The sequence below is a fragment of the Schnuerera sp. xch1 genome, from assembly GCF_019931165.1.
Taxonomy (GTDB): Bacteria; Bacillota; Clostridia; order Tissierellales; family Tepidimicrobiaceae; genus JAIOUP01.
Window position 1 is genome coordinate 173,015 of record NZ_JAIOUP010000002.1, and the last position, 57,671, is coordinate 230,685.

Annotated in this window: 63 protein-coding genes, 2 riboswitches and 1 other annotated feature (2 of these 66 running past the window's edge); of the genes, 12 read left to right on the plus strand and 51 right to left on the minus strand. The window is 31.0% G+C overall.

What is annotated here, in order from left to right:
* The 9 genes from K8M07_RS03170 to K8M07_RS03210 form a co-directional block, all read right to left on the minus strand.
* Positions 1 to 266 carry the 5' portion of a hypothetical protein gene (locus K8M07_RS03170; protein ID WP_223376437.1) on the minus strand. 55 nt of this gene lie to the left of the window's left edge, so only the first 266 of its 321 coding nucleotides appear in the window; the start codon lies at positions 264 to 266; its stop codon lies beyond the left edge, outside the window.
* Positions 267 to 298: 32 nt separating this feature from the next.
* Positions 299 to 565, minus strand: a complete 267-nt coding sequence (locus K8M07_RS03175) for a hypothetical protein (RefSeq protein WP_223376438.1) — start codon at positions 563 to 565, stop codon at positions 299 to 301.
* Positions 566 to 571: 6 nt separating this feature from the next.
* Positions 572 to 802 (minus strand): hypothetical protein, encoded by a 231-nt coding sequence (locus K8M07_RS03180; protein ID WP_223376439.1) that lies wholly within the window; start codon positions 800 to 802, stop codon positions 572 to 574.
* A 16-nt stretch (positions 803 to 818) separates the two neighbouring features.
* Positions 819 to 1,127 (minus strand): hypothetical protein, encoded by a 309-nt coding sequence (locus tag K8M07_RS03185; protein WP_223376440.1) that lies wholly within the window; start codon positions 1,125 to 1,127, stop codon positions 819 to 821.
* Positions 1,128 to 1,142: 15 nt separating this feature from the next.
* Complete coding sequence (locus tag K8M07_RS03190) at positions 1,143 to 1,307, minus strand: hypothetical protein (protein WP_223376441.1); 165 nt, start codon at positions 1,305 to 1,307, stop codon at positions 1,143 to 1,145.
* Positions 1,308 to 1,424: 117 nt separating this feature from the next.
* Positions 1,425 to 1,643, minus strand: a complete 219-nt coding sequence (locus K8M07_RS03195; RefSeq protein WP_223376442.1) for a hypothetical protein — start codon at positions 1,641 to 1,643, stop codon at positions 1,425 to 1,427.
* Between the two features lie 80 nt (positions 1,644 to 1,723).
* The gene (locus tag K8M07_RS03200) at positions 1,724 to 1,882 is read right to left on the minus strand and encodes a hypothetical protein (protein WP_223376443.1); all 159 of its coding nucleotides are present in this window, start codon (positions 1,880 to 1,882) and stop codon (positions 1,724 to 1,726) included.
* A 44-nt stretch (positions 1,883 to 1,926) separates the two neighbouring features.
* Entirely contained in the window at positions 1,927 to 2,082 is a 156-nt protein-coding gene (locus K8M07_RS03205) for a hypothetical protein (protein WP_223376444.1), read from the minus strand.
* 198 nt (positions 2,083 to 2,280) lie between these two features.
* A complete protein-coding gene (locus K8M07_RS03210; RefSeq protein ID WP_223376445.1) occupies positions 2,281 to 2,949 on the minus strand; it encodes a Crp/Fnr family transcriptional regulator in 669 nt (222 codons plus the stop codon).
* A gap of 82 nt (positions 2,950 to 3,031) precedes the next feature.
* Here K8M07_RS03210 and K8M07_RS03215 point away from each other — a divergent pair, with 82 nt between their 5' ends.
* Positions 3,032 to 3,676: a 4Fe-4S binding protein gene (locus K8M07_RS03215; protein ID WP_223376446.1), complete on the plus strand. Its 645-nt coding sequence runs from the start codon at positions 3,032 to 3,034 to the stop codon at positions 3,674 to 3,676.
* A 19-nt stretch (positions 3,677 to 3,695) separates the two neighbouring features.
* Here the strand turns inward: K8M07_RS03215 and K8M07_RS03220 are convergent, their stop codons facing one another.
* The 4 genes from K8M07_RS03220 to K8M07_RS03235 form a co-directional block, all read right to left on the minus strand.
* Positions 3,696 to 4,496, minus strand: coding sequence for an EcsC family protein (locus K8M07_RS03220; protein WP_223376447.1), 801 nt, complete (start codon positions 4,494 to 4,496; stop codon positions 3,696 to 3,698).
* A gap of 73 nt (positions 4,497 to 4,569) precedes the next feature.
* Positions 4,570 to 5,175, minus strand: a complete 606-nt coding sequence (locus tag K8M07_RS03225; protein ID WP_223376448.1) for a hypothetical protein — start codon at positions 5,173 to 5,175, stop codon at positions 4,570 to 4,572.
* Between the two features lie 224 nt (positions 5,176 to 5,399).
* Entirely contained in the window at positions 5,400 to 6,065 is a 666-nt protein-coding gene (locus K8M07_RS03230; protein ID WP_223376449.1) for a permease prefix domain 1-containing protein, read from the minus strand.
* Positions 6,055 to 6,405 carry a PadR family transcriptional regulator gene (locus tag K8M07_RS03235; protein WP_223376450.1) on the minus strand — a complete coding sequence of 117 codons (351 nt, stop codon included), beginning with the start codon at positions 6,403 to 6,405 and terminating at the stop codon, positions 6,055 to 6,057. The genes K8M07_RS03230 and K8M07_RS03235 overlap by 11 nt, the downstream gene beginning before the upstream one ends.
* A 206-nt stretch (positions 6,406 to 6,611) precedes the next feature.
* Here K8M07_RS03235 and K8M07_RS03240 point away from each other — a divergent pair, with 206 nt between their 5' ends.
* A complete protein-coding gene (locus K8M07_RS03240) occupies positions 6,612 to 7,193 on the plus strand; it encodes a LysM peptidoglycan-binding domain-containing protein (protein ID WP_223376451.1) in 582 nt (193 codons plus the stop codon).
* A gap of 91 nt (positions 7,194 to 7,284) precedes the next feature.
* Here the strand turns inward: K8M07_RS03240 and K8M07_RS03245 are convergent, their stop codons facing one another.
* From K8M07_RS03245 to ppsA, 3 genes are all read right to left on the minus strand, one after another.
* Complete coding sequence (locus K8M07_RS03245) at positions 7,285 to 8,046, minus strand: MerR family transcriptional regulator (RefSeq protein WP_223376452.1); 762 nt, start codon at positions 8,044 to 8,046, stop codon at positions 7,285 to 7,287.
* Positions 8,047 to 8,227: 181 nt separating this feature from the next.
* Positions 8,228 to 8,695 (minus strand): methylated-DNA--[protein]-cysteine S-methyltransferase, encoded by a 468-nt coding sequence (locus K8M07_RS12760; protein WP_317845466.1) that lies wholly within the window; start codon positions 8,693 to 8,695, stop codon positions 8,228 to 8,230.
* 100 nt (positions 8,696 to 8,795) lie between these two features.
* A complete protein-coding gene (gene ppsA, locus K8M07_RS03255) occupies positions 8,796 to 11,420 on the minus strand; it encodes a phosphoenolpyruvate synthase (RefSeq protein ID WP_223376453.1) in 2,625 nt (874 codons plus the stop codon).
* A gap of 136 nt (positions 11,421 to 11,556) precedes the next feature.
* On the opposite strand from ppsA, the gene K8M07_RS03260 reads away from it, so the two are divergent.
* A complete protein-coding gene (locus K8M07_RS03260; protein WP_223376454.1) occupies positions 11,557 to 12,141 on the plus strand; it encodes a TetR/AcrR family transcriptional regulator in 585 nt (194 codons plus the stop codon).
* Positions 12,142 to 12,195: 54 nt separating this feature from the next.
* On the opposite strand, the gene K8M07_RS03265 is transcribed toward K8M07_RS03260, so the two are convergent.
* From K8M07_RS03265 to K8M07_RS03310, 10 genes are all read right to left on the minus strand, one after another.
* On the minus strand, positions 12,196 to 12,990 hold the full coding sequence (locus K8M07_RS03265; RefSeq protein WP_223376455.1) for a GNAT family N-acetyltransferase: 795 nt from the start codon (positions 12,988 to 12,990) through the stop codon (positions 12,196 to 12,198).
* A gap of 32 nt (positions 12,991 to 13,022) precedes the next feature.
* Positions 13,023 to 14,111, minus strand: coding sequence for a ribosome small subunit-dependent GTPase A (gene rsgA, locus K8M07_RS03270; protein ID WP_223376456.1), 1,089 nt, complete (start codon positions 14,109 to 14,111; stop codon positions 13,023 to 13,025).
* A 302-nt stretch (positions 14,112 to 14,413) separates the two neighbouring features.
* Positions 14,414 to 15,748, minus strand: coding sequence for a stalk domain-containing protein (locus tag K8M07_RS03275; RefSeq protein WP_223376457.1), 1,335 nt, complete (start codon positions 15,746 to 15,748; stop codon positions 14,414 to 14,416).
* A 327-nt stretch (positions 15,749 to 16,075) separates the two neighbouring features.
* The gene (locus K8M07_RS03280) at positions 16,076 to 17,263 is read right to left on the minus strand and encodes an alginate O-acetyltransferase AlgX-related protein (protein WP_223376458.1); all 1,188 of its coding nucleotides are present in this window, start codon (positions 17,261 to 17,263) and stop codon (positions 16,076 to 16,078) included.
* A gap of 13 nt (positions 17,264 to 17,276) precedes the next feature.
* Positions 17,277 to 18,686 (minus strand): MBOAT family O-acyltransferase, encoded by a 1,410-nt coding sequence (locus tag K8M07_RS03285; protein WP_223376459.1) that lies wholly within the window; start codon positions 18,684 to 18,686, stop codon positions 17,277 to 17,279.
* Between the two features lie 226 nt (positions 18,687 to 18,912).
* Entirely contained in the window at positions 18,913 to 19,989 is a 1,077-nt protein-coding gene (locus tag K8M07_RS03290) for an NAD(P)H-dependent flavin oxidoreductase (protein WP_223376460.1), read from the minus strand.
* Positions 19,990 to 20,079: 90 nt separating this feature from the next.
* Positions 20,080 to 20,877, minus strand: a complete 798-nt coding sequence (locus tag K8M07_RS03295) for a hypothetical protein (RefSeq protein ID WP_223376461.1) — start codon at positions 20,875 to 20,877, stop codon at positions 20,080 to 20,082.
* Positions 20,874 to 21,809, minus strand: a complete 936-nt coding sequence (locus K8M07_RS03300) for an ABC transporter ATP-binding protein (protein WP_223376462.1) — start codon at positions 21,807 to 21,809, stop codon at positions 20,874 to 20,876. Before K8M07_RS03300 ends, K8M07_RS03295 begins: the two co-directional genes overlap by 4 nt.
* A complete protein-coding gene (locus K8M07_RS03305) occupies positions 21,806 to 22,588 on the minus strand; it encodes a MerR family transcriptional regulator (RefSeq protein WP_223376463.1) in 783 nt (260 codons plus the stop codon). The genes K8M07_RS03300 and K8M07_RS03305 overlap by 4 nt, the downstream gene beginning before the upstream one ends.
* 144 nt (positions 22,589 to 22,732) lie before the next feature.
* Positions 22,733 to 23,650: an AEC family transporter gene (locus tag K8M07_RS03310; protein WP_223376594.1), complete on the minus strand. Its 918-nt coding sequence runs from the start codon at positions 23,648 to 23,650 to the stop codon at positions 22,733 to 22,735.
* Between the two features lie 187 nt (positions 23,651 to 23,837).
* On the opposite strand from K8M07_RS03310, the gene mnmA reads away from it, so the two are divergent.
* The 3 genes from mnmA (at position 23,838) to K8M07_RS03325 (ending at position 28,389) form a co-directional block, all read left to right on the plus strand.
* On the plus strand, positions 23,838 to 24,983 hold the full coding sequence (mnmA, locus tag K8M07_RS03315; protein ID WP_223376464.1) for a tRNA 2-thiouridine(34) synthase MnmA: 1,146 nt from the start codon (positions 23,838 to 23,840) through the stop codon (positions 24,981 to 24,983).
* Between the two features lie 103 nt (positions 24,984 to 25,086).
* A riboswitch (Lysine riboswitch) is annotated at positions 25,087 to 25,268 on the plus strand.
* 119 nt (positions 25,269 to 25,387) lie between these two features.
* A complete protein-coding gene (locus K8M07_RS03320) occupies positions 25,388 to 26,785 on the plus strand; it encodes an APC family permease (RefSeq protein ID WP_223376465.1) in 1,398 nt (465 codons plus the stop codon).
* Positions 26,782 to 28,389: an amidohydrolase gene (locus tag K8M07_RS03325; RefSeq protein ID WP_223376466.1), complete on the plus strand. Its 1,608-nt coding sequence runs from the start codon at positions 26,782 to 26,784 to the stop codon at positions 28,387 to 28,389. Before K8M07_RS03320 ends, K8M07_RS03325 begins: the two co-directional genes overlap by 4 nt.
* 287 nt (positions 28,390 to 28,676) lie before the next feature.
* Here K8M07_RS03325 and thiE read toward each other — a convergent pair whose 3' ends face one another.
* The 7 genes from thiE to K8M07_RS03360 all read right to left on the minus strand — a co-directional run bounded on the left by thiE (position 28,677) and on the right by K8M07_RS03360 (position 34,610).
* Positions 28,677 to 29,321, minus strand: coding sequence for a thiamine phosphate synthase (thiE, locus tag K8M07_RS03330; RefSeq protein WP_223376467.1), 645 nt, complete (start codon positions 29,319 to 29,321; stop codon positions 28,677 to 28,679).
* Entirely contained in the window at positions 29,308 to 30,138 is an 831-nt protein-coding gene (thiM, locus tag K8M07_RS03335) for a hydroxyethylthiazole kinase (protein ID WP_223376468.1), read from the minus strand. Before thiM ends, thiE begins: the two co-directional genes overlap by 14 nt.
* A gap of 114 nt (positions 30,139 to 30,252) precedes the next feature.
* Positions 30,253 to 30,735, minus strand: a complete 483-nt coding sequence (gene thiW / locus K8M07_RS03340; protein WP_223376469.1) for an energy coupling factor transporter S component ThiW — start codon at positions 30,733 to 30,735, stop codon at positions 30,253 to 30,255.
* 96 nt (positions 30,736 to 30,831) lie between these two features.
* A riboswitch (TPP riboswitch) is annotated at positions 30,832 to 30,931 on the minus strand.
* A 108-nt stretch (positions 30,932 to 31,039) separates the two neighbouring features.
* A complete protein-coding gene (locus K8M07_RS03345) occupies positions 31,040 to 31,741 on the minus strand; it encodes a hypothetical protein (protein ID WP_223376470.1) in 702 nt (233 codons plus the stop codon).
* A gap of 245 nt (positions 31,742 to 31,986) precedes the next feature.
* The gene (gene uvsE / locus K8M07_RS03350) at positions 31,987 to 32,943 is read right to left on the minus strand and encodes a UV DNA damage repair endonuclease UvsE (RefSeq protein WP_223376471.1); all 957 of its coding nucleotides are present in this window, start codon (positions 32,941 to 32,943) and stop codon (positions 31,987 to 31,989) included.
* Between the two features lie 217 nt (positions 32,944 to 33,160).
* Positions 33,161 to 33,646 carry a spore coat protein gene (locus tag K8M07_RS03355; RefSeq protein WP_223376472.1) on the minus strand — a complete coding sequence of 162 codons (486 nt, stop codon included), beginning with the start codon at positions 33,644 to 33,646 and terminating at the stop codon, positions 33,161 to 33,163.
* 139 nt (positions 33,647 to 33,785) lie between these two features.
* Complete coding sequence (locus K8M07_RS03360; protein WP_223376473.1) at positions 33,786 to 34,610, minus strand: undecaprenyl-diphosphate phosphatase; 825 nt, start codon at positions 34,608 to 34,610, stop codon at positions 33,786 to 33,788.
* Between the two features lie 458 nt (positions 34,611 to 35,068).
* Here K8M07_RS03360 and K8M07_RS03365 point away from each other — a divergent pair, with 458 nt between their 5' ends.
* Both K8M07_RS03365 and K8M07_RS03370 read left to right on the plus strand, forming a co-directional pair.
* Positions 35,069 to 35,497, plus strand: coding sequence for a Fur family transcriptional regulator (locus tag K8M07_RS03365; protein ID WP_223376474.1), 429 nt, complete (start codon positions 35,069 to 35,071; stop codon positions 35,495 to 35,497).
* Between the two features lie 52 nt (positions 35,498 to 35,549).
* Entirely contained in the window at positions 35,550 to 36,044 is a 495-nt protein-coding gene (locus K8M07_RS03370) for a rubrerythrin family protein (RefSeq protein WP_223376475.1), read from the plus strand.
* Positions 36,045 to 36,231: 187 nt separating this feature from the next.
* Here K8M07_RS03370 and K8M07_RS03375 read toward each other — a convergent pair whose 3' ends face one another.
* The 15 genes from K8M07_RS03375 to K8M07_RS03445 all read right to left on the minus strand — a co-directional run bounded on the left by K8M07_RS03375 (position 36,232) and on the right by K8M07_RS03445 (position 51,096).
* Entirely contained in the window at positions 36,232 to 37,695 is a 1,464-nt protein-coding gene (locus tag K8M07_RS03375; protein WP_223376476.1) for a DUF445 family protein, read from the minus strand.
* 385 nt (positions 37,696 to 38,080) lie between these two features.
* Positions 38,081 to 38,830, minus strand: a complete 750-nt coding sequence (locus K8M07_RS03380) for a class I SAM-dependent methyltransferase (RefSeq protein WP_223376477.1) — start codon at positions 38,828 to 38,830, stop codon at positions 38,081 to 38,083.
* 210 nt (positions 38,831 to 39,040) lie between these two features.
* Positions 39,041 to 40,477, minus strand: coding sequence for a proline--tRNA ligase (proS, locus tag K8M07_RS03385; protein ID WP_223376478.1), 1,437 nt, complete (start codon positions 40,475 to 40,477; stop codon positions 39,041 to 39,043).
* 56 nt (positions 40,478 to 40,533) lie between these two features.
* Positions 40,534 to 40,781 (minus strand) — a binding site (T-box leader).
* Positions 40,782 to 41,055: 274 nt separating this feature from the next.
* Positions 41,056 to 41,682 (minus strand): DedA family protein, encoded by a 627-nt coding sequence (locus K8M07_RS03390; RefSeq protein WP_223376479.1) that lies wholly within the window; start codon positions 41,680 to 41,682, stop codon positions 41,056 to 41,058.
* Positions 41,683 to 41,855: 173 nt separating this feature from the next.
* On the minus strand, positions 41,856 to 42,491 hold the full coding sequence (locus tag K8M07_RS03395; RefSeq protein WP_223376480.1) for a hypothetical protein: 636 nt from the start codon (positions 42,489 to 42,491) through the stop codon (positions 41,856 to 41,858).
* A gap of 11 nt (positions 42,492 to 42,502) precedes the next feature.
* Entirely contained in the window at positions 42,503 to 42,817 is a 315-nt protein-coding gene (locus K8M07_RS03400) for a PadR family transcriptional regulator (protein WP_223376481.1), read from the minus strand.
* 242 nt (positions 42,818 to 43,059) lie between these two features.
* Entirely contained in the window at positions 43,060 to 44,508 is a 1,449-nt protein-coding gene (locus K8M07_RS03405) for a serine hydrolase domain-containing protein (protein WP_223376482.1), read from the minus strand.
* Positions 44,509 to 44,630: 122 nt separating this feature from the next.
* Positions 44,631 to 45,527 carry a sensor histidine kinase gene (locus K8M07_RS03410; RefSeq protein WP_223376483.1) on the minus strand — a complete coding sequence of 299 codons (897 nt, stop codon included), beginning with the start codon at positions 45,525 to 45,527 and terminating at the stop codon, positions 44,631 to 44,633.
* Positions 45,528 to 45,543: 16 nt separating this feature from the next.
* The gene (locus tag K8M07_RS03415) at positions 45,544 to 46,302 is read right to left on the minus strand and encodes an ABC transporter permease (protein ID WP_223376484.1); all 759 of its coding nucleotides are present in this window, start codon (positions 46,300 to 46,302) and stop codon (positions 45,544 to 45,546) included.
* Entirely contained in the window at positions 46,295 to 47,227 is a 933-nt protein-coding gene (locus tag K8M07_RS03420) for an ATP-binding cassette domain-containing protein (RefSeq protein WP_223376485.1), read from the minus strand. The genes K8M07_RS03415 and K8M07_RS03420 overlap by 8 nt, the downstream gene beginning before the upstream one ends.
* An 80-nt stretch (positions 47,228 to 47,307) precedes the next feature.
* On the minus strand, positions 47,308 to 48,000 hold the full coding sequence (locus K8M07_RS03425; protein ID WP_223376486.1) for a response regulator transcription factor: 693 nt from the start codon (positions 47,998 to 48,000) through the stop codon (positions 47,308 to 47,310).
* 150 nt (positions 48,001 to 48,150) lie between these two features.
* The gene (locus K8M07_RS03430; RefSeq protein WP_223376487.1) at positions 48,151 to 48,624 is read right to left on the minus strand and encodes a flavodoxin; all 474 of its coding nucleotides are present in this window, start codon (positions 48,622 to 48,624) and stop codon (positions 48,151 to 48,153) included.
* Between the two features lie 131 nt (positions 48,625 to 48,755).
* Entirely contained in the window at positions 48,756 to 49,400 is a 645-nt protein-coding gene (locus tag K8M07_RS03435; protein ID WP_223376488.1) for a Vat family streptogramin A O-acetyltransferase, read from the minus strand.
* Positions 49,401 to 49,507: 107 nt separating this feature from the next.
* Positions 49,508 to 50,566 carry an alpha/beta fold hydrolase gene (locus tag K8M07_RS03440; protein WP_223376489.1) on the minus strand — a complete coding sequence of 353 codons (1,059 nt, stop codon included), beginning with the start codon at positions 50,564 to 50,566 and terminating at the stop codon, positions 49,508 to 49,510.
* An 89-nt stretch (positions 50,567 to 50,655) separates the two neighbouring features.
* Positions 50,656 to 51,096, minus strand: coding sequence for a helix-turn-helix domain-containing protein (locus K8M07_RS03445; RefSeq protein WP_223376490.1), 441 nt, complete (start codon positions 51,094 to 51,096; stop codon positions 50,656 to 50,658).
* Between the two features lie 268 nt (positions 51,097 to 51,364).
* Between K8M07_RS03445 and K8M07_RS12605 the strand changes: the two genes are divergently transcribed.
* From K8M07_RS12605 to K8M07_RS03455, 3 genes are read left to right on the plus strand one after another with little or no spacing between them, the layout of a single operon-like run.
* The gene (locus tag K8M07_RS12605; protein WP_263282444.1) at positions 51,365 to 51,502 is read left to right on the plus strand and encodes a CD1871A family CXXC motif-containing protein; all 138 of its coding nucleotides are present in this window, start codon (positions 51,365 to 51,367) and stop codon (positions 51,500 to 51,502) included.
* Positions 51,495 to 52,379: a 4Fe-4S binding protein gene (locus K8M07_RS03450; protein WP_223376491.1), complete on the plus strand. Its 885-nt coding sequence runs from the start codon at positions 51,495 to 51,497 to the stop codon at positions 52,377 to 52,379. Before K8M07_RS12605 ends, K8M07_RS03450 begins: the two co-directional genes overlap by 8 nt.
* On the plus strand, positions 52,357 to 53,403 hold the full coding sequence (locus tag K8M07_RS03455; RefSeq protein WP_223376492.1) for a TlpA family protein disulfide reductase: 1,047 nt from the start codon (positions 52,357 to 52,359) through the stop codon (positions 53,401 to 53,403). The genes K8M07_RS03450 and K8M07_RS03455 overlap by 23 nt, the downstream gene beginning before the upstream one ends.
* A 249-nt stretch (positions 53,404 to 53,652) precedes the next feature.
* Here K8M07_RS03455 and K8M07_RS03460 read toward each other — a convergent pair whose 3' ends face one another.
* The gene (locus tag K8M07_RS03460; RefSeq protein WP_223376493.1) at positions 53,653 to 54,306 is read right to left on the minus strand and encodes a class I SAM-dependent methyltransferase; all 654 of its coding nucleotides are present in this window, start codon (positions 54,304 to 54,306) and stop codon (positions 53,653 to 53,655) included.
* 188 nt (positions 54,307 to 54,494) lie between these two features.
* Between K8M07_RS03460 and K8M07_RS03465 the strand changes: the two genes are divergently transcribed.
* The gene (locus K8M07_RS03465; protein WP_223376494.1) at positions 54,495 to 55,070 is read left to right on the plus strand and encodes a TetR/AcrR family transcriptional regulator C-terminal domain-containing protein; all 576 of its coding nucleotides are present in this window, start codon (positions 54,495 to 54,497) and stop codon (positions 55,068 to 55,070) included.
* Positions 55,071 to 55,350: 280 nt separating this feature from the next.
* Here K8M07_RS03465 and K8M07_RS03470 read toward each other — a convergent pair whose 3' ends face one another.
* Together K8M07_RS03470 and K8M07_RS03475 are read right to left on the minus strand one after the other, a co-directional pair.
* On the minus strand, positions 55,351 to 57,006 hold the full coding sequence (locus tag K8M07_RS03470) for an alkaline phosphatase (protein ID WP_223376495.1): 1,656 nt from the start codon (positions 57,004 to 57,006) through the stop codon (positions 55,351 to 55,353).
* Positions 57,007 to 57,488: 482 nt separating this feature from the next.
* A protein-coding gene (locus tag K8M07_RS03475; protein ID WP_223376496.1) for an L-lactate permease crosses the window boundary here: on the minus strand, positions 57,489 to 57,671 show its end. It continues 1,416 nt past the right edge of the window; 183 of the gene's 1,599 nt are visible here — the last part of the coding sequence; the start codon falls outside the window, past its right edge — the gene reads right to left on this strand; its stop codon occupies positions 57,489 to 57,491.

The window sequence follows — 57,671 nt, forward strand, 5'->3', positions numbered from 1 at the left end:
TCTACCATCTCAAAATTCTTATCATTTATTGTAATAATTCCTTCTTCATTCATCTTGAAATCTAAATCTAATCCTTCAATATCAAATTTTTCAATATAATATGGACTTATAACTACAAAAATTGAATTCAACTGTATTGGAGAAATATTATTATTATTTGTTAGATTAGCTTGGTTTGAAGCATTTATCATAAAGTTATATACTTTATTATCATCATTATCTAAAACATCTTCCAAGAATTCCTCTGCTTTTTTAGTGTCTTCCACTACCATCCCTCCATATAAAATCATTATAAATATCAATCACTTTTAGTCACTTTTTTATCTGTATATACATATATGTTCTTGTCATTGATTAGCTCCTCATCAATGCCATCAATTGATAAACCTCCATCTTTATCTACACTAATTGAAATAGGAATTTTATCTACTGCTTTTATTGTATTTAAATATTCAAGTCCAAAAATCGTAAAAATGTTGAATTGAGATAGAAATGATTTTCGGCATTTAAATGTGTTGGCTTGATTTGAAAGATTGAAAATTAATGATTGTTTTACCTTTTCCAAAATAGATCACCTCATATAATCAGTCATAATTCTCTTTACTTCTTTATTCTTTTCCTCATTATTTAAAGTTGCATTATTTCGTATCGAATACAGTTTTTCTAGCAACTCTGCAGGATTTTTTAGTTTTTTAATATGCATTGTTATTTCAACATCATTCGTCTTTATTTTACTAATATTAGTATCTATATTAATTTCATTTCCTAATGACTTGCTACTATCTAAATTTTTATCATCCAAGAAAATACCTCCTTTATTAAAACTTTACAGTAGTGATCTCCTTTTTCTCTGGGCTTTCCTCTTCTTTTATTGTAACGAATTCTCCTTTTTTAGCTTTCTTACTTTCTTCTATTATTCTTTGCGTCTCTTCTCCAGAACTTAATTTGTTATGTTGCTCAACATCTATGTTTAAATTTTTATATTTAGATTTTGTTTCATCATATAGTTCGCCATCTACATATACATCACCGTTCATATCAATTCTAAGTTCACTAGGTAGATCTTTATTTTTTTTATTTAATTTTATCTCTATCCACTTTTTATTTTCTTTGTTACTATCTATCAATATTTTAAACCTCCTTTACCCTAGATTTATATTAACTGTAGATGAGTTTTGAGTTACCACACTATATGCAGAAAGGCACATGTTTGATTGCTGATTAGTATTTATCTGATTAACAATCTTGGCACCCATATAAACATTTTCTTTTTTCTTAGAGGATAACTTTTCAGCATTATTAGACATAAATAAACCTCCTATTCTACTTTTCTATTAACATTTTATGAAGCTTAATAATAATGGTTCATCAATAATAAAAAAAGAACTGCCTCAAAGAAAATTTCTCTGAGGCAGAGTTGGATATTACATAACTTTATCTATTATACTTTTCAATACTTCTATCCCTTTTGTCCTGTCTACTTCTCTGATATTTGGTTGTTCAAATACTGACAAAATATTTGAAGCACTAACTGGCTCTACTGGTATATCTGATTCTATTGAGACACCCTTTAAAGGAATATTTAAAGGATTGAATTTTTTTGAATTCAATTTCAAACCATCTTTGGAAAATCCTATTTTCAATCTTATCTCTCCTTTCCCAGTTAAATATATTTATATTAAATTAACATTTTATTGAAAAGGGAAAACCTCTCCAATCCCAACTAAATATCTAGTAAATCATCATCAAGTTGTGCTGCAACTCCAATTTGAGCTTCTATTACACTAGCTATTTGAGCGGCAATTATTGTTAATACTTGTAGTTGAACTTGAGTTACAGTCTTTTGATTAATTACTGATGCAAAAATCTTATCTGCTGACATTGATTTTCACCTCCTAGTCTTCTTCCTCTATATTCTAAGATAGATTAGATATCTAACAGATCATCGTCAGTCTGAACAGTAACTCCAATTTGAGCTTCTATTACACTAGCTATTTGAGCAGCAATTATTGTTAATACTTGTAGTTGAACTTGAGTTACAGTCTTTTGATTAACTACCGATGCAAAAATCTTATCTGCCATTTTTTTCACCTCCTTCTCATTTTCTAGTACATAATATGCATGTACAAAAATTATGCTACAATTATCAATTAAAATTATTAGAGGATATATGTGTTTCTACTACATAAAAACACCCTATAAAGCAACTTTTAATTGCTCTATAAGGTTAATATTTAACAATTTTTATACTTTTTTTATTTATTTTCATAATTCTCATTCTTAGATATCAATATTTTTAATTGTGATAGTTCTGGCGTCGTATTCTACTAATCCATCTTTTCTCATTTTATTCAGTTCTCTGCTCAAAAAGGATCTTTGTATTCCTAATCTTTCAGCTAACTCCTTTTTAGACATATTAAGTTTTATTACTTTATTTCTTTGTATATGAAATTCATATCTTAAATAATCTATTATCTTCTGCCTAATAGTTTTAAGAGATATCATATTGATTTTATCTGTTAAAATAATAGATCTATCAGAAATAATCGTCATTAACTTAACCATAAAATCAACATTATTCTTGCAAAGTTCTAACACTAGATCTCTCTGCATATGTAAAATAATTGTATTATCGATTGACTCTATCGTCATAGGATAATAGTTTCTATTCGAAAACAATAAACTAGCCCCAATAATACCTCTATTTGAAAAAACATTTATAGTTAAAATATTTCCATCTTCATCTATATGTTGAACTACTACTCGTCCATCTATTATAATATCCAAAGTACTGCATAACTCATTTTGAAGATGAATAGTTTGTCCTTTTCTATATTCTCTTATTTGATATTTTAGTGAACTAAATATGATACTCAATTCTTCTTTCGTAAAACTACTAAAAAGACTAATACTAGTTATTGCACCGATATATTTATTTATAATAATCACCTCAATCAGTTACCTTGGTAACTTATTTATTTTCTGATTTCAAGTATACTATAATAAAATACACAATGAAAGGGGTATGTAGGTGTTGAAAAAATCTTTTCAAAAAATTATACAAATTATTTTTCTTGCTCTATTTATATTCATAATAGCCAATGGAAAAGTACAATTATGGGTGAGAGTCTTTTTATCAGGTATTATTGCTTCACTATTATTAGGACGAATATATTGTGGTTGGATATGTCCTATTAATACCGCTATAAAAGGAATTACATGGATTAAAAGGAAACTTCACATTAAAAATATAAAAATTCCAAGATTCATTAAAAAACCTTGGATACGTCTTATATTTTTAGGTTTGTTTATTGGAATATTTATTTTTACTACAAGAACTGATAGAAAACTACCAGTGTTGCCTGCTCTGTTTGCTCTAGGCACACTTATAACCCTATTCTTTCCAGAAGAACTATGGCACCATTATTTATGCCCATATGGAACAATTTTAAGTTTTCCAGCTTCAAAATCATTATATCAGATGAAAATTGATCCGGAACAGTGTATTAACTGTGGAATTTGCAAAAATGTATGTCTAGGTGAAGCTATTGAAGTAAAAAATAGCCAGCATAAGATCAACAAAAATGATTGTCTTATTTGTATGGAATGCTCTAAAAATTGTAGTCAAAATGCTATAAACTATGAGAGATCTAGTAAAATATCAAGTACTAGTTAGACTAAAAAAGGTGTTTCCACTAGAAAACACCTTTAGCTTTTTTAATTAAATATCTCTTTTTATACTTTAGACTAGAGTATTTCCCAATCTTCTTTATAATACTGTAATTAACTACTCCGCCTACAACACCTAAAATTGGAATCCCTTGAATAAACTTTGCAGTTAACATAGCTTCTGATAAAACGTCAGCAGTAATTATCATTTTTTCTTTTAAATTCACTGCAATATCATCATTATTGTCTATGGAACTTCCTAATTTATCAATCCTTTCATTAAATTTTAGCTGCCTATCTCCATTTGACATTGCCCCACAAATCAAAAGAAGAATATAAGCCTTTTCTTCTTTTGATTTATAATTATAACCATAGCTAAGAGCTACTTCATATATAGTCTTCATAATTATTGCTATAAAAAAGGGGATGTCTGGCAAACCAATACCTAGGATTCCTAATACTCCACCTTCTAGTACTGATATGCTAGAATTCAGTCTTTTAGAATATTTAGCTTGTTTATCTAATTTTTTGATGTTTCTTTTACTAATATCATTATCTAAAGCATAATTATTTAATTCATGCTCTAACTGCAATCTATCCTTATTATAAGTTTTTTCTATATATGCATGCCCTCTTTCAAATACCAACTGAAATCCCTTATAAAAAACAATTTCCAAGGTTGATTTTAATTTTTCAGGAATCTTCTCCTGAATTTTATCCATTATAGGATCAATTTTTGCTTTTAATAGTCGATTTTCCCTTCTATTTAAGATCTTTCTCTCCTTTTTATTTATACGTTTCAATTGTTTCTTCAATTCTCGATTCATTTACTATTCTCCTTTGAAAACACAAAGATATGTTTGTCATTTTCAATATTATTACTAATTTAAATTTATTCTATCATTGAATTCTACAAGAAGCAATTGCATTATCCTGTTGTCTCAAAGAATAGTAACTAATTTCACTAAATTCACATGGATATTCCATGTTTTTCAAGTCCCCTTTATAAACTATGTTGCCTTCTAAATGAAGTAAGTTTTGAGGCCTGATAAGATTTCTGGATTTATGAAAATCTACAATACCACTTTCGTTTAAAATATAATATACAAACTCTGAACATAAAAATCTATTACCACAGTATCCTTCTTTATTGAATACGTTATAGAACAATCCCTTATAATTATATTTATAATTATTGCTATTAGATATAAAATGATTTAATAATTTCTTTACCTTTTCATACTGTTTCTTCGATACTTCTAATTCGATTATTATTCCAGGCAGTCTTCTACAAAATCTATAAGCTCCCTTATTGATATTTTCATGTTTAAATCCACCAATAATAGGGTTATAAGTACGTTTTCTGCCAAATCCATACATATGTTTTAATTCTTTATCCAATGAAATAGCTGCATGTGTATATTCATCTTTCTTAAAAATTTGAATAAGCTTGGATATTACTGTATTGGTTCGTGTAAGAACTATATATATATTATATGTTTTCATTTTCGATTTCCCCCTTTACTTCATACATCTATTATGCAATATAAACTTTAAGGATAAATTAAAAAAAGATTAAAAAGAACTTAATTTCCCTTAGATGTTTTTGTCATTAAGATAAAGATATCAATTAAATCTTAAGATATTATTAATTTAATTCTTAAGAAATTCTTAATATGAGCATAATTAAAGTGGCTCTACACAAGAGCCACTTTAATTGCAATCTCATGTTAACCTTTCTGATTCTTGTGCCTATCACTTCCTGTAAGAATTAAAAATAAAAACAATCCAACTCCAGCTAATATAAATACCATCAAAGAACCAATACCAATAAAAATTTCACCAGTAGCAAAACTAGATTCTAATCCTGCAAATATGCCGAAAAGGATTAAACCTATTGATAAAGCATAAAGCCCTGCACGTATCTTATTCATTGCATATTTTTTAATAGTTTCCCTTGTCAGTAAACTATATGTGATCAAAGCTGCTCCTGCAATAATAAAGATTCCACTTCCTACAACTGCTACTCCTGGCAAATTCATAAAATACGCTATTAGTATATTAAATATTCCAAATAATATCAACAAGACTCCAGCAATTATTCCTGCCAGTGAAATACGTGCTGTCATTGTTGTATACACTGCTTTTTTTGCAGTATCTCTACCAATCTTACGCATATCATCTACTAATCCACTTAAGTCCCCCATAGATATGGTTGCCTCTTTAAATGCTTGTTTATCATTCATCCCTTTCGATTGATAATCTGATATTTTTTCCTTAATATTAATTGTCAATTCTTCTTTTAAATCAAATAGTTGTTGGCTTGGCCCTACATCAGCAAATAGATTGTCGATATACTTTTTTATTTTAGCATCAATAGAATCGTTATTTTTCATCATCTAATCCTCCCTTTATTAATCTTTCTAATACTTTTTTTGCAAAATTCCAATCTTCTTTATTTTGTTCATATCGTTCCATTCCTTCATCAGTTATTCTATAATACTTTCTCCTACCTCCTTGTGTTTCATCACCCCAATAAGAAACAATACATCCTTCATTTTGCAGTCGACGAAAAGCAGTATATAATGTTGCTTCCTTTAATTCATACTTATCGTTACTCAATTTAATAATTTTTTTATATATCTCATATCCATAGCTATCCCCTTGTCGAAGTATATTCAATATAATAGTATCAGTATTACCGCGAATAAGATCTGTAGAAATTGTGCTTCCCACAATTCCTCACCTCCTTATGTATATTTTAAACCATATTACTTTGTCTGTCAATGTATTTTTTGTTAAATAAAATTACGTCAGTAAAAAATTAATTGCATCAAAAGTAAATTTATAACATATATTTACTCCTTCATTAGTTTCAGTTTGTTCTGTTGTTTCATATTATAATATAAGGTAAAATACTATTTTGAAATGGAGGCTATATTATGTCTAGAGTACAGCAAATTCCACGAGTTCCCCTATCCTGTCCTCCAGGTTTTTTAGGGCGTTATACTGTTCAGCAGGGAGATACATTCTTTACTATTTCACAGATGTTCAGAGTCAGATTGGAAGCACTTGTAGCAAACAATCCACATATTCCAAATCCCAACCTGATATTCCCAGGAGATGTTCTTTGTGTTCCTGGCCTTATACCCTTTCCTTGTTGTGTTGTTCTAAGGCCCTTAGTTCGTGTACCTTTTGGGACAGGTGGAGTTGCTTTAATCAATTTTGCTCCTAATGGTGGGCAAGCTGTAAATATTACAGCAACATTACCACCACCACAAACATTCGGCAATTTCGATATCTATGTAGGAGAAATATTAATCCCCAACATTGGAGGGTTTGGAAATCAATTATTCCCGACTCCTCAAGATCCACCAAACTGGTCAACTCGAATAGATATCCCTACTGTTGCACAAATTGTACCAAATTCGAGAGTAGTAATACGTCCTTCTAATTCAATAACAGGAGTATCAGGTCCAGTTATATTAGAAGGTATTATAAACATTACAAATTGCAGAAGATAAAAACTCATTTCTAATATGCAATTATCCATCTAACATCGGTTCAAAAACAAAAACAGGTACAAATAAATTTATTTGTGCCTGTTTTTCACAACTATTTCATTCCTATATAGACAAGTACTGCATCTCTAAGAAACTCTGCTGTTCCAGGTTGTTCCTTATCATAGTATGCTTTAAATCTTTCATCATCTATATACATCTGACAAAGTCCAGCATGCGCTTCCTTATCATAATTGTCCCAATAATAATTTAGCCATTGTCGATGTAAGTCTGCTGTTTTCTGGGCTAACTCTCCTGCAGGATTACCAGTTTTAAAGGCCTCACTAAGTGTTTCCCTGAACTCTCTTTCCAAGCTGGTGAGTTTGTCATATTCTTCTTGAGTCATATCTAATAGCTTCTCATTTGATTTCTCAACAGTTTCCTCTCCATATTTCTCACGAATCTCTTTTCCATATTTCTTTTCATTATCTTCAATTAGTTTCTTCTTGAAACCTTCAAATTTTTCTTTATCACTCATATCAATACTCCTTTCCTTCGATAATATAGTTTTACTAACATTTTCAATCAGAAGGTTTAATTGCTCTCTTTTTTCAAGTAACTTTTCATGGTGTTCCTTTAGTGCTTCAAGCTCATTAAAATCAGGTGAATTTAGTATATTTTTTATGCTATTCAAACTCAGACCTAGTTCTCTATAAAAAAGTATTTGCTGTAACCTATCTACCTCTTCTGGACCATAAATCCTATAGCCTGATGAATTTTTCCTTGCTGGCTTAAGAATTCCGATTTCATCATAATACCTCAATGTACGTGGACTTACACCTGCCATTTGAGCTAGTTTCTTTACTGTGTATTCCATATTTTTACCTCCTGATAATTTAACTATATACCTTTACGTTGCGTCAATGTCAATAAAAATTTAAACTTTTTAGATGAAAAACACGGTTCTTATTATTAAAAACCGCGTTTTATACTATTATTTTTATAAATATGAAGGAAGTTAATACTTTAAAAAGTAGTATCAACTTTGTTCTTCTGCTCTATATGCTCTTTTCCAGAGTTAATAGTTTTTTCTTTATATCTATTCCTCCACCATAACCCACAAGTTTACCGTTTACTCCAATAACCCTATGACATGGAATAATGATAGATATAGGATTTCTATTATTTGCCATACCTACAGCTCTATAAGCTTTTGGACACCCTATTTCTTCAGCTATATCCCTATAGCTTCTAGTTTCGCCATAAGGGATTCGTTTCAGAGCTCCCCATACTTTTCTTTGAAATTCTGTACCCTTGTCAATGTGAATAGGTAATTCAAATTTTTTTCGTTTGCTTGTCAAGTATTCTGTGAGTTGAGCTATTGCTTTTTTAGTGAGATCAGTTTCTCTTATAGCTGATTTTTCTGGTTTATCAGTTTCATGAAAAAAAACATCTGTAATTGCAGTACCATTTTCTGCTATTCCAATCCTTCCAATTACAGTATTATAAAAAAATACGTTCTTCATAACAGGCCTCCTGTTTACACGATTGGTTTGCTTTAATTTTATCATAAAGGAAATTAACCCATAATTCAAGACGAAAGAATAAGACTTTACTTTTTATATTTCATTCCAATATCTCTATATATCCTTCCGTTCCATTTACTCGAACTTTTTGTCCGTCTTTTATCAGCTTTGTGGCATTTTCTACTCCTACAATTCCTGGAAGACCATATTCTCGTGTAACAACTGCACCATGAGTAGTAAAACCGCCTACTTCAGTAATTAAGCCTTTTATTGTTACAAAAAGTGGAGTCCAACTAGGATCAGTAAATTGAGTTACTAATATATCTCCCTCTTCAATTTTAGCATCATCTACAGATAAAACTATTCGAGCACGACCTTCTACCACACCTGAAGAAACTGGTATACCGGGAATTGCACCTTCAGGAATATTACTTGATGAAAAACTAGTTGCAGGAACGTGACCATCAGAAGTAATAATACGAGGAGGTGTTAACATTTCATAATGCCTATAATCATCTTTCCTCGCTTCAATAATTGAATAGTCTATCTTATTTGTTTTTACAACTTGACATAGTTCATCAAAATAGAGATAGAAGATATCCTTAGAATCCATAAGCACTTTTTTATCTACCAACCTTCCTGCTTCTTTCATTAAGGCTTTCTTATAAATTTGATAGCGACATACAATGTAATATTTAGGATATTCACGGCACCCTGCAAAATTCCTAAGTAAGCTAATTTTTTTGCTGGTCTTCTTAGCTTTTTTGCTACCTCCCATTTGATTCTTTAAACAACGAATAATCTCATTTTCCTTATCCTTTGCCCCCTTCTTACCTTCCTGAAATTTAATCTTATGCTCACCGGGTTTAAGAACTCGAATATTATTGAGCAATATAGGAATAAGCTGTGTCGGTTTTTCTTCAAATCGTTCTTTAGTAATATCTATCTCACCAGGACAACGCATTCCATATTTGCTTAGAAACTTTTTAAATACTTCACTAGTTTCTCTGCCACCTGGCAGTTTTACCATTCTCTCAAAGAAATTTTTATCATTAGGATTGTTAGAAATGTATTCTATAACACTGGGATATTTACGAATGGTGTCAGCCACATCGCATAATGCCAGCCCCATATCAGTAGTGATATTATGGTCTAATGATTTGGTAAGTATGTCAGCTACATTCTTATCTCCTAACCATTTTTTAATACTCTTATTTAGAGAATCATTTGCTAGTATTGCTGCAATTATAGCTCCCAACATCCTTGGATCATAAGACATAGCTAAAAGTTTATCTCTATCCTTCTCTATAAACTCTAGTGCCTTCACTCCTGATAGTTTTGAAAGCTGATAATCAACTTTCTCTATTTCTTTTTCAAAACACTTAAGCATTTTATCAATAATAGAAGGATCATTTTTTATATATGTTTTTATTGTTTCCATTATAGAGGACACTGTAAATATACCGCCTTTTATATTTCGTTTACCTCGTGGAAGAGAATTCATAAAATCTCTATCTTCCATCAACTTCTTAATGGAATTTTGAATAAGCAAATCCTGTTCCCCAGTTGCCATAACTAGGCGCTTTCGTCCTATCATCGAAGACAAATCATGTGTTATATCAGCATAAAGTCTCCCGCCTACCTTAGTCATAGTAAATTCAGAAATCATTTCAAAAAAGGACATTCCTAGTGGCTTAACCACATCTGTCATCACCTGAGTATGACCTATGGACATATATACACGAGGTTTTTCATAATCCGTTGATTCTGGTATGGGAAACAATGTGGTAATTGAACGACTCTGGACAATATAAAACTCATTATCAACAAGGCACCATTCTATATCCTGAGGAGCCCCAAAGTGTTTTTCTATTTTTTTACCTATAGAAGCAAGGCGCAGTACCTGTGCATCTGACAACGCTTCTTTTTGTTGTTTATCCTTTTCAATCTCATATTCTCTAGTTCCACCACCTTCTACAGGCCTTATTCCCAATTTCTGTGTACCAATATTTTTTTCAACTATATGACCACCTCGTACCTTATAGATATCCGGGTTCACTAGCCCAGATACCAATACCTCCCCAAGTCCAAATCCAGCGTCAATAGATAAAGTTTTTCTATCAGATGTCATTGGATCTGCTGTAAACATAATTCCTGATGCTTCAGACTTTATCATTTTTTGAACAATAACTGAAAGCATTACCCTTCTATGGTGAAAACCATTTTTTATACGATATGTTACTGCACGATCCGTAAAAAGCGATGCCCAACACTTTATAATATACTTCAATACATTATCTAAACCCTTTATATTCAAATAAGTATCTTGCTGACCTGCAAAGGAAGCATTGGGTAAGTCTTCTGCCGTTGCACTCGACCGTATTGCATATTCCTGATCTTTCCCATGTAATGATAATGCTTCTGTAATTTCATTAATAATATCTTTCGGCATCTTAATATTTTCGATAATTGAACGTATACTCTTGCTTATTTCTGAAACTTTGTGTCTATCATCCGCTTCCAATTCTGATAACTTCTCAATCAATCGTTCCAATTCTATATTATTCTCAATGGATTTTCTATAAGCGTTAGTCGTAACACAAAATCCATCAGGTACTCTTATACCATTAATTTTTGATAATTCTCCAAGGTTTAAGCCTTTTCCTCCAACAACCATAAGTTTTTCTTTATCTATTTCCTTAAAATTTAAAACATATAGGTTCATAATATCCCCCCACTAAGGTTTTGAAATTTAGTTTCTTTTGTTTCATAATATATTAGATTTATGTCGTTGTCAATAAGTTTTGAAATGATTCTTGTAATATTTCAAAACAATGTTATAATTAAGTTGGGTGATAAATATGAATGGCTACAAAAGAAGAACTAACGCAAAAAAAGATTCCATTATAAAAACTGCTTGGGAACTATTTAGCGAACGCGGTATAAAGGATGTAAGCATCAAAGAAATTGCAGCAAAGGCTAAAGTTTCACAAGTTTCAATTTATAATTATTTTGGCGATAAGAATAATCTAGCAAAAGAAGCACTCATTTCCTATATAGATAAAGTAATTGAAAGTTATGACGAAATTTTAGAAAGAAATATTCCGTTTTCTGAAAAGTTAAAGATTATTATGGATAAAAAATACTCTGCAGTTGTTGATATAAGTCAGTCCCCTTTTACCAAATATGCACAGAAAGATAAAACCTTACAACAAATATATAAGGAAGCTTCAACCACAAAAGCAATCTCTATATATAAAAAATTTATTAAACTAGGTAAAGAGGAAGGAGCTATTGACCATACCATATCAGACGATGCTATTATGTCATTTCTTCTATCAATAGTATCAATAATGCAACAACCTGACTATCTTAAAACAAGTCTAGAATATAGAATGGATATATTCAGATTATTTCTATATGGTATCTTGGGAAAGGAAGAATAAAATAATGCTCCCTTTAAGGGAGCATATCACTACTTAAGTTACGATTCATCTATTTTATTTCATCCAATATGAATTAACGAATACAGTTTCAAAACCCAACTTTTTCATATTATTATGACTGATAGAACCAAATTCTACATCTGTATATAATTTTTCTAATCCTAACTCCTTAGCTTTACTGATCCTATACATTAACAATGTTTTTTGACTTCCCTTTTCCCTAAAATCCTCAAAAGTATAATCATTAGCAATATATCCTTCCTTACCAGATACAAAAAGCGACCCTATACCTGCAACTTTTCCCCCAATATAGGAAATAAAATTGTAAAAGTTAGGTCCATAAAAATATGGCGCTTTTCTTTCTACTACCGATGCATCAATATCCATACCACCATTGGATTCTATTACTATGTTTATAAATTCTTCAGCATTTCCCTGTGTTACTTCAACTATATCTATTTCTTTTTTAAAGTCTTCATACGTTTTAGGAATTAACTGCATAAATACTATCTGCTCAAAGATTGTATAACCATTATTTAATAATGCTTTTGAAACTTCTCCATTTATGTTATTCGGCGTTATATCGAAACATGGAATTATGTTTTGATTCTTATATATATCCAGTATTTGATCTAGTTTATTTAAATCTTTCATTCCAAATCCCTTTACTCTATTATAGTAAATAGAGTTAGGGCTGTTGGGTTCAAAGATTAATCTGCAGTCTCCTATTTTCCTTATTTCTAATTTTTTATCAATTTTTGAAAGTGCTCTTTTCGAATTAAATGTAGTTAATTGAATTTCCATCTCTTCTATTTTACTGACTTGCTCTAGTATTTTATTATTAGACATTAAAAATCCCTCATTGAATCCATTTAAGTAAGTTAAAATTTTCGGTTTGATTTTTTCTTCTCTTTCAACATCTTTCGAGCACTCTTCATACCACCAAATTCCTTAAAAATTTCATTTAACTTTTCCTTCTCGATTTGCTTAGAATTTAATCCTTCGTATTTCACTTCTTTTTTAAGCTTTAAATAGCTTTCAAATCTTTCCTTTGATAACAAACCATTATTTATAGCCTCCTGCACTGCACACTTCGGTTCGTGAGTATGAGTACAATCATTGAATTTACATTTAGCTGATAACTCTTCAATATCAACAAATGTTTTTGTTAAATCAGCACTTTCAATCCCAAGTTCTCTCATTCCTGGAGTATCAATAACAATACCACCATTTGGAAGAACAAATAACTCTCGTCTAGTGGTAGTATGTCTACCTTTATCATCATCTCTTATTTCCTTAGTCTCAAGGATATTTTCACCAATAAGTCTATTAATTAATGTAGACTTTCCAACACCTGATGAGCCTACAAATGCAATAGTTTTCCCATGGTCAATATATTTTTTAACTGGTAAATATCCATTCTGATTCCTACTTGAAGTAGTAATAACATCGACTCCACATGCAATAGTATTGATTTCTGCTAACTTTCCAGAAAGGTTATTGCATAAGTCAGATTTAGTAAGCACTATAACTGGATTTGCACCACTATCCCATGCAACTCCTAGATACCGTTCTAATCTACGAACATTTAGATCATTATTAAGTGACATACAAATGAATACAGTGTCTATATTTGAAGCTAGAATTTGTTCATCATGGGATGTTCCTGCAGCTCTTCTGATAAGGGCGCTTTTTCTTGTAAGAACATGATGAATAATCGCATTCCCATCAATATCTTCATTTCGATCAATCATAACAAAATCGCCTACAGTAGGATAATCAGACATTGTTTTTACACTGAAACGAAATTTCCCAGATACCTCTGCTGTTATTCCACCATTTTCTGTTACAACCTTGTATAGATTTTTGTACTGGGAAACTATTCTACCAATATAGAGTCCCTCGTATAAAGTAGCCTCAGTAACAAACCTCTGGCTAAGACCTAAATTTTCCATATTTATTTTACTCAATTTTTATCCTCCTAAAGTTTTAGATTTTAACGTTAACTTTTGAGAGGATTACGCACTTGGTTATTTTGCATATCCCTCCCAATCTATTACACTATCCGCAATTCTATTATTCAACATAAAACAACACTCCTTTCTCTATTAATTTATATTACATATAACAAAATTTTATAGTCTTCTTTACATATAACTACTCCTATAAACAAAAAACAAAGGGACGGTTTTTTGAATTGTCCGTCCACTGAGTTTTTAACCTTTATTTAAAATATATTATAATCACAATCATCAGTTATGTCAATAAAGCATTAATTTTTTTCAATTATTGGCTTTAGCGGATCATTCTCCAATATGCTCTCTACTTCTTCATATCCTGGTAAAAATTCATAATTATACCTTGCTGGAAGTGCAAAAACATATTCATTATTACGACCCAGTTCTTTTGGTGGAATGGGTGCTGCACCAACACTTAATTCTTCCTTTTGTATTAAATTCCATTGATCAATTGTAAATATCATTATTGGTATATCTTGTCGTTGATTTTCAGTAGTCCATTTAGGGTGTCTTATAGAAATCATAAGTCCAATTTCACTATCATCTTGAGATTCTTTTATATAATTGCCCTCCCATTCATCATTTACAATTGTATAACCTTCCCAGCTCTCTGGCAGATTAAATTCAAAACTATATTCAGCATTTTTATATACAATTGAGTTAGATTCTTCAAAGTCCCCAATTGCAATTTCATCAATAACCCATCGGTTATTATCCTTTATTGCTGATATTGTAATAGGTTGTTTTGCTGCAGCTCCTCCATTTTCCTTTTCTATACTGGTTACTTCGATTATCTCACCTTTAACTTGGTATTCATCTTCCGAAACTTTTTCAGTATCTAAAACTTCTATACGGTCCGGCCATGGACTTGAAGTTAGTCTTCCTGGAGCATTTTCAGGATCATTCTTCCATTTCTCAAGAAGTGTAGAAGAAACAAATTCACCATAGTTTTCCTCTATACTCTTAACTACTATGTCTTTTGGAGCAAGAAGGGATACCATTTGTAGTTTCTTACCAAAATCTTTAACTAAATTTTCAACATTGTTAATTTCACTTACATTTACAGTTTTTATAATCATAGCCCTTAATGAATTATTCCAATCAACTTGAGCTCCTAAGGTTTCAACAACAAAACGACCTGGAACAAATATTTCATCATCCACAATTTTTGGCTTTACATCTAGTTTTACAATTTCCTTCTTTGAAGTTCCATCAATATTTCTTACTACCTTTGCAGTATCTTCATCAATTTTTAATTCAACAGTTACAACTTCTGTATTGATTTTAATAATTTGTTTTTCATCATCCCAATCAATCTCGGCTTCTAGTCCCTCCACAATTCCAAAAAGAGGCATTAATGTACGGCTATTTTCAATGAATGGTTTTACATCTAACTCAATCCATTTACCATCCACTTGAATTGCAACGCTTCTATCCTTTTTAATGATTTTATTTTCGTAATAAGCTATTGGTACAACAGAATCATCCTTAACAACTCCTATACCTTCAGCACCAAATGCCACTGTTGATGTCAACGTTGTAAAACATATTCCTAATACAATTGTACTTTTAATCTTTGATTTAACCATATATAATTCCTCCTTGTTATTTTAAATTTATTAGTTTTTAATAGCATAAATTATTAAATTTTGTTTACCTACAACGATATGCCCAACTTTTTATTTTGCGATTAATATTTTATACAATTTCTTAGAAAGTCTGCAAAGCTATCTATATATTTAGTGTACCCATTTTTTTACTTAAAGTAGTTACAATATAGTTAAATAACGGTTACAAATATAATAATGTTAATAGACACATATCTAGAAAAGAAAGACACCATAAACATTAGATGTACTACTCAAATGTTATATAATTATTTGCTATATAAGAACAAAGGTAGAAGAATTTTTCTTCTACCTTTGTTCTTTCATTTCCTCTATCATCATCTTAAATGCTGAGTTGTTATACATAAACATAGCTATATCTGCATCACTTTCTCTCATGATATCATCAACATTCATACCTAAATTGTCAATGTGCCTAGGATCTACCAACTGAACTTCTGCAAATACATCTGCAAACAACCATGATGTAGGAGCTTGATAACTATCTCTAAATATAATAATTTTTTTATCAGATATAGATTTTTTATTTCTTATCTTTAGAATAGAACAATCTTTACCAAACATATATGCTCCACCATAAAGTATATCCTCTTTATCTCTTTCTGTCGCTATAACATCCTCCTCTTTAACCTTAACATCTTTCTTTCCATCAAATTTAAAGTACTCATAATCAGATTTATCCTTTGTATGCACATAAGGTATTTCCTCACTCTCATTTACTAGTTTATTTAGATTCATATTATAACTTCCTAAAAAGGATCCTTTATCTAACGTAGTTGTAATATATCTATTCCATGGTATATTTTCTAATATATTCATATTATTAATAATATATTTAAATCCTTCAAACGCACCTATTCCATTCCAATGATGATCTGTTTTAAAATATAAGTCTTCTCTTTCTTCTTCCGTAAATGCTTTTAAAAAATATTCATTTAGGTCTATATATTTAATTGTTTCAGTATCAATATGTTTTTTTAATTTATCCCTATTATTTAAATAATTATCAAGTCCATCAGTATATTGTGGATATAAATGGGATAACATACCATCCTTATGAGGAGTAGACACATAATAAATTTCCTTATTGGTCTCCAATCCTATTTTAGCTAATCTATTTATCTCTTCAGCCAAATTTTCTACTTCCGCATCGGGTATTTCATCACTAGGTGTAGGCATAATCCAGTTATTATCTAATATAAAATAACTTTTCACTTTGTCAAAGCCTAAAGCAAGTTTTGTCTTAGCATACATCTTAAATAACTCTTCTCTAAATGTAAATTGATCAGAAAAATACTCTTCAAATTTATCTGTAAAACTTCCATCCTTAATGTCTTCTATAGTTGGTTTTTGTTGTAGTGTTCTATTTTCCGAAGCACTAACCTCTTTATCTTTACTTATTATATTCATAAAGGACATCGTCATAATTATTATTATAAAAGGAATTGTGATCCATTTCGCTTTATAATTATTCATATATCAAGTCTCCTTAAAATCTAAAATATAAAAATGGGTTATATGTTGAATTTATTATCATTACAACCTCAACAAGCATTAAAGACATTAAACCCACAGAATGTAAGCAACATACTTGATTACTTTCTAATATTCTTTCATTCTTGGTTTCTATAATACTTTTTATTTTTGGAATTATAGGTGTTGCAAATAATATACTTAAAACCACCACATAACCTAGATCATGCATATATTCTAAGATGGAATTATTGTATAATATGGTATTAATACCCATTAATGCCTGTATAAAACCCTTTGCTTGACTTATACTTTCAGCCCTAAAAAACACCATACCTATTGTCACTATTAATAATAGGTATATATGCCTTAACATTCTAGGCAACTTATTCAATAATTCTCCTAAAAATAATTTTTCAATAATTATGAATATCCCATAATATAATCCCCAAATTAGAAAATTCCAATTTGCTCCATGCCAAATACCGGTTAAAGACCAAACTATAAGCAAATTGACACAATGTCTTATCTGGTTAACTCTATTACCTCCTAAAGGTATATATACATAATCTCTAAACCAACTTCCTAGAGATATATGCCATCTTCTCCAAAACTCTGACACAGATTGAGAAATATATGGGTAATTAAAGTTTTCTAAAAAGTCAAATCCAAACATCTTTCCAAGTCCTATTGCCATATCACTATATCCACTAAAATCAAAGTATATCTGAAGTGAATAGCATATAAGCCCAAGCCATGCTTCCAAAGTTGATAACTCCAACACTTGAGCATTAAAAACGCCATCAGCAATAAGCCCAAGTTGATTAGCAAATATTACTTTTTTTGCTAATCCTACTATAAACCTATTGACCCCGACTGCAAACTTGTTCATTGAATGTTCTCTATTGTTAATCTGTTTATCAACAGTTTGATATCGTACAATAGGGCCTGCTATAAGTTGAGGAAATAAACTTATATACAATGCTAAGTTAACTATACTTTCTTGAACTTCTGTATCTCTTCTGTAGACATCAATTATATAGCTAACCATTTGAAAAGTAAAAAATGATATACCCAAGGGTAACGCTATTTGGGGAATGTTTATACTGACTCCGATTGCAGAGTTAATAGTATCTATAATAAAATTTGTATATTTAAAAATGATTAGGATTCCTAGATTAAAAATAATCGAAAACGCAAACCATAATTTTCTAGCTTTACTATTATGTGATATTTTAATACCAAGGATATAATTTATAACTATTGATGCTATCATTAAAAATACATACTTTGGTTCTCCCCAAGCATAAAAAATTAAACTGAATAATAATAATACATAGTTTTTAAATTTATCCTTTGATATATAATAAAGAATTAGAAGCGCTGGTAAAAATAGAAACAAAAATACTAAATTACTAAATATCATATATAACCGCTCCTTATATCAATTTATCTATATAAGGATGATATACCCCCTTTCATATAAAATATAATAATATTATATAATAATATTATATTTTTCTTTGTCTTAGTATAACAAATTCATTTTCTATTGTAAAATGATTTAAATTAGTAAAATAAGTAATCTTTATGAAAAGATCAAATATATCTATATAAAAATACTCTGGTTTTTAAAAACCAGAGTATTTTTATTATTTAAGATGTAACTTTGCCTCTTCAACTAACTTTTTCATTAGATCCTTTACTGACATTATCTCATTTATTTGATAGACATTAGCACCTGCAAAAACAAATCCAGAATTAAGGTTTCCTTTTTGCGCATTAATTAATGCATTTGCTATACAATATTGGACTTCAGTAGGCTTACATGGCTTTAGACAGTTTGTAATACATTTAATAGGTTTTCTGAGCCCATTTTTTGTATCCTCTATAAATTTATTATTTATAGCCCTCCCAATTAATCCTACTGGACTATTAATTTGAACTAAATCTTGTTTTTCTGCATTTACATACGATTCCTTAAAAACATCTGATGCATCACACTCATAAGTTGCTGCAAATCTACTACCTAATTGAACTCCTGATGCCCCTAAATTTATCATCCTAGCTATATCCTTCCCATTCATTATTCCTCCTGCAGCAATTACAGGAATCTTTTTTCCATACTTTTGTTCATATGGTTTTATTGCTTCTAAAACCTTGACTAGTAAATTTTCTAAGTTATTAGAAGGATCTTTTAGTTCCTTTTTCGAAAATCCTAAATGTCCCCCTGCCTTTGGTCCCTCTAGTACAACAGCATCTGGTATTAGACTATACCGTTTATCCCATGTTTTGCATATCAAAGTAGCAGCTCTGTCAGAGGAAACAATAGGTACAACCTTTGTATCAGTTCCTTTAGTGAATCTAGGCAAATTTAATGGTAGCCCGGCACCTGAAAAGATTATATCTATTTTTTCTCTGACAGATTCTATGACTATTTCGTCAAAATTATTTAACACTGCCATTATATTAATTCCAATAATACCCCCTTTTGATATTTCTTTAGCCCTTTTTATATGATACTTTAAGGCCCTTTTATTTGCTTCTTTCTTATTTTTATAATAATCTGACTCATCAAAGCCAATCTCAACACCAGATAATACGCCTATTCCTCCATTCAAGGCAACATTACCTGCTAAATCTGATAAGGAAATGCCAATTCCCATACCACCTTGCACAATCGGTAGCTTAGAAATTAAATTTCCTATTTTAAGTTCTGGTAATTTCATTTCTGCCTCCTATAATAGATATTAAGTTACAAATTTGTAACTTAATACCCATTATATATTTTTTTAATAAAAAAAGATAGTGAAGTCTTGTTAAACATCTTTTCTTTCAAATTGAAAAATCCCAATTAGTGATGTTATAACAATCCATACAAGTAATAAAAGTATACTTGTACTTATACCTAATAGTTCAAAAGACTCCTTTTCAGCTACGCCAGATATACTATGCAATGCTGACACTGGTAATATAGGAATAATTAATCTTTGAATAGTATCAGAGAACATACTAATTAATCCAGGAATAAACATTATTGTTAAAGAAAAAGTAATTGCTCCTCCACTACTTCTAAATATAAATGTAGCCGCTACTGTTAAAAGGCAGTAAAAAACAGGCATATACATACTACCAAAGACAAACTGACGAAACATTGGATCAAAAAATGAAACTGTTGGTAACCCATTAGTTATCAGAACCAATTCCGCTGCTGCACAAGTTAAAAGTGTTACAATTATACTTACTAGTAATGACAATATAAGATAAATTATGAACTTACCAAAAAAGAACTTCTGTCGATTAGGTGTTACAGCTAATGAAACATGAACTAATTTTGTTGAAAACTCTTTTGAAATTGACATACCTGTAAAAATAATTAACATTATTGTAGCTACATCAATTCCCAACATATTAGCTGAAATTATATTCATAGGTGATAATTCAGTAATTGCTTTCCCTTGTGTAACGTTTGTAGTTAATGAAAAAATTAGACCCATTAGTAAACTTATTATAATTAAACATCCAATAAATATCTTGGAAAATTTAAGAAAAAAGATTTTTTGATATTCAGATTGAATCAATTTCCCAAATGAAGCTTTTTTTGATTTAGTTATCATCTTTCAACACCCTCTCTTTTACTAGAATTATCTTCGGAACTATAATCAACTTTACCAACAGTTAACTCTGTAAAAAGTTTTTCTAATGAAGGCTGTACCTTTGTTAGCTCAAATATTGCAATATTATTTTCTTTTGCAATTAGTCCTACCTTTTCCATCTTTACATCTCTAACAGATAGAGTATTTATATTAGCCGATTGGATATGTGCTCCACTTTTCTCTAATAATGTTTTTAGAAACAAATTATTTTCACTTCTTATTCTTAAGTACATACTTAAACTTCTTCGGGACATTTCTTCTATAGTCATATCTGCTATAAGTTTTCCCTGTGCCAAAACAATAATTCTTTCTGCAATAGCCTGAACTTCGCTCATAAGATGGCTTGAAATCAATACAGCTTTTCCCTTTTTAGCCAAATCCTTAGTTAACTTTCGTAACCACTTAATTCCATCAACATCTAACCCATTAAATGGCTCATCTAATATTATAGTTTCAGGATCACCTAAGAGTGCAGCAGCAATTCCTAAACGTTGTTGCATTCCCAAAGAAAATTGTTCAATCTGTTTATCCTTTACTTTTTCTATTCCTGTTTTTTGTAGCATTTCATCTACTCTACTAGTTGAAATACCACTAGCTGTTGCTATTAATTGCAAATGCTGCCTAGCAGTTAATTTAGGATTAACGGTATTAGCATCAATTAAAGCCCCAATTTTAGATATTGGATGTCGTAAGTTATTATATCGTTCATCATCAATCAATACTTCTCCTCGTGTAGGATTTGTCAGATTTAAAATCATACGCATTGTAGTTGATTTCCCTGCACCATTAGGTCCTAGAAATCCTGTAACAACTCCTGGTTGAATCTCTAAAGATAAGTTATCTACAGCAACTTTATCTTTATAAATCTTAGTTAGTTTTTTTAGCTTAATCACTTTTCTCCTCCTTCATCATTGAAATTGGATAAATAATACTTTACCGCTTCATCAATAAATTTATTTGCAAACTCCATTAACCTACGATCTTCCTCTGGCCATTGAGTACGGTTTTTATATGATGTCTTATGTGCTTCCAATAACTCTGGGTCTTCATCAGTTATTTGAGATATCATATTAATCCATTTTCTTGCAAATTTTCTACCTTGTTCACTCTTAGGGTTAACATTATTTAAAATATGTGAAACAGCTTCTACAATAAGTAACTTCCAATTCCAATAGATTTCGATAATTTCTTCAGTATTCTCATAATGATTCATAAAGATATTATTAATATCTTCAGAAAAATTAACATTTTTATACTCAAAAATACTACCTTTATTTAAAGAAATCATTAATTGTACCAATTTCCCAATAGGAAATGACTTATTTCCCTCTATATTTGCCAAACATGCATCGATGAGAGATATATTCATCTTTAAATCATTTAATTTATGATAGAAAATGTCGCGTTGCTTCTCTAAAACTGCAGTAATTTGTTTATTTGTAACTGCTTTTACAATTATCTCCTGAATTTTTTTAATTGGAAGCCCTAATGATTTATAAAATAAAACTTGTTGTAATCTTGTCAAATCAGATTTTCTGTAATATCTATGTCCATTAGTAGTTTCTCTTTTCAATGGAACCAACCCAATATTATCATAATACTGTAATGTTCGAATAGTAACACCTGTTAACTTAGCAATTTCTCCTATAGAAAATTTTCTTTCTTTTCCCATGAAAGTTCCTCCCTATATTATTAAACCATATAACGTGACGTAATATGCAATAATTATAACAAAAATTTTTGTTAATCAAAATTTAAGGACCATCTATTAATAGATGATCCTCTTCTAAAGATTTTTTATTATATATTAATTTCTTTATATTATTATATTTAGTAATACGGGCAACGAAAATATTGATAAAAAAGTAGTTACTACCATAATTATAGTCGCATACTCCTTTAAAACATTAAAATTTTCTGCAAATATTGGAACCATGGCTGCAGATGGCATTGAAGCTAAAATAATTATGGAATTAATAACCATTGAATTGTCATTTAGCGGTACTGAAATAATGTACAAAATAGCTGGTATCAATATTATTTTAATTATTATTCCATAATATATTGTCCAATCCTTTAAATAATTCTTAATATTTACATTTGAAATCATTGCCCCAACTATTACCATAGATAATGGCGCTGTCATATTTCCTATTGAATCAATACTTGATATAATTACATCTGGTAGTTGAATATCAAATGTCATAATTGTTACTCCAAAATACACTGCTATAACTGCTGGATTTAAAAGAGTTTTAACAACTTCTCGCTTTAATTCTTTTCTCTCCATTTTACCTTTAAAAACCATAATCCCATATGTCCATAAAAATATTACAAAAAACATATTAAATACAGAACCATATATAACAGCCTCAGAACCGTATACAACATCTAATATCGGAAAACCAATATATCCAGTGTTGGTAAATACATTAGCAAAATGTAATATAGTTCTTTTATCCCTCTCTATCGGCATAGTTAGTATGTATGAAATAATTATTATTATAACATATGTTATAAAACTATAATAAAAGGTCTTAACAACATTGCTCTTTATGGTATCATTATACGAAAATGCAAAAGAAGAAATAATCATAATTGGTAGTATTATTTTAAGAAGAATATTTATTAAATCTCTATTAATCTTAGGAGTAATAATTTCTTTTTTGCTTGCATAAATTCCAACTAACATTATTAAGAATAAAGAAATAATGCTCTTGGTAATAGTCAGCATTTGCACTACATCGCCTCCGTATACATATCTTATTATATATTATTCTATATTGTTTATAAAAGTCCTTTATTTCACTATGTATTTTAAAAAGTATTTTTTATAGATTCAATAATCACTATAAAACAAGAGAATACTATAGTATAATATTTATATTAAATATAACAAGATTTTTAAAAAGGATGATTATATGGCAAAAAAAGTAATATTAGGCATGAGTGGAGGAGTTGACTCGTCAGTTTCAGCTCTATTACTTAAAAAAGCAGGATATGAAGTCATTGGACTATTTATGAAAAATTGGGACGAAAAAGACGAATATGGTGTTTGTACAGCAACAGAAGATTCTAATGATGCAAGAAGAGTAGCTAGTCAATTAGGTATTCCATATTATACCATTAACTTTGAAAAAGAATATTGGGATAAAGTGTTTACTTACTTCTTGGATGAATATAAAAAAGGACGAACTCCAAATCCTGATGTAATGTGTAATCAAGAAATAAAGTTTAATGCATTCTTGGATTATGCTTTAAAATTAGATGCAGACTATATAGCTATGGGACATTACGCACAGGTTGAAGAAAAAAATGGTGATTATTATCTTCTCAGAGGAAAAGATAAAAATAAAGATCAAAGCTATTTCCTATCAAGAATAGGGCAAAAAGCTCTATCTAAAACCATATTCCCTGTAGGACACTTAGAAAAAAAACAAGTTAGAGAATTAGCTGAAAAGCATAATATATACACTGCCGAAAAAAAGGATTCAACAGGTATATGTTTTATAGGTGAAAGAAATTTTGATAAATTTATAGATAGGTATCTCCTAGCAAAAGAAGGAGATATTGTAGATGTAGACGGGAACAAACTAGGAAAACATAGCGGGCTTATTCACTATACATTAGGTCAAAGAAAAGGAATAGGTTTAGGTGGAATAGGAACAGGAGAACCTTGGTTTGTAGCTGGTAAGAATTTAAAGAAAAATATTCTTTATGTAGCACAAGGAAATCAGCATCCTGCTCTATATTCAGTATCTATGATTGGAGAATCTCCTAAATGGATTCTTGAAAAAGCTCCTAAGTTCCCTCTAAAGTGCACAGCTAAATTTAGATACAGACAATCAGATATACCTGTTACAGTGGATATGTTAGAAGATGGAAATATCCATATAAAATATGATAATCCTGTAAAAGCAGTAACACCAGGTCAAGTAGCAGTATTATATCAAAATGAGATATGTCTTGGTGGATCCATAATAGAATCTATAGAGCCATTGGATAAAAGGTATGCATATTTAAATGAAAGTGTTAAAAACAACATAGAATCAAAAGAAAGATTATAATTAAATCTATGCTTAAATAAAAATAAATGTTCTTATTTCCTATTGACGATATCTTTCTATAATGTTATCATATTTAAAACTTCAAAAAATCCTCATCCTCAAAGGGTGAGGTAGAGGCGCGATTGTTAAGAGTAACTATATTAAGGCCGGAAGCCAATGATATATAGTGAAAGGAACTATCGCCGAAGCATCAGATACCAAAATCTGATGCTGGGACTGCATCGAATAGGTGTAGAACTGTCATCATTGTATTTGCCCAATACTTTGATGTGTGCTATCTCACTAAGGGCCAAAAAAGGAGGATGGGAATGTCTTTTAATTTCGCTATTTCTAAAAGCGCCTGACATACCCGTTAGGTGTTTTTTTATTATCTTAATAATATTAGAACTTAGGAGGTGAAAATTTTGAACAATAACTCAGAGCAATTAACCAAAACAATAGTTTCAGATTTTAGAAAAGAAATTAGTCTATTTGGCGGTGTCAGTATCCTAGGCGGCATTATGGTAGGGTCAGGAATATTCTACTTAGGATCATATGTACTCATGAGAACTGAAATGAACTTAGGCTTATCTCTTTTAAGTTGGATTTTAGGAGGTCTAATTTCATTATTTGGAGGCATTTGTTACGCTGAATTGGGTGCTTCAGATACTCGTGCAGGCGGTTTAGCTGTATATCTGACTAATGCCTACTCACCTTTAATTGGTTTCTTAAATGGATTTAACCTTTGGTTAATCGGTGGTCCAGGTTCAATTGCTGCTATAGCAATTGCATTGCCAAGCGCTTTAACCGTCATCTTCCCTATGGGAGAATGGGCTATTAAGATTGTAGCTATTGCCCTAATTATAGCACTAACTATAGTAAATTATTTTGGAGTTAAATTTGGTTCAAAACTACAAAATGCTTCTATGATTGCAAAATTGATACCTATTGGTATTATAATGATATTAGGGCTTTTATTCGGAAAAGTATCGCCAGATTTGAGCCTAACCCCTAAAACAGGTAATGTAAATTTTAGCTCAATTATTAATATGATAGCCTTTGCTGTTGTTGCTAGCTTATGGGCTTATGAAGGATGGACAAATTTAAATACAGTAGCTGAAGAAGTCAAAAATCCTAAAAAAAACCTACCCCTTGCTATTATTATTTCAATAGTTTCAATAACAGCATTATATGCACTTTTTAATTATTCCATATATAAGGTTATCCCCATTAATGAAATTGAAAATCTTATAGGAAACAATGAATATTATCTAGGTACCTATGCAGCAGAAAAGTTGATGGGCAAATCTGGTAGCATCTTAGTAGCAATAGGAATGTTGGTTGCAATGTTTGGAGCTTTAAACGGCTGTATATTAGCCTTCCCAAGAATGTACTATGCAATGAGCGTAGAAGGTCATTTTTTTAAAGGTTTTGGTAAATTACACCCTAAATATAAAGTACCTCATAATGCTTTAACTGTGCAATGTATAATATCTATTGCACTAGTACTATTAAGAAATTTGGATCAGTTAACTTCTTTAGTTGTATTTACTGGAATGTTATTTAATACATTAGGAGTATTTGCAGTTATAATTTACAGAAAAAAATTCCCTAATTTAAACAGACCTTATAGGGTAATTGGTTATCCTATTACAGTAGTTCTAACAACTCTTGTATTCGTAGGGCTAATGATAAATACATTGATTGAAGATCCTTTAACTTCAATAATAGGTTTATCTGTTCCAGCCATAGGTGTATTATTTTATATTTATTTTGATAGAAAAAATAAAGCTGCCAAGGAAAATAAGGAGATGGTATTTTGAGGACAATTTTAAAAAACGGTAAAATATATGTTGAAAAGAATAACTTCCAAGAAGCTTTGTTCATTCAAGATGGTATTATCAAACAAGTTGGAACCAATGAAAAAATACTTGCAAATAGTGCAGATAATATCATAGATCTCGGATGGAAAACTGTTTTACCTGGTTTTAACGATAGCCATATGCATCTTTCTATGATAGGTGCTGCCATTACATCATGCGACTTAACAAAAGCTAAATCAATAGATGAAATCATTCAATTAGGTAAGGACTTCTTAAAAAATAATAAATATTTAACTGCCTTAGGTGGCCGAGGATGGAATCAAGACCACTTTACTTCAGGTGAAAAGCGCCTATTAACCCGATTTGACCTAGATAAAATATCCACAAAAATCCCAATTGTTTTTGATAGAGTTTGTGCTCATGTTTCAGTTGGAAATACAAAAGCTCTAGAAATATTGGGTATTGATGAAAAGACAACTGTAGATGGTGGAACAATTGAACTTGGAGATGATGGAAAACCAAATGGCGTATTTAACGAGAATGCAGTTCGACTAATACAATCAGCTATCCCAGAAAAGAATAATGATACAATAGAAAAAGAATTTCTAAAAGCCGCTAATTATGCTTTAAGTGTCGGAATAACATCCATTCAATCATGTGATATTATGAACAAAAAATATATAGAAATGTTCAAAATTATTCATAATATATACGATAACAAAAAAACCAAGTTAAGATATAGTCATCAATTTAATTTTCAAGATATAAATGATTTTAAAAATTATTTAAGAACAGAATTTAAAACAGGACAATATGATGAAAAGTTTCTTTCAAAAGGTGCGTTAAAATTATTCAAAGACGGTTCACTCGGAGCAAGAACTGCTCTAATGTTGAAGGATTATGAGGATGTTCCGGGCACCAGAGGTGTAGCCGCATTAAGCGATGAACAATTACAGGATTTATGTGATTTAGCTACAGAAAATGAAATCAAGGTAGTAACTCATGCAATCGGCGATGGTGCTGTAGAAGGTGCCATTAATGCTTATGAAAATACTATGAAGAGTGAGAAAAACAACAATAATCGACTTCGTCATGGAATTGTTCACTGTCAAATCTCCAGTATGGAACAATTAAATAGGATTGCTAAATTAAATATCCCAGTTATGTATCAGCCTATATTTTTAGATTATGATATTCAAATCGTAGAAGATCGTGTTGGAAAAGAATTGGCAAGTACTTCATATGCTTTCAACACCCTTTACAAATTAGGAGCACCGGTAAGTTTAGGAACGGATTCTCCAGTTGAAGACTGCAATCCATTTCCAAATATCTATTGCGCAGTAACAAGACAGAGAATAAATGGAAGTCCACAAGGGGGATTCTATCCAAATGAAAAAATGGGTCTTCAAGATACTATTGATGCGTATACAATTGGAAGTGCCTACAACGAATTTAAGGAAGACTTTAAAGGAAGATTAAAACCTGGGTATGTAGCTGATTTAATAGTATTGAATAGGGATATATTCACTATAGATGAATCTGAAATTAAGGATATTAAAGTTGAAAAAACAATGGTTGACGGAGAATTTGTATTCGAAAGATAAACTTCTCAATATAAAAGCTAGGATGAATGATATGATACTTCCAAAGTAGACAGTCTAATTAATTAAAATTAGATTATCTACTTGGAGGTATTTTTTTATTGGAAGAAAATCACAGTTTAGTAAGGAAATAAAAATACAAGCTTGTAGAGATTATGAAAAAGGTAAGCTTAGTTTTAAGAATATTTCAAAAAAAATTGGTGCTAATAAAAAACTGTTCGTTTATGGTATCTAGCATATAAAGAACATGGACCTAATATATTTGGTGTGATATTCAAAAAATCGCCCTCTTATTTTATATCCACTACTTGTTTTGATAATTTCAATAATTCACGTGTTGCTTCTTTGATATCAACTTGGGCAAAAATTGCAGAAATAACTGCAACACCATCTATGCCACTACCTGAAAGCTCTAGTATATTGTTATTAGATATTCCTCCTATGGCTACAACTGGAATATTCACAGATTTACATATCTCTTTTAAAGTGCTTAAAGAAACATTATCAGCGTCTAATTTTGATGTAGTATTAAATATTGAGCCAACACCAATATAATCAGCACCATTCTTTTCCGCTTCAATTGCTTCTTTAACAGTACTTGCTGATACTCCAATTATCTTATTTATTCCTAATCTTTCTCTAGCAGTTTTGATTCCCTCATCGTCTTGCCCAATATGAACACCATCAGCATCAATAATAGAAGCAATGTCTACATTGTCATTTATAACAAAAGGAACCTTATATTTATCAGTGACAGCTTTAATATCTTTAGCCAATTTAACAAACTCATCAAATGTTATATTCTTTTCACGAAGCTGAACGAATGTTGTTCCTCCTTTTAATGCTTCTTCCACTTCATATGAAAGATTGTGTTGTCTCAACCATCTTCTATCTGTTATTGCATACAAAAGCATTGAATGTTTATCTAATTTCAATTTTTGCACGCTCCTCTAATATTTCTTTGTTTATTCTACTTATATAATCAATTAAATGCACTTTACACGAAGATGTACCACTACTATTTTCTTTCATTTTTTCATATGCTTTTTCTCCACATATACCCATTATAGAAACAGCAGCTACCGTGGCATCAAGAAGTTTATCATAATTCGCTCCACAATAAGCGCCAATTATTGAGGACAACATACAACCAGTACCAGAAATTTTGCTCATTATTGGATGTCCATTCCTTATGACAAAAGCTTTATTATTATAAGCAATAATATCTATTGCTCCAGTTATTGCAATTACTGAACCTATTTTTTTAGATAAATTCTTTGCATATATAACGTATTCATCTAGATTTTTATCTGTTATCTTATCTGAAACACTAGCATCAACTCCTCTACTTTTATTATCGATGCTTTTTTCACCAATTACTTTAATTTCAGAAACATTCCCACGTATAACTGAAAACTTTATTTCTTTAAGTAATCTAAATGTTGTTTCCATTCTTAATTTAGATGCTCCTGCTCCTACAGGATCAAATATAACAGGAATATTAATTTCATTGGCCTTTTTCCCAGCTTTAATCATAGACTCTATAGTTCGTTCATTCAATGTTCCAATATTAATTACTAAAGCATTGCTAATTGATGTAATATCTTCAACTTCTAACACATTATCAGCCATAATAGGAGAACCTCCGCAAGCAAGTAGTGCATTGGCACAATCATTTACAGTTACATAATTTGTTATATTATGTACTAACGGAGAACTGACATTTACATTTTCTAACATTTCCGTAATCATAATTTTTTTCACCCTTTCTTTAATATTTTAAAACCATATATTTTACCTCTTATTCATTTCTATTTGCATAATACTCTTTGAATTATATTAGCCTACTTCTTTGTTTCCTAAGTTCTATTCTATAAACATCCCTGTTTTTTTAAATGTGATAACTAATACAATAGACATAGCTGCTCCAACAACTGAACTAACTCCAAATGGTATAACAAATCCAAATAGAGCTGCTGTTTTTGACATAAACAGAGTTGCTACCGGGTATGCTAATAATGCTCCAATGATTCCAGTTCCTACAATCTCTCCTAAAAATGCCATGATACTTCTTTTAGTATATTTATATAACAATCCGCTCAGCAAAGCACCACACATACTCCCTGGAAATGCAAGTAAGCTTCCAGTACCTATCATAACTCTAATCAGCGATGTTACAAAAGCCATACTCGTTGCATATGCAGGTCCTAATATTACTGCTCCCAACACATTAATAAAATGTTGAACAGGAAAAACTTTAGCTAATCCAATTGGTATATAAAAACTAGAACAGACAACCCCAACAGCAATTAATATCCCTGCCTGAACTAGCTTTTTAATATTTGACATAAGAAATAACCCCCATTTAGTATCAAATAGAATATCGATTAGGCCTGTATAAACATATAAACATAAAAAAGGATGTATCTGCCAGAGAAATACATCCTATAAGTTCAAACTTTTCCCTACGTTGGCATTATCCAAATCAGGTATGGTCGAAACGATCGTTTCCTCTCAGCCTATATAAGCTCCCAAAATATTTATTTTTTATAATAATATCATTATCAATAGCTTTTGTCAAAATTATGTTTTAATAAATACATAATTGATATAAGTGAGTAAAAGTACTCATTTATACCTTATCCATTATAGCTTAAGCCATCATATAATGTAATTGATCAGAATAGCTAATATCTTTTGTGCTCCATTTTCTTAAAGGACATTCAATAACTTTATAGGGAATATCTAATTCGTTAACAAACTCAATAAATTTTTTGTCAAACCAAGGAGGTGTCCAAGCACCTGACCTACAGATATGAATTACCGATACATTTATTTCAGTGTCTAAATCCTTAAATTCTGGATAATCAATATTGTAAATATTATTCATTAACTGAAAATATTTAGGCTCCTCAAACGTAAACGGACTATAAATAATATGAGCTTCCTCTATTTCTTTATTCTTGAAAAGCTTACCAAGCCAATTTGCACAGTTAACTTCAAAATCAAGAGATGAAAGACCTCCATACCCTAAATCTGCATGTGCATCGAAAAGATACACTACATTACAATTGTTATCTTTAGCTATAGTATATGATAATGTATGAGAATCAGAAACATAAACCCTTATATCTTTTTCAAATCTATAAAAGCATTTAATCTTATTCCAAAAATTATTAACTTCTGAAGATAGGTGAAATAAGTCTCGGATATCCTTCCCATATGTCTTCGATTGAATATATCGTTTATACCATAAGTCAATAATAGTTCTTTTATTCTCTATATATGACCCAAAATTTTCACTTTTTGTAGAAACAAAATAATCCCAATCTACAGATAATAAACATCTTTCCATTATATCCCCCCGATATATATGTTTATTTCATTCTGTAATGTATTCAGAACTCCCCCTTAACTTTGATATTATTTTATTATGCTCCTATATAAACTTAAATTATCCCAGCATGAGCTTATTCTAACCTATTAATTTCAGTATATTCTTGTTGTGTCATTTTTTCAAGATTATTATTCGATCCGATAACAGTCTCATTGCAGTTTCTTTCATTTTTAAATCATATTTATCTACTAAATTACCTCACTTTAAAGCTCAAATGTAGAAGAATCTATCCACTTCCAATCCTTCCTCAAATTTTTTATTGAATTCACAAGGTCAAACAAAGCTAAGTCCTTCTTTTTTGCTTCTATCATAATATCTATATCTCTATTAAACGACTTACAAGTCTCTATAAACTCTATAAAATGATCTGCATCAATAAAATCTGCATGTTTTCTATCTTTAGTACCATTCTTTGGACTTGAAAAATGAAGCTTTGGTGGAAGCACTTCCCCATTCCATGTACTAAATATTTCAGGCAATATATTTTTTATATTATTACCATCATTATTACATATGTGATGATGAACATCCAATACCATGGGAACTCCTAAGGTTTTGCACAACTTAAGAGTTTCTTTGGCAGTAAATGTTTTATCATCATTTTCTAAAATCAATTTAGATGTTATTTCATTAGGATAACTTTTAAAATTATCTTCGAATCTTTTAAGAGCTTTCTCTTTACCTCCTGCAGCACTTCCTATATGAAGTACCATTTTGCCAAGGGAATATTTCATATCATTAAACAAGTTGACATGGAACCATAAATTTCTTCTAGTATTTTCTACTACTTTATCATTTACACTGTTGATTACATTAAATTGATCAGGATGAGTATCCACTCTCATATCGTTATCTTTTATCATATCACCAAGAAGTTTAAAGTCTACAGAAAATATCTTTCTATAATCCCAGTTTACATCTGGATGAGTTGCAAGAGGAATAAGAGCAGATGTTATCCTATAAAAATGAATATTGTTTTTAATATTATACTCAAGTATCTTTCTTAAATCTGTAACATTGGAATATGAAACTTTCTTAAGTCTATTTATTCTTTTCTCTTTAGTAGTTAATTTTTTATAATATGTATACGTTACATTGCTTGAAGAAGTAACGTTAGGAAGTCCCAAAGCAATTGCAACATAGCCTAGCCTAACTTTCAAAGGTACACCACCTTAAAGTATTTTATATTTTATACTTTATATTTTGTACTATAAATATAGTTAATAACCAAAAGCTTTATTTCTATACAAAGCAGCATTCTAATAAAATTTAAAATATATGTGCTAGATAACAATACTAAAAATTTTGTAGTTATTACTTATATTTAAAGAGCACTACCAATAAGGTAGTGCTAGCATTAAATTTATATTTTTACTATCATTGTACATTGTACATACCTTTACTCTGCATATAGTTGAAAACACCTTCTCCATGCTGTTGTTCTTCTTTCTGTATATGATTAAGTGCATTACGAATATTTGTATCTCTAAATTCAAATATTGCTGTATCGTATGTGTTTGAAACATACTTTTCTGTCATCAATATGTCATTGCAGAGTGCAGCATCATTTTGATTATCCATTCCTGTTTTACCTGGAGCTTGTGTGCTTGTTTGTTGATTTTGCTGTTGTTGTCCTTGTTGCTGTCCCTGTTGATCCATATTAGGAACCTGCCCTGATAGTATCTGGTTTATTGTATTAAGATGCTGCTGCTCCTGTTCACCATATGTAGTAAACAGCTGTTTCAACTCTGGGTCTTGAGCCTGATTAGCATAATTAGTATACTTTTCTACACATACCTGTTCATGACTCTTTTGATCTTGTAAAAGCATTTTTTCTTTTTGAGTTAAATTAATAGACATCATTAAACACCTCCTAAAGATATTTTTACAAATCAGCAATAATATTATTCATACTGTTTGCTAATCCTAAAAATTATTGTACATAGATTTGTATATCCCTAGGGAACTACTTGAAAATAAATATAATATATTATTCACCAAATCATCTAGCTAAAATAAAATAGCTAATTACTAATATACCTAAAACAATACGATACCAACCAAATACTTTAAAGTCGTTGTTTTTAATATATCTCATTAAAAATCTAATAGCTATTACAGAAACAATAAAAGCTACAATCATACCAACCAATAAAATAATAATCTCCATGCCAGTAAAACTAAATCCAAACTTTACTAGCTTTAATGCACTTGCACCAAACATTACTGGAATAGACAAAAAAAATGAATATTCAGCAGCAATATGCCTTGATGTTCCAAGAATAATCGCACCAAGAATTGTTGCACCTGAACGTGATGTTCCAGGAATCAAAGATAATACCTGAAACATTCCAATTAAAAATGCAGTTTTATAGGTCAAATCATTAAAAGTTTTAATATTGCTTCTACGATATTTGTTGCGATTCTCAATAATAATAAACATAATACCATAAAATATTAGCGTAATTGCAACAGTTTGATAATTATACAAGTGTTCGTTCAACCAATCATCAAATAACAAACCCAATACTGCCGCTGGAATAACTCCTACAATTACTTTATACCAAATCTTTATAGTATCTATTTTTTCTTGTTTCAATTTTTTAAGTGAAAAAGGATTTAATTTGTGAAAATAAAGAAGGACCACAGCCATAATGGCACCTAATTGAATAACTACAAAAAACATTTCTTTAAATGCTTCTGAAGCATTCAGTTCAATGAATTCCTCAACCAAAATCATATGGCCAGTGCTACTAATCGGTAACCATTCTGTAACTCCTTCAACAATTCCCAAAATAACAACCTTCAATAATTCAATAATAGCCACGATATTTTACCTCCATATTACTAATTTTCTAAACAAATGTTAATAATAAAATTCTAAATTACACTTACCTAAACTTTCGTACAAAACTATATCAATTATGGATAAAGAATAAACCTACAAAGACAATCAATCCGTCAAAGCTGTAATTTGAGCAAATCCATATTCATAGCAATAGCCTCTCTCCATAATTATAAATAATATCATTTATTAGTTACTAGTGCAATGTAATGTTTTTATAATTGTTAGATTAGAAACATACACTATCCTATTAATTTATATGTAGATATCCTTATAAAATAACTTATTCCGACTATATAATGAAAGCAAAAATAAATTAAAATTCCACTTGACATTTTGTTAATTTAGAATTATAATTAATTTGTAATCGTTACAATATAGTAATTATTACTGATTTGTCTTTTTGATGTAATCCTAAATATATTAAGGATGTGAAACATATGAATATGACTTTGGAAGAGCTAACAAATAAATTAAAAAAGAAAAAAATTCGTCTCTCTTACCAAAGAATAAAGATTTTAGAATATATCAACAATCATAGGATTCATCCTACTGTCGATCAAATATATAATGATCTACGCAAGGAAGTTCCTACATTATCAAAGACAACAGTTTATAATACTTTAAATACATTGGCAGATTCAAATTTAGTAAAGGTTATAACTATAGGCGATAATGAAGCCAGATATGACGTCACAATTAAAAATCATGGACATTTTAAATGTGAATCTTGTGGTATAATATTTGACTTTAACATAGACTTTAATTCATTTAAAATAGATGGTTTAAGTAATTTTCAAATTAATCAAAAAGACATTTATTTTAAAGGACTATGTCCAAAGTGTATAAAAAAAGATGCTAGTGAATAAAGACAAAATAGTCTTTAAAAATATTAACTAATTTGAAATGGAGGAGATTTAAATGGAAAAAGGCAAAACACTTAATAATCTTATGGAGGCATTTGCTGGAGAATCGCAAGCAAATAGAAAATATTTAGCATATTCTAAAAAAGCTGAAGCTGGTGGAAATACTAATGCAGCTAAATTATTTAAAGCTGCTGCTTATGCTGAAACTCTACATGCACTTAAACATTTTGAGGTAGCAGATAAGGTTAGATCAACACCTGATAATCTTAAGGATGCAGTAGATGGTGAAACATTTGAATTTGAAAGTATGTATCCTGGCTTTATTGAAATAGCTAAGGAAGAAGGAAATAAGGCAGCAGTTCAAACCTTTACTTATGCTATGGAAGCAGAAAAGGTTCATGCAAAGCTATATAAAGAAGCTTTAGAGAATATTGATGAAACAGAAGAAGTATTCTACTATGTATGTCCTGTTTGTGGAAATATTGAAAAGTCAGTACCTGGAAAATGTAGTATCTGTAATGCTGACGGTTCAAAATTTATCAAATATTAATAAAGAAAGCTTCTATCGAAGCATTCGAAGGTAGTTTTTTTGAAACTCATAGACGGAAAGTTCATATTGATTAATGTTTTATAAGTAAGAACTTTTCTATTCGTTATAAAAGAGCTGAGAAACCTCTCAGCTCTTTTTGTATTCAGATCATTTCTGAATTAAAATAAGGAATCTGTCTTCTCATCCACTAGATCATCTGCAATAGCGGAGATAAAAATCCTATTATCCCTCCTAGCAATGCTCCAAGCCAAGTTATTGCTCTCAATTCTCTATGGGCTATTTCAAGTATAAGCTCTTCGGCAAAATCAAAATCATAACTATTTATCTGCTCTTCTACTACTTTAGAAATATTAAACATCTCCACTATATGAACTAATTTATTTTTTATAAAATTATTAAATATATTTATGCAAAATTTAATGATATTTGTAATTGAAGTTTCATTCATATTCTCAGCCATTGATGAAATAGGTTTACTTATTATAATCTCTATAGTATTATCTATAATTGCGTATATATTATTGTATAATGCTTCCGAATTTAGAATTCTTTCAATTTCATTGGATAATAAATTAAGCATATCATTCTGAATTTCTGATTCCTGAGATTTAATTTTTTTACTCATTATATCAAGAACTTCCCTCTGATTTTTTTCATTAGATATATATTCTAATATACTATCAGAAAGCTTTAATATTTCTTCTTCTCCAATTTTGGATAGAATCTCCTTAGATATATTGTCTACTCTGCTTTCCAGCATTTTATCAACTGCTGTCGTAATCATATCTGCAATATTCTCATTTATCTGAGGTTTGTTTATATATTCTTTAATCATACTATATACTTTATCAGAAATTACATCAGAATTCATAAATACAGCTATTATCCTGTTCATATTCTGAGACACATGGTTTTTAATTGATTCTTTAATTTTTATTTCCATTGTTTGATCATTAAACATATCTCTCAATATATTAGTAATATCTTCATCATGTTCTCTAATGAAATATTTAATAGTATTGATAAAATACTCTGGAACAATTTCATATAATGTTCTTTCATCTTGAGTTAATTCGATCAGCTTATCTTCTATACCACTTTTTAATAAATTTCTTGCCCCATTAGAAGTGGGTAGCTCAGATAAAAGCAATCCCAACTTTTCATCTAAAAAAGCATATAAATTTTCTATAGATTTACCTAAAATATTCTCCTTTATTAAATCCATAACTCCTTGCTTAAACTTATCCTTCCTGATTTCAGTACAAATAAAGTCTCCAATTTTATTTTTAATACCATTTAGCATATTATTATAATTGCCATAGCTCAAATTAGAGATAAAATATTTTATAGATCTATCTTCCTTCTTTAACTTATATATATTGGATTCAGCCCATCTTTTGATATAAACTTCTATCCTATTGTCTGATATAGAATTCATAATAATCTCGGGAGATAAAAGATAGACTCCTACCGTCTCTCCTACACTTTTGGCTATTCTGCTTCTTTCCTTAGGAATAAGCCCAGGAGTTAAAGGAATATGAAGTCCTAAAAACCTTTTTTCCTCATGAGGCTTAAATAACATCTTTATAGCTAACCAATTGGTAATATATCCGATAGTTGCTCCTACTAATATTGGTATTATAAATTTCACGCCAACACCTCTCATACTTATTAATATTTCCCCCATTTATATTTAAATTCATGAGATATACGTATTCATTATATAGTAAAAGTAGGTTGTCGCCAAAATCAATAACCTACTTAAAAAATCTTTGCTTATATCTCTTAAAATGTATTTTCCCTAATGCCTGGATATTTTAGGATTTAACTCATCTCATTTTCCTATACAAAAATTTTTAGAACTGATTCTCCAAAGAGATATCCTGCTCCTACAAATACCAGATTCCATACTAAAATGCCCATAGCAGGATATCATCATATTTGTTTTCCTTCATGTTTATTCCTCCATAAGCATTTTATTCGCCTATAACGCTGATTATATTGTGTAAATGCTAATATATACTATCAGTATATACTTAACCAACTCTCTTAGCTATGTAAAATACATAACTATAATATTCTTTAAACCTTGTATACATTTCGGCTTCAATTTTCCCTGCTTCAACAAATTCCTTTACTTCCTTTGAATAATTATATTTATTAATAAAAGCTTCCGACCTTTCAAATATCGGTTTGTAGTAATTATCTATCCAACAATGATCATCCAATGCAAAATGAGTAATCGGAGTATAACCACATTTCTCAATAATAGAAAGTTTTGTATCGATAGTGTCTATTTCAGAATAAGCATTTATCCAATATTCATCAATTTCAGAAGGTCTAGTATCTGTAAGCCATGAAATTTCTGAAACAGCAATATATCCATTATCTTTGAGATATTTTCTCCACTGTGATAGTCCTTTTTCAAAACCTATATTATATATTGCTCCCTCTGACCAGATCACATCAAATGATTTTTCCTCAAAGGGTAAACTGTCCATTGATAGACATTTTGTTCCAACGCGATTATTGAGATTTTTATCATCAATTTTCTTATTTAGCCTCCCTAAAAACTGAGGGAGCATGTCTACTGCTATTATATTTGCATTTGTATTCTGTGCAAGTATCATTGTCTGAGCTCCAGTCCCACAACCAATATCTAATATTTGAGAATGTTCATTTAACTGTGGTATGAAGCTAAGTGCCTTTTTAGTCGCTTCATCACTACCTGGGCCCTGTCGCTTTCCATCTATATGAAAATCTATAATAAGTTCTAATAAATCCATAATAGTCCTCCTTGAAAATTTTCTATTTCATTAATAATATCCTTAAGTATTTCAATCCATTCTCTTATTCGATCCATAAAACATTATTCCTCCCATGTTTAATCTTTTACTTTCCCTAATATACTCAAGCATTATTTTCTAATTAGAATTTATAACTACTTTTAATAATAAGAACCACCTAAAAGTGGTGGCTCTTATTATAATATTCAATTAATAAGCTTTTCCCCAATAAACCATATGTTTGGCTTCTTTTCCACAGCATACACAATGATCAGAAAGGTTCTCTTGCTCAAATGGAATACATCTAGCAGTAGCTCCTGTTTCCTCTTTTATTTCTTTTTCACAAGCTTCATCTCCACACCACATAGTTTTGATAAATCCTGGTTTTTCATTAAGAACCTTTTTAAATTCACCCATGCTTTGAACCACATAAGTATGGGCATCTCTGTGTTTTCTTGCTTTCTCTAATAGATCATTTTGGAATTGTTCTAGTATTTCAACTACTTTTGTTTCCAATTCATCCATAGACACGAATATCTTTTCTCGAGTATCTCTTCGAACCAATATCACTTGATTCTTTTCTATATCTCTAGGTCCTACTTCCAAACGCAAAGGAACACCCTTCATTTCATATTCACTAAATTTCCATCCTGGCTTTTTATCACTATCATCTAATTTTACTCTAGCAACTTTGCTTAATCTTTCTTCTAACTCATTAACTTTTTCCTGTACTCCTTCTTTATGGGCAGCAATTGGAATAATCACCAATTGAGTTGGAGCTATTGCTGGAGGCAATACCAGTCCACTGTTATCCCCATGAACCATGATAATAGCTCCAATAACACGGGTTGTCATTCCCCAAGAAGTCTGATGAACATATTGAAGTTCATTATTTTTGTCTGTATATTGAATTCCAAAAGCTCTGGCAAATCCATCTCCAAAGTTATGGCTAGTTCCAGATTGAAGAGCTTTTCCATCATGCATTAGACTTTCGACCGTATAAGTAGCATGTGCTCCAGCAAATTTTTCTTTTTCCGTCTTTCGTCCTTTTACTACAGGAATTGCTAATACCTTTTCACATACTTCCGCATAAATATTAAGCATCCTTATAGTTTCTTCCTCTGCTTCCTCTGCTGTTGCATGAGCTGTATGACCCTCTTGCCACAAAAATTCAAGAGTTCTTAAGAATGGACGGGTTGTTTTTTCCCATCGGACGACAGAACACCATTGATTATAAAGCTTTGGAAGATCTCGATAAGATTGAATCACATTGCTATAATGTTCACAGAATAAGGTTTCAGAAGTTGGACGGACACAAAGTCGTTCTGTTAACTTTTCACTTCCTCCATGAGTAACCCAAGCTACTTCTGGAGCAAATCCTTCTACGTGACTTTTTTCTTTTTGAAGTAGACTTTCTGGAATAAACATTGGCATATATACATTCTGATGTCCCGTTTCTTTAAACCTTTTATCCAACTGACTTTTAATATGTTCCCAAATGGCAAATCCGTAAGGCTGTATGACCATACATCCTCTTACACTAGAATAATCGATCAATTCTGCTTTCTTTACAATATCTGTGTACCATTGTGGAAAATCCACCTCCATAGACGTAATTTCCTGTACTAGTTTTTTGTCCTTCGCCATATTATAATCTCCTCTCTATATTCCTCATTTAAAAATAAAAAACCTCGAATCCTTATAAAAAGGACCGAGGTTATCGGCGGTACCACCTTAATTGATAATAAAATTATCCTCTTAAACCTAATAACGACAGGCAACCGCTGGTATCTACTATAAATCTCACATTTAAATAGGTTTATTTCTCTATAAATCACTTCGATCCAGAACTCTGAGACGGGTTCAAAATGCTCTTATAGAAATCTTTCAGCCTACGATTTCCTCTCTGAAATAAGGGGACATTTTTACTATTTCTCTTCATTGTTTTTTCAACAATATAACTTTAGTATATAATATGCTAGAAATTCGTTTCTGTCAAGGGATTTTATATCATATATAATATCGAGCATGCTATTCGTCTGTGTTAACTTTATGCATTATTTCTTGGATTACAGATGATTAATATTGGTTCTATGAAGATAGAAGATATCAAAATAGTCCATTTATATTATATTATTCCTCTAATTCCCATAAGTAAATCTCTTACATTTATTAAATGTTGCTACAACTGATCCTTAAATACTATACACTACAAGAGTATCATTCTATTTTTTATTATTGTTTTCTATAAATCTCTTCTTTATAAAAAGAACCCCAGCAACAAAAACAGTACTTGCTAAAATCATAATTGCAATTATAGAATAAAAATCTATATAAAAAACTATTGTTTCCCAAGCCTCTCCTGCAAATCTACCTAAATATATTAATATTACATTCCAAATAAACGTCCCCATTATCGTTAAAAATAAAAATTTACTAAATTTCATCTTAGAAATTCCCGCTGGTATAGATATCAAACTCCGTACAATCGGAATAAATCTACATAAAAATACTGCTTTATTACCATATTTGATAAACCACTTTCCTGCTTTTCTAACATCTCCTCTTTTTAAATGTAATATCCTCCCAAGTTTACTACCAAAAAAATTTTCAAGTCGCTCTATATTTAAAACTCTACCAAAAACATACAATATGACTGCTCCTAAAACTGATCCAATTGTAGCAGATACAACAACTCCCCATCTATCCATACTACTAAATGTAGTCATGAATCCTCCAAAAGTTAAGATTACTTCAGATGGTATTGGTGGGAATATATTTTCAACAGCTATTAGCAAAAAAATGCCAAAGTAACCAAATTGATTTATAATTTCTAAAATAATGTCTTCCATATTATTTCCTCCGTTCATAAATATGCTAATTAATTTGAGAAATTTTCATGTTTTTAACTGGTATTTAAGGTACTTAATATCATTAGGTATACGTAGAAAAATTTTTAATCCTTCAACTGAAAAGAGTTATACCATTTAAAGTAATGCTTTTAGGTAGCATAGCTCTTTTTCTATTAATAAGACATCTTTTTTTTAATAAAAATATCCATTAATTTATACAAAAATAATACAACTATAAAACCGATAGAATATAAATTAAACATAAAATTAATAGCTTTTAGCAAAAAAGAATCCCTTAAAATTGTGTTTGTAAAAATCCCTATTATTACTATTGCAGCTACAAATATTATAATATAACCAATAAGATAATAGTGAACAGGAAGTTCAAAAATTCCGTTATTTTTAGAAAGTGAAGTGAATTCTTTCACTTGAAACTGACCAATAGCAATTTCTATAGCTTCTTCTTCTGTTTTACCCTCTGATTCAAGATCCTTTACAAAATCATTTAAATACTCTTTAAGATCTTCTTTATCTTCTTTTTTCATTACTAGACTATTTACATACGTTTCAATATCATTATTTTTTCTGTATATTACACTAAGCTTTATATGATCAATATAATTTAAAATACTCCATACAAATGCAGTTACAATAGCTGTACCGTATGTTAACAATTCAGTTATTATATCTATATTTGGATTAATCTTATTATTATAAAGTGAAAATATGAAAATCAACATAGATATTATTAATAACCATGGATATCTAATATCTGATAAATCAAATACCTTCTTTACAAATATTTTCATAATCAAACCTCCTAAATAAATATTTCAACTATTTTCACAGTTTCTTTCCAGTCATTAATCAATTGAGATAATCGTTCTTTCCCTGACTCAGTTATTTTATAATATTTCCTACGGCCCCCGCCCGATTCATTTCCCCAATAAAAGTCAATAGCTTTTTGTTTTTCTAATCTCTTTAGGGCTAAGTACATGGTTGCCTCCAAAATCTCAAATAATCCTTCAGTTCGCGTTTTTATTGTCCTTGAAATTTCATAACCATAATTATCACCTTGATTTAAAACACTTAATATAAGAATGTCGATGGTCCCCTTTAACATTTCTTTATTCATAATATCTCCACCTTATATACTACTTAATAGTATTATATACTTAACTGTCATAAGTATACTATAACTACTTAACAATGTAAAGTAGTTTTTTAATTATTTTCATAGAAAATAATTTCATCAACCAATTTATAGCTCTAATTAAGTTATTAACTAAATTAACTCTAAAAACTATCAATAAAGATAATATCAATGTAATCATCAGTAATCAAACTTATTTTATCTACGACTTATATCTAAATCTATCAGCTTCTATTTAATTTTTTTCTATAATATATTCTCATAACTGTAACTATAACTCCAATTAAGAAAACTACAATTAAAAATAACATAACAGCTGGCCAGATACCAAAAACATCCTTAATTGTAGAACTATTGTTTTGTAGGCTTGGAACAATAAAAAACAACCATCCTATAAACAAGACTAAAATTACTTGAGGCATTAAACGAAAATAATATCTCCAAGTAGAGTATTGTTTATGTCTATTCGACCACCCTTTACTTCGTATAATACCTTTTACACCAAAGAACATGTATATTAATGTAATAAATCCAAGTAATAAATCTATTATCTTTGGTATAGGTGCTCTAGTATCGGGTGTTTGTCCTTCGATCAATTGAATAATTCCTGAACTAATCTCATAAGAATGTTCTAAAGTAGTCGTAAAGCTATTAAGCATTACAGCTACAGCATATCCACTAGAAGGTATGATGTCTTGTTGTGCTTGGATAGTTGATAACGCCCCACTATGAGAGATACGTGCTGGCTTAACATTTTGAGAACTTAAAGCCCAGCCAAGGCCGTATTTTTCGCTTCCAGGTTGAGGAGAATAGGATTCTTCTAACAATGATATTGACAGTAACCTTTCTCCATTCACATTTTTCCCATTATTGGTATGCATAGAAAGCCATTTCCCCATGTCAGATGCTGTTGAAATCACTCCTCCAGAACCAGCAAACATTTTTTCAAGCTCCGTCCAGGGAAGTGCAGTACCATATGCTGTTATATATCCTTGAGATAGACCTTTTACAGGATCACCAGAATTTGTAGCTGATAGAGTATCATCCATTCCTAGTGGAGAAAATATATTTTTATCAAGATATTTCGAAAATTCCATACCACTTATTACTTCTACCAATCTAGCAAGTATCCAATAATTAGCATTGCTATAAAAATACTTGTATCCAGGTTGCCACTTAAGTTTCCAGTTATGCAGACGGTCAATACCTGTTTTTATGGTGTTCGCTGGTGGCACAATCGTCGGATTCGGAATTCCTGATGTGTGACTTAACAAGTGTCTTATTGTAACTTTTTGCAATCTGGCATCATCCATAGTAAGCTCTGGTAAATGCTTTACAATTGGATCGTCTAAGCTGATTTTTCCTTCGTCAATCAATTGCAAAACTGAAAAAGCAGTGAACGATTTTGAAACGGAACCTATTCTCATTAACGACCTTTCTGTTAAGGGTTTACCTTCAGAATCATGCCCATATGCTTCTTCGTAAACTACCTTACCATCTTTTACAATTACAATTGAAGCACCAGGTAATCCGTTACGTTCCATGTAATTTGTGACAAACTCATCAATAGCTTCTCTTTCTATGATAGTATCAGCATTAACCGATAAAGGGTAAGAAAATATTGGAATTAAAAATGTTATTAGTACAAAAATAATACATAATCTTTTTTTCATTTAATAGCCTCCTGTCTGTTATAATTATAAATCTGTCACTAAGCGTCTACTATTCATATATAATCAATTATCTTTTAATTCAGTAGAAACTTTAACCTTTATTTTATTTAGATAATAACAATCTAAAGTTTAAAAATTACATCAATAATTAGAAATGAATCCTCAACATATGCTTCAATTTCTCCATTCATTTTGGTAACCAAGTTTTTTACAATAGCCAAACCCAAGCCTGTAGTTTTTTTACTTCTAGATTTATCAGCAATATAAAAGCGCTCGAACAATCTTTCAGCCTCTTCGTTATCTATATTGAGTGCATAATTTTTAAAGCTAATGCATACATGTTTTTCTTCTTTTACTGAAATAGATATATTTCCAGTTCCATGATTTAGATAGTTCTTTATCAAATTTTGAAAAATCCTTGTTAAGGCATCTTTATCTCCATAGATATAAATTGGTGTTGAAGGCATTTGGATGCTTGGTTCTTCGCCTTTTGATATGAAATCATGATAAAACAGAGAAATTACATTTGTAAGCACATTATTTACATTAACTTTTTCAAACTGCAATGGGTATTCATCAGACTCAATTCTAGTGAATTCAAAAAAATCATCCAGCATTGCAATCAATGTTTCTATGCGCCTTGTGATTATGCTATAATACTCAGCCTTCTTTTCTTTAGAAGTTTTCTCTGACTCCAGCATCTGAACATATCCAGCAATAGATGTAAGTGGAGTTCTCAAATCGTGAGATATGTTTGTTATCTCCTCTTTAAATTCATGTTGAGCCTTTGAAATAGCTATTTTTTCAGTTTTATAATAGTCAATGATATGATTTAATTGAATTGCCAGTTCATTAATCTCTTTCATTTTAATTTGGAGGTCAATTTTCATATTTGTATCATTATCTTTAATAAACTGAAGTTTCTTAGCAATATTTCTAATCTCCTTTTTATAAAGCAAAATATAGGCGGATAATACGCCTATTACTAATAGAAGTATAATAATAATTAGCCAAAGCATGAAACTCCCTCCAAATCTATTTTATATCCTGCTTCTTAAAAGTAAACCATCCTATGCCTGAACACAAAATCAGGTAGGATAAAGCTACTGCAATTGCTACCCTTATATCTACTGCCTGTGGATGGGGTAGAGCAGTAGGAGAAAAATTCATAATCAAAAATATTCTTCCCCAATCACTATTCTCAACTAATGTGCTTAAAGGAGGAACTATTACTAAACTTAATAATAAACTTACTGCCATTGTGCTTCCTATGTTTTTAATCAAAAATGCTATCATTAAAAATATAGACCCGTGGGCTGTATACAACAAGTCTTGAATTATCAGCATTCGAATAAGAAGCATCAAATCATATATTGAAAAAGAACCATATATGCCAAAAACAAAAATTGATGTAATTCCTGTAGTAAATATAGCAACAAGTAACATTAAAATTGTACCTATAGATACTGTGATTAATTTAGACATATAAACCTTCGTATGACTAAAGCCTAAGGAAACAGAATCTTTAATTGTTCCTGTGCTATACTCTCCTGTTATAAGCATTGTAATAAATATGGCTTGAAGCGCAGGTATAAAGTATGGTAAAAACGCTTGTTCTTCAAAAAGCATATATATCCAGTGGAATGTACTTGGGTTAAGCTGCTCTTTCATATGGGCGGAGGACTTAAAGTCTATTATAATATAAGCTACAACAAGTGCAATAATCGCCAAACAAATATAAAATGACTTACTGCGTCTTAATTTATATAAATCAGCTCTTAACAAATTAAGCATGATTATTACCCCCCATCAATTTCATAAAATACTCTTCCAAGTCATCACCTTTTGATTCAATGGAATATATTTTTACATCATTTTTTGCAAGCTCTAAGCAGATTTCACCAGACATATCCAATAAATTATAGACCTTAATTATATTGTCTGGTAATACCTCATAGTTTGTTGTTTTAAAAATATCTTCTAAAACGAATGAAGTCTTAGCACTGTCACTTACCTTTAAACTCAGGTACTTTCTACACTTTAGCTGCAATTCCTTATCTGTAAATTCCTCTACTAGTGTTCCGTTATTAATTACTCCATAGCGTGTTGCTAGTTTAGACAGCTCTCCTAATATATGGCTCGAAATTAAAATTGTTATACCTTGTTCTTCATTAAGTTTTTTTAAAAGTTTTCTCATCTCCACAATACCTTCAGGATCAAGTCCATTTATTGGTTCATCAAGTATGAGAAAATCCGGATTCCCAAGTAAGGCAAGAGCTAAGCCTAGACGTTGTCTCATCCCTAAGGAAAAGTTCTTAACCTTTTTCTTGCCCACATCTGATAATCCTACTGTTCCCAATATACTGTTTATAACCTTTTTATCAGGTATTCCTAGTAGCTTGCCGCGAAGTTTCATATTCTCAAATGCCGTAAAATCGGGATATAAGGCAGGATGTTCAATTATACTACCTAGTCTAGGCCGTCCAGCTTTAATATTCTTTTCACCTTTTTGAGAAAATAATTCTATTTCGCCTTTTGTTGGTGTAACAAGTCCTGTAATCATTCTAATAGTTGTTGTTTTTCCAGCACCATTTCTGCCAATAAACCCATATATATCCCCTTTTTTAATCTTCATATTTACATTATAAACTGCAGTATTATTTCCATATTGCTTTGTAAGTCCGAAAGTCTGTAAAATATATTCATCCAACTTAAGCACTCTCCTTATTTAGTTTACGATCTTATTATGAAGTATAGGGTTTAAAAATACATAAAATAAGTCTAAAGAAAGTCTAAAGTTTACTCGCTCATCTTAAATCCAATTCCCCAAACTGTTTGTATATATTCCTCTGAAGGATTTGCTTTCGCAAGCTTTGAACGAATATTGCTAATGTGAACATTTATAGTATTATCATCCCCAAAAAATTCATCATTCCACACATGCTCATAAAGATTTGATTTGGTAAATACCTTTTTAGGATATTTCATCAATAATTCTAGAATTAAAAACTCTCGTTTTGTAAGATTTACAGGAGTATCACTAACCTGTACCGAATAGGTTTCTATATCTATAGTTATATCCTTATAGGTTATTTTATTGTTTTCACTATTAATGCTTGAAGAGCTATTATACCTTCGCAACTGCGCTTCAATTCTTGCCAGCAGCTCATCATTATTAAAGGGCTTTACTATATAATCATCAGCTCCTGACTTCAACAGATTGATTGTTGAGGCTTTATTGCTCTTTGCCGAAAGTCCAATAACTGGAACATTGCTGTGTTTTCTAATTTCCTTAAGTACCATCTCTCCATTAAGCCCTGGAAGCATAAGATCAAGCAGTACCAGATCAATTTTATTATTAAAAACCATTAAAGCTTCAGTACCTGAATAAGCTACTTTTGTATCATAACCATTCTGCTTAAGCAAATCACAAATCATATTGTTTATATCATTATCATCTTCTATAACCAATATTGAAACTCCATTATTCATTACGTTTACACCTACCTAAAGTTAAATATTAATTTATATTAACTTACATTAACAATACTTACAAGCTTCTTTTCTATTTTACCACTATTTTTTACCATAGAACTACAAAAAATTAAGACCTATAAAAAGGCCTTAATAAAAGCTAATTTATCATTGTTCATATCCAATTGTCTCAAGCCATCTTTTGATATCTTCAGATTCAACAGTACCATTTACCGCAATACCAGGTAAAATGATAGATTCTGTACATTCTTTAGCTATATCATTTTCAATTTGACCAAATCCACCGCCTCCATGAGTACAGAAGGGGATTATTGTTTTCCCTTTAAAATCATGTTGCCTAAGAAAACTCAAAACTGGTGGAGATAATGTTTTAAACCAATTCGGTGTACCTATAAAGATTGTTTCATAATCATCTATTGACTCATTACCAGATATTAGCTTAGGACAAAATCCTCGAGAAATTTGATTTCCCACTTCTTTAGTGGCTGTATTATAATTAAAGGAGTAATTTTTATCAGGAATCAATTCTCTCATACTGCCATCAGTCTGTAGTGCTATTTCTAATGCTAAATTCGCTGTGTTTTGAAAAAGCGAATAATAAACAATCAATGTATTTTTCATATATATTACTTCCTTTCGTAAAATTCTTTCTACACTATATTACTTTTATAATGAATATATAATACTCTATATACTTTCGTCATAGTCAAGTATAAATTATAGCAAAATCTAAGCTTTTTCACAAAATCATATCAATATTTATACTGTCTCATTAATTGATATAACCCATCTTCTGAAACTAACATTTCAAGGTTATTAAATATCTTCTCTTCGTCCCAGTTCCACCACTGGATCTTTAACAAAAATTCAATCTTTTCATCACTAAAACGCTTTTTCATAAATTTAGCTGGATTCCCTCCATATATTGTATAGGGTTCAACATTTTTTACTACAGTTGAATTGCTGGCAATAATCGCACCATCACCAATTTTAACTCCCGGCATAATGGTTACATTTTCACCTATCCAAACGTCATTACCAATCACTGTGTCACCCTTGAAGGGCAACTGTTCTATTGTTGGAGTTACCTTTTCCCATCCACCTCCAAAGATATTAAAGGGATAGGTTGTAATTCCATCCATTTTGTGATTTGCACCATTCATAATAAACTTAACACCTTCTGCAATTGCACAAAATTTCCCTATTATGAGCTTATCTCCTAAAAATTCATAATGATGTTCTATATTATCGTAAAATTTCTCAGGAGATTTTTTATTATCACTATAATAAGTGTATTCTCCAATCTCAACATTAGGTCTCTTAGGTAGATTACTTATAAAACAAACTGTCTTCATATTTTCATTTGGGTACAACTTTTTCTTATCTGGTCCTATCATATAGTACTAGCTCCTTTCTAACTTTTATAAAACAATTATTTTTTTCAATACCGTATAATACTCTAGCCTTCTGAATATTTTTATTAGAAACCTATATTTATCCTTCACTACTTTACTGTTATTTCACTTAGAAAATCCTCCATTATTTTAACAAATTCTTTTGGCTTTTCAAAATGAATATCATGACCAGATTTTATTGTTATCATCTTGCTCCCTTCAACTAGATTCTGAACCCGTTCTGCATCCTCGTCACTATTAGCAGCGTAGAGCACTCCATCATCACCGTACATAGTCTGTGCCTTTATATAAGTAGTAGGAACATCAATTTTTGACAATGTATCTTCTTGATTGAAACCTTCAAACCAATCACCTGTATAAAATGCCTCTGAAAATTGTAAATCAAATTCATCCAGATAAAGTGTTCCATGAAGCCACTTATATGGTACATACCATAACTTTAATGGTTCTCCTGGATGCCCTGCTCTATATTTTCTTGCACTATTTGCAAGGAGTGTTCTTAAATCTCCAAATAGTCCCCACATATAGCTGTTCTCCAGAGAGTAAACTACATAGTCCTCTGATTCAGATTGATTCAAAAAACTATGGGCGACCTTCATACTTTCATGCCACACAAATGTGTTCTGCATCTCCTCTGGTTCAACACTGAAAAATGGTGGATCCTCTAAAACAGTTCCCAACACAAGCTCTGGTGCATTCGCAGCAACCCAAGCTGCTAAAATCCCCCCTGAAGAATGGCCTGATACTACAGTTGCTTCACCAATAATATTTTCAATAAACCATATGAAATCCTTACCCATTGCTACTCCTGAGTACTTTGTAATATCATGGCTAGATTTTCCATGCCCATGACAATCTATAGCATATACATGATAATTTTTAGCAAGGTCAGGTAGAACCCTTGAATAATCCTCCCACTTCATCGATTGACCATGTATTAACAAAAGAGGAGGCCCGTTATCCGGTCCTTCTGCATAATTTAAAACTGTTCCATCATTCAACTTAACCCTCTTTTCTTCATAGCCTGCCTTATAGGTTCTTTTCAGTGGCCTTTTATCATAATTCATATTGATATATGCATAAATACTAATAGCAATGATTGTAATCACAATAATTACACCTATAAATATAAAAACTTTCTTCATCATATTATATAATTTCACCTCTTCTTCTTGATCCGTGCTTTTATTATTACCTTCCATTATTTCTTAACAAAAGTACTTTAAAATTTTCAATCCTATTCACTATCTTCATTCATTCCCTGGACCTTTATTATTTCTTGAGCAAAATTCAGAAAAACATCATTCTTAATAACTGCTAAACCTCCCTGTGCCTCATCCCCTAATACTATTAGACTATCTCCCGCTGAGATTTTGAATATATCCCTAGCCTTTTTGGGAATTACAATTTGTCCACGTTCTCCGACCTTCACTAATCCAAATATATGTTTTCCCTTGGGTTGAAGTCCAACACTATCACTTTCTTCATTGTAATTAACTAAATCATCTAATGTGACTCCATATAACTCTGATAGCGCTATGCAATTGTTTATGTCAGGTATTGTTTCTCCATTTTCCCACTTTGCAACAGCTTGTCTAGAAACCCCTATTTTATCAGCAATCTGCTCTTGAGTATATCTATGGGACTTTCGTAACTTTTTTAGATTCATACTTATCATACTTTTACACTCCCCTCTCAATTATTATATCCAATTTATTCAGAATATCCACCAACTTAATATAACATTCAATGTTGTGTTTAGTTTACATTTCACCTAGTCGATTCGTGAATTATTCCTATTATCTAGAAAATTTTACATCTTTCACACAATTTATATACAACTAAGCAACAACTGTCTGTTAGCATGAAAATGTTAGTGATAAATTCTATTATGTCCAAAGAGTTTTATGGACATGGGATAAAGGGGTGTATTTATGATAAATAAAATGAAAATACAATTTGTGCAATACTCCGTACTCTTTCTGGCTGTAGCAGTTTTGGTGATTGGTATATTGAATCGAGAATATGAAGCAGTGTTTAATAAAGCTATAAACATATGTCTGGAGTGTATCGGTATTGGTTAAAAAATTCAAACGTACTATTATACAATGCTTGTCTTCCGTTTTAATGAATGCCAATATCACCGGGTTTTGGAAAGGTAAGATATACACCGGAAGAAGTAAAAACCTCTGCCTACCAATTCTGAACTGTTATTCCTGTCCTGGAGCGCTCGGTGCTTGTCCTATCGGTTCACTCCAAGTATCGGCAGGATGTTCGACTTACGGTATATCCTTTTATGTAATTGGGTTTTTGGCTCTTATGGGAGTATTGTTTGGCAGGCTTCTATGTGGGTTTCTCTGTCCCTTTGGGTTTATACAGGATCTTTTGCATAAAGTTCCCTTTCCAAAACTGAAAATCCCACAAAAGCTTGACCGAATTATGCGGCTTGGCAAGTATCTGGTGCTAGCATTCCTTGTATTGCTGTTGCCATTATTGGTGGCAGATTCCTATGGGTCAACGATCCCGTATTTTTGCAAGTACTTATGTTCCGTAGGTACTTTGGAAGGCGGTATTCCTCTCGTCAGCATGAACAAGCCTTTGCAGGCTACTATTGGCTGGTTATTCTCATGGAAGATATTTGTTTTAGGGATTGTTTTCCTTTCCTCCATGATTATATATAGACCGTTCTGCAAGTACCTTTGTCCCTTGGGAGCTTTTTATGCACTGTTCAATCGTTTTAGTTTTTATCGATATTACATAGACTGGAACAAATGCACTAATTGCGGGGTATGTAGCAAGATTTGTCCAATGAATGTAGTACCTGTGAAATCACCAAATCATGCAGAGTGCATACGTTGTGGTTTATGCAAGAATAAATGTACTCAAAATGCAATCCAAGTAGAAAAAATTACTGGAATACACTTTAAGGAGGAAAATCATGAAAAAAATATTCAAAAGTAAAATTCTTACAACTTTGTTATACGTATTCATGCTCACCATGCTCTTAGCTGGTTGTACACAAGGTGAACATTCGAATGATGACCAGAGCTCATCGCACCAAGTAGATAACTATGATTATACCGGTTATACAGATTATACGGACCATGGCTTGGGCATAACACTGAAACTGCCAAGCAAATATCTCGATAACGAAACTATTATACCAGGGAAATACGAAATCATGTTTGGTGATATTTCTCTGTTAGGTAAGGATATTCCCAAAGATGAAACTGATCCTTCCGACCATATGGATCTATTCTTCATGCCTCAAGAGGGCGAATACTGTCTATTCAGAGTTTTGGCATATCCCGCACAAAAATGGGATGAATGGATAAATTCTGGGGAAAAAGCAACGGACATCACAGGTAGTACGCTCTCTGAGGAAATATGTCGGAAAGACGGAACTGTATATATATATGATCAGCCTATAGTTGATACCTCCACCTTTGATTCCAATATGAAGGAATATTATGACGAGTTCATACAAATGCTCCCAGCTATTAGGGCTAGCATTAAACCCAATACGGTAACGATGAGTGACCTTGGTTCGTTTTATACAAATGATCTCAATGGCGAAACAGTTGACAGCTCCATTTTTTCAGAGTATAAACTTACGATGGTCAATATATGGGCAACCTTCTGTAGGCCATGTATTAAGGAATTGCCCGATTTGCAGAAAATGAGCAAAGCCATGCCGGAGGGCACGCAGCTGATTTCTATTGTAGGCGATGCGAATGATGACGAACACTTGAAACTAGCCCAAAATATTGCCAAGGATACAGACGTTTCTTTTACAAGCATCGTACCTGATAATGCACTGAAGCAATACCTTGACAATAATATGGTTGCCTATCCAACCACATTATTTGTGGACTCGGAGGGAAAAATTGTAGGAGAACCTATCATTGGCGAACGGGATATGTCTGTATACGAAACGATACTGAATGACAGATTAGCTCAAGTAGATTCCCAATCCAATAGATAACACGCTATACGCTAGCATATACTGACATGAAAATATCCCCGTCAAACTTGCGTTTTTTTATTTGGCGGGGATTAAATCTTATATGTCCAAAGTTAGACTCTTCCCAGCAGATCTCCTAACCAGCTTAACAATTCATTTGCGGTTGTTTCAATGGATATATCGCTTTTCTCCCTGATAAAATTAATATTATTATAATATTTAATCCATAATATCTATAAAGAAATATTTCAAGCCTAACCCCTTTTTATTTTATTTGAAAAGATAAACATATAAACTAATATCTTCCTTTTTAATATTATAATCTTTAAAGGGTGTTTCTTTTAATAATGTCTCAAATTCCTCTTTGGTATATGCACCCTTTCTCAGAAAAGTCATAAATGAAAATTTCACGAAATATTTATCAAATCCCTTCATTTCACTTATTTCATTATTAATATCTTCATTTGTTGTCTCACGGTTCATATCGATTATTAAAGATGTTCCTCCTTGTTTTAGTACTCTATGCATTTCACACAGTACCTTAACAGGCTCTTTAAAATTCTTAAATGCAGCACTACAAACAATAAAATCGAAAAAATTATCCTCGCAAGGTAAATTCGATGCATTACCTTCTTTAAAATCTACTGAAACATTTGCTTCTTTTGCATTATTTCTTGCGATTTTTACAAAATCGGGGCTTATCTCTACACCTGTTACATTAAAACCTTTCTTGGCCAATTCAATAGACAAATAACCTGGACCAGGCGCAACTTCCAATATATTAGCATCTGCACTAACATGTGATGTAACTTCATTAGCATATCCTTGCATTTCAACAAGCCTACTTTTACGAGTATTTCTATCATACCATTTTGCAGCTAAGCCATAAATACCGATATCTTTGTTTTTCCTGATATTTTTCATAATAACATTTCACCTTGCTCATTCTATTTACTATACTAATCGCTTAATCTCGCTTTTTGTTTTATTGAAAATCTTATAATAATATAATATAATAAGGTTGCCTAACATCGTTAGATGATTACAATGTTAGTATAACACCTAACATCGTTAGATGCAATATATTTTAAAAAAGTCTTTGAGGTGATTTTATGTCTATAACAAAAGAAGCAATCATAAAAGCATCACTTGATATATTAAATCGTGGTAGAATAGAAAGTTTATCAATGCGCACCCTTGCAAAGGAATTAAATATAAAGGCAGCGTCCTTATATTGGCATATCAAAAGCAAACAGGATCTATACGATTTGATTGCAGAACATATTACTCAAAAAATATCTCTACCCAAAACAATAGATGATCCGAAAGAAGCATTGACTATCCTTGCTCTAGAATTTAGGAGAGTTCTATTAGAAACCAGAGATGCAGTAGATATATTTGCACAGTCTATTCCAAGAACACCAAATAGAATAAAAATCATTAAATTTGTTTTAGATGCACTAACCAAGTACGGGGTTTCTGATAAAAACTGCATAACTGCTGGAAATCTGATAAATAACTATATCCTATCATTTGTAGCTGATGAAATTCGTGCAAAGCATATTTCTCCAGAAGAAGCTAAAAATTTTGAGTTGTTTTGGGGCGAGCAATATGAAATGAATTTGGATTTTGAACAACAATTCCTATATGGATTAAGAGTATTATTTGCCGGGTTACTGGTTAAATAAAATTTAAAGTTATATCAAAATTGAAACTTTGATTGGAATAATTAATATATAATAGAATAAATGGAAAATCGGAGAGTTCTTGCCTTTCACCATGCTTTATCAAATTTTGAAGAATCCGGCATGGAAGTAGCAGAGGTACTGACAAAGTCATATACTTTAATGAAACAGAAGTAGTGGAAATTAGCATTCCGAAGCTAAGTTTTTTCAGAAAGCTACCATTTAAGTAAACAACACAGCATACGTGGTTTTTTAAACCTACGTATGCTATATAACTATACTTTTATTTTATTAACTCAATAACGTCATAAGATACATACCACTTCTCTATATCAAGTTCATCGAATTCACCCGTATATACTATGACTCCGGGAAGTTGGATTTGTTTGCCGTCAACAAAAGCAATATCTTTATTAACCGGGAGTTTTATCTGAATATTACCTTTAGTTACTACAAGAATTGGGTTTTCAGGGTCTTTAGAATCCACTTTTAGGGTTGCACCCTTGGCGGTAAAAGCTTCATAAGCATTGACAAATAATCTTTCTGTTGTTTCCGCTAAGTCTATGTCTAATACCTCTTGCATGTATTTATTTATATCGGCATTGTCAATTACGCCGCAATATCTATATCCTTTTGGGTGGTACATATAAAGTACCACATCATTTCCGGCATGCCCGTGACTGGTCCATCCGAGTAATGCCCGGCTACTGATAATAGGGCCGACAACTTCATCTACCGCATCAGCTTCTGCTGCCGCAATGGCGTGAATTTCATCTTCTGTAAGATCATCAATTCCAAAAAACTCTTTCATAACTTCTGTAATATTTGACCTGTCGCTATTTAGCTTCTTTTCTAGTCCTTCACCAGTAACTTTGGCTTTTTTTAGAGGTTCTATAAAAGCTGAAATATGTTGAATATCATAATCCTCATCCAGGTTCCCTATGCTCATGCCTCCAGTGAAGTGATCAGCGGCAACCACTATCGCTGTATTCTCATCATTTAGAGCAAAGTCTAAAGCAACTTTTACTGCATCATCGAAGGCTATTACATCGCTAATAACACCAACGGGATCGTTAGCATGAGCTGCCCAATCTATTTTACTCCCTTCTACCATAAGGAAAAAGCCGTCAGAATCCTTAGATAGTATTTCAAGAGCTTTTTGAGTCATTTCTGCCAAAGTCGGTTCATGTTCTGGTCTATCTAATTCATAAGCCATATCAACCGGTGCAAACATACCCCAAACTTTGTTGCCTTTGATTTTTGAAAGTTCATCTCTTGTGGTTATATACTCATAACCTCTCTGCTTTAAAGTAGAAAAAAGGTTTTCATTGTCCTTACGCTTTTTTAAATAATCATAACCTCCGCCGAACACTACATCTATACTATTGAATACTTGTTGTTCAATTAATAACTCATAATCATCTCTATCTGGATAATGGGCGGAGAAACCAGCTGGTGTTGCATGAGGAATTTGACAAGTTGCTACAAGACCGGTGGCAAGTCCTTTTAGCTTGGCAGCTTCTAGTATATTAGCTACTGGGCGTCGTTCTTCTCCAGGTTCGATTGGATCAAGACCGGGCATATTAGCTACATCTGGAAGAGTACCAACAAATCCACTGTGTGACTTATGACCTGTGGCCATTACTGTAGCTGCCGGAGCAGAGTCTGTTATGGCTGAATCAGATGCGTGAGTTCTGACAAGGCCGCATGCTATTTCATCCATAGTAAGGAGCTCTCCACCTTTATACCATCTCGCAAGTGTTGTGTGAGGAAGTCCCATTCCATCAGGCACCATCAAAATCATATTTTTAACTTGTTTTTGTTCTGCAGGTATTTCCGGAACACATAACTGTTGGGCTGAACCAATTCCGGTTATAGATAACAAAAGAACTAGGGCTAAAACCATTGCAACCAAACGTTTGTTAAAAAATTTCAACATAATTATTCAACCTCCTAAAAATTTTTTTAAAAAAAGATTGCCTTTAATTTTAAAGGTATGCTAATAATTGGTAATTTATTATAAAATATAAATTCAGACTCATTTATTTAAAGAAAAAATAAAGGCCTTCTACATTGTAGATATTACTGTTATAAGTTTTGGAATAACTTGTTTTTTCAGGATACTCCATAGAACAGATAAAAGTTTTTAAAGGTTATTGCTTCTATAAGTGTTAGCTTCCCATTATACAGAACATCAGATGCAAAATTAGAGTTAATAAAAAGGTCAACGAATTTGTCGACCTTTTTATTCTTACACAATTACTGATACTCCATCGCGAATCACTGTAGTCTTTGCATCTTCCCTTTTTTCTTTTTGACAATCACTAAAACCTCTTCAAGGTTTTTGCATGGGTCATATGCACATCTCTTATTAAGAATATGATAGATTACACTGATTAATGTATTAACCTTTTACTGTACTTATAATATTATCGCATTTACTATAAAAATCTCAATTCCTAGTAATATTGTATATCCCAAGCAATAGGGCACTGTGGAATTTAAAATTTTCCCTTCATTCCCCACTAATCCAGTTGCTGAAGCAGCAATTGCAATACTTTGGGGAGAAATCATTTTCCCCGCTGAAGCCCCAACAGCATTTGC

What these genes read in the sequence shown, in the direction of transcription:
- K8M07_RS03290 (WP_223376460.1), bottom strand. Translation starts at nt 19,989, where the DNA reads ATGAAATTACCAGAACTTAAAATAGGAAATTTAATTTCTAAGCTACCG.
- K8M07_RS03440 (WP_223376489.1), bottom strand. Translation starts at nt 50,566, where the DNA reads ATGATGAAGAAAGTTTTTATATTTATAGGTGTAATTATTGTGATTACA.
- K8M07_RS03400 (WP_223376481.1), bottom strand. Translation starts at nt 42,817, where the DNA reads ATGAATAAAGAAATGTTAAAGGGGACCATCGACATTCTTATATTAAGT.
- K8M07_RS03345 (WP_223376470.1), bottom strand. Translation starts at nt 31,741, where the DNA reads ATGGAAAGATGTTTATTATCTGTAGATTGGGATTATTTTGTTTCTACA.
- K8M07_RS03460 (WP_223376493.1), bottom strand. Translation starts at nt 54,306, where the DNA reads ATGAAAAATATCAGGAAAAACAAAGATATCGGTATTTATGGCTTAGCT.
- thiM (WP_223376468.1), bottom strand. Translation starts at nt 30,138, where the DNA reads ATGATTACGGAAATGTTAGAAAATGTAAATGTCAGTTCTCCGTTAGTA.
- thiW (WP_223376469.1), bottom strand. Translation starts at nt 30,735, where the DNA reads ATGTCAAATATTAAAAAGCTAGTTCAGGCAGGGATATTAATTGCTGTT.
- K8M07_RS03225 (WP_223376448.1), bottom strand. Translation starts at nt 5,175, where the DNA reads ATGAAAACATATAATATATATATAGTTCTTACACGAACCAATACAGTA.
- K8M07_RS03395 (WP_223376480.1), bottom strand. Translation starts at nt 42,491, where the DNA reads ATGAAAATATTTGTAAAGAAGGTATTTGATTTATCAGATATTAGATAT.
- proS (WP_223376478.1), bottom strand. Translation starts at nt 40,477, where the DNA reads ATGGCGAAGGACAAAAAACTAGTACAGGAAATTACGTCTATGGAGGTG.
- K8M07_RS03265 (WP_223376455.1), bottom strand. Translation starts at nt 12,990, where the DNA reads ATGTCTAATAATAAAATACTAGAGCAAGTCAGTAAAATAGAAGAGATG.
- K8M07_RS03390 (WP_223376479.1), bottom strand. Translation starts at nt 41,682, where the DNA reads ATGGAAGACATTATTTTAGAAATTATAAATCAATTTGGTTACTTTGGC.
- K8M07_RS03190 (WP_223376441.1), bottom strand. Translation starts at nt 1,307, where the DNA reads ATGTCTAATAATGCTGAAAAGTTATCCTCTAAGAAAAAAGAAAATGTT.
- K8M07_RS12760 (WP_317845466.1), bottom strand. Translation starts at nt 8,695, where the DNA reads ATGAAGAACGTATTTTTTTATAATACTGTAATTGGAAGGATTGGAATA.
- K8M07_RS03380 (WP_223376477.1), bottom strand. Translation starts at nt 38,830, where the DNA reads ATGGATTTATTAGAACTTATTATAGATTTTCATATAGATGGAAAGCGA.
- K8M07_RS03355 (WP_223376472.1), bottom strand. Translation starts at nt 33,646, where the DNA reads ATGATGTCTATTAATTTAACTCAAAAAGAAAAAATGCTTTTACAAGAT.
- K8M07_RS03310 (WP_223376594.1), bottom strand. Translation starts at nt 23,650, where the DNA reads ATGCTGACTATTACCAAGAGCATTATTTCTTTATTCTTAATAATGTTA.
- K8M07_RS12605 (WP_263282444.1), top strand. Translation starts at nt 51,365, where the DNA reads ATGAAAATACAATTTGTGCAATACTCCGTACTCTTTCTGGCTGTAGCA.
- K8M07_RS03470 (WP_223376495.1), bottom strand. Translation starts at nt 57,006, where the DNA reads ATGTTGAAATTTTTTAACAAACGTTTGGTTGCAATGGTTTTAGCCCTA.
- K8M07_RS03445 (WP_223376490.1), bottom strand. Translation starts at nt 51,096, where the DNA reads ATGATAAGTATGAATCTAAAAAAGTTACGAAAGTCCCATAGATATACT.
- K8M07_RS03370 (WP_223376475.1), top strand. Translation starts at nt 35,550, where the DNA reads ATGGAAAAAGGCAAAACACTTAATAATCTTATGGAGGCATTTGCTGGA.
- K8M07_RS03415 (WP_223376484.1), bottom strand. Translation starts at nt 46,302, where the DNA reads ATGCTTAATTTGTTAAGAGCTGATTTATATAAATTAAGACGCAGTAAG.
- K8M07_RS03435 (WP_223376488.1), bottom strand. Translation starts at nt 49,400, where the DNA reads ATGATAGGACCAGATAAGAAAAAGTTGTACCCAAATGAAAATATGAAG.
- K8M07_RS03240 (WP_223376451.1), top strand. Translation starts at nt 6,612, where the DNA reads ATGTCTAGAGTACAGCAAATTCCACGAGTTCCCCTATCCTGTCCTCCA.
- K8M07_RS03275 (WP_223376457.1), bottom strand. Translation starts at nt 15,748, where the DNA reads ATGGTTAAATCAAAGATTAAAAGTACAATTGTATTAGGAATATGTTTT.
- K8M07_RS03305 (WP_223376463.1), bottom strand. Translation starts at nt 22,588, where the DNA reads ATGGGAAAAGAAAGAAAATTTTCTATAGGAGAAATTGCTAAGTTAACA.
- K8M07_RS03220 (WP_223376447.1), bottom strand. Translation starts at nt 4,496, where the DNA reads ATGAATCGAGAATTGAAGAAACAATTGAAACGTATAAATAAAAAGGAG.
- K8M07_RS03430 (WP_223376487.1), bottom strand. Translation starts at nt 48,624, where the DNA reads ATGAAAAATACATTGATTGTTTATTATTCGCTTTTTCAAAACACAGCG.
- K8M07_RS03260 (WP_223376454.1), top strand. Translation starts at nt 11,557, where the DNA reads ATGAATGGCTACAAAAGAAGAACTAACGCAAAAAAAGATTCCATTATA.
- K8M07_RS03455 (WP_223376492.1), top strand. Translation starts at nt 52,357, where the DNA reads ATGAAAAAAATATTCAAAAGTAAAATTCTTACAACTTTGTTATACGTA.
- K8M07_RS03410 (WP_223376483.1), bottom strand. Translation starts at nt 45,527, where the DNA reads ATGCTTTGGCTAATTATTATTATACTTCTATTAGTAATAGGCGTATTA.
- K8M07_RS03280 (WP_223376458.1), bottom strand. Translation starts at nt 17,263, where the DNA reads ATGAATAATTATAAAGCGAAATGGATCACAATTCCTTTTATAATAATA.
- K8M07_RS03200 (WP_223376443.1), bottom strand. Translation starts at nt 1,882, where the DNA reads ATGTCAGCAGATAAGATTTTTGCATCAGTAATTAATCAAAAGACTGTA.
- K8M07_RS03230 (WP_223376449.1), bottom strand. Translation starts at nt 6,065, where the DNA reads ATGAAAAATAACGATTCTATTGATGCTAAAATAAAAAAGTATATCGAC.
- K8M07_RS03285 (WP_223376459.1), bottom strand. Translation starts at nt 18,686, where the DNA reads ATGATATTTAGTAATTTAGTATTTTTGTTTCTATTTTTACCAGCGCTT.
- K8M07_RS03295 (WP_223376461.1), bottom strand. Translation starts at nt 20,877, where the DNA reads ATGATAACTAAATCAAAAAAAGCTTCATTTGGGAAATTGATTCAATCT.
- ppsA (WP_223376453.1), bottom strand. Translation starts at nt 11,420, where the DNA reads ATGAACCTATATGTTTTAAATTTTAAGGAAATAGATAAAGAAAAACTT.
- K8M07_RS03465 (WP_223376494.1), top strand. Translation starts at nt 54,495, where the DNA reads ATGTCTATAACAAAAGAAGCAATCATAAAAGCATCACTTGATATATTA.
- K8M07_RS03405 (WP_223376482.1), bottom strand. Translation starts at nt 44,508, where the DNA reads ATGAAAAAAAGATTATGTATTATTTTTGTACTAATAACATTTTTAATT.
- K8M07_RS03365 (WP_223376474.1), top strand. Translation starts at nt 35,069, where the DNA reads ATGAATATGACTTTGGAAGAGCTAACAAATAAATTAAAAAAGAAAAAA.
- K8M07_RS03205 (WP_223376444.1), bottom strand. Translation starts at nt 2,082, where the DNA reads ATGGCAGATAAGATTTTTGCATCGGTAGTTAATCAAAAGACTGTAACT.
- mnmA (WP_223376464.1), top strand. Translation starts at nt 23,838, where the DNA reads ATGGCAAAAAAAGTAATATTAGGCATGAGTGGAGGAGTTGACTCGTCA.
- K8M07_RS03425 (WP_223376486.1), bottom strand. Translation starts at nt 48,000, where the DNA reads ATGAATAATGGAGTTTCAATATTGGTTATAGAAGATGATAATGATATA.
- K8M07_RS03245 (WP_223376452.1), bottom strand. Translation starts at nt 8,046, where the DNA reads ATGGAATACACAGTAAAGAAACTAGCTCAAATGGCAGGTGTAAGTCCA.